General features: G+C 43.3%; 43 protein-coding genes. 22 read left to right on the top strand and 21 right to left on the bottom strand.

Annotated features, from left to right (window positions below; translation table 11 throughout):
• Nucleotides 1-73: 73 nt before the first annotated feature.
• Together J7529_RS02855 and J7529_RS02860 are read left to right on the top strand one after the other, a co-directional pair.
• On the top strand, nt 74-1,234 hold the full coding sequence (locus tag J7529_RS02855; RefSeq protein ID WP_318727749.1) for a class I SAM-dependent methyltransferase: 1,161 nt from the start codon (nt 74-76) through the stop codon (nt 1,232-1,234).
• A 26-nt stretch (nt 1,235-1,260) separates the two neighbouring features.
• On the top strand, nt 1,261-1,869 hold the full coding sequence (locus J7529_RS02860; protein ID WP_318727750.1) for a hypothetical protein: 609 nt from the start codon (nt 1,261-1,263) through the stop codon (nt 1,867-1,869).
• Nucleotides 1,870-1,885: 16 nt separating this feature from the next.
• Here the strand turns inward: J7529_RS02860 and J7529_RS02865 are convergent, their stop codons facing one another.
• On the bottom strand, nt 1,886-2,188 hold the full coding sequence (locus tag J7529_RS02865) for a hypothetical protein (protein WP_271941247.1): 303 nt from the start codon (nt 2,186-2,188) through the stop codon (nt 1,886-1,888).
• Between the two features lie 195 nt (nt 2,189-2,383).
• Here J7529_RS02865 and J7529_RS02870 point away from each other — a divergent pair, with 195 nt between their 5' ends.
• Both J7529_RS02870 and J7529_RS02875 read left to right on the top strand, forming a co-directional pair.
• Entirely contained in the window at nt 2,384-2,959 is a 576-nt protein-coding gene (locus J7529_RS02870) for a Uma2 family endonuclease (RefSeq protein WP_318727751.1), read from the top strand.
• Nucleotides 2,960-3,127: 168 nt separating this feature from the next.
• Entirely contained in the window at nt 3,128-8,023 is a 4,896-nt protein-coding gene (locus J7529_RS02875; protein WP_318727752.1) for a tetratricopeptide repeat protein, read from the top strand.
• Nucleotides 8,024-8,190: 167 nt separating this feature from the next.
• On the opposite strand, the gene vapB is transcribed toward J7529_RS02875, so the two are convergent.
• The 5 genes from vapB to ychF all read right to left on the bottom strand — a co-directional run bounded on the left by vapB (nt 8,191) and on the right by ychF (nt 11,388).
• Nucleotides 8,191-8,421 carry a type II toxin-antitoxin system antitoxin VapB gene (gene vapB / locus J7529_RS02880; protein WP_318727753.1) on the bottom strand — a complete coding sequence of 77 codons (231 nt, stop codon included), beginning with the start codon at nt 8,419-8,421 and terminating at the stop codon, nt 8,191-8,193.
• A 66-nt stretch (nt 8,422-8,487) separates the two neighbouring features.
• Nucleotides 8,488-9,018 (bottom strand): molybdopterin adenylyltransferase, encoded by a 531-nt coding sequence (gene mog, locus J7529_RS02885; RefSeq protein WP_318727754.1) that lies wholly within the window; start codon nt 9,016-9,018, stop codon nt 8,488-8,490.
• A 105-nt stretch (nt 9,019-9,123) separates the two neighbouring features.
• Nucleotides 9,124-9,555 carry a SufE family protein gene (locus J7529_RS02890; RefSeq protein WP_318727755.1) on the bottom strand — a complete coding sequence of 144 codons (432 nt, stop codon included), beginning with the start codon at nt 9,553-9,555 and terminating at the stop codon, nt 9,124-9,126.
• A 229-nt stretch (nt 9,556-9,784) separates the two neighbouring features.
• Entirely contained in the window at nt 9,785-10,189 is a 405-nt protein-coding gene (locus tag J7529_RS02895) for a hypothetical protein (RefSeq protein WP_318727756.1), read from the bottom strand.
• A 107-nt stretch (nt 10,190-10,296) separates the two neighbouring features.
• Nucleotides 10,297-11,388, bottom strand: coding sequence for a redox-regulated ATPase YchF (gene ychF, locus J7529_RS02900; RefSeq protein ID WP_271941264.1), 1,092 nt, complete (start codon nt 11,386-11,388; stop codon nt 10,297-10,299).
• A 95-nt stretch (nt 11,389-11,483) separates the two neighbouring features.
• On the opposite strand from ychF, the gene J7529_RS02905 reads away from it, so the two are divergent.
• Both J7529_RS02905 and cbiT read left to right on the top strand, forming a co-directional pair.
• Nucleotides 11,484-12,968 carry an aminotransferase class I/II-fold pyridoxal phosphate-dependent enzyme gene (locus J7529_RS02905; protein ID WP_318727757.1) on the top strand — a complete coding sequence of 495 codons (1,485 nt, stop codon included), beginning with the start codon at nt 11,484-11,486 and terminating at the stop codon, nt 12,966-12,968.
• Nucleotides 12,969-13,035: 67 nt separating this feature from the next.
• Nucleotides 13,036-13,632, top strand: coding sequence for a precorrin-6Y C5,15-methyltransferase subunit CbiT (cbiT, locus tag J7529_RS02910; protein ID WP_318700264.1), 597 nt, complete (start codon nt 13,036-13,038; stop codon nt 13,630-13,632).
• 91 nt (nt 13,633-13,723) lie between these two features.
• On the opposite strand, the gene J7529_RS02915 is transcribed toward cbiT, so the two are convergent.
• The 4 genes from J7529_RS02915 to J7529_RS02930 are packed head-to-tail and all read right to left on the bottom strand — an operon-like array spanning nt 13,724 to nt 17,480.
• Entirely contained in the window at nt 13,724-14,674 is a 951-nt protein-coding gene (locus tag J7529_RS02915; RefSeq protein ID WP_271941272.1) for an NAD-dependent epimerase/dehydratase family protein, read from the bottom strand.
• A 49-nt stretch (nt 14,675-14,723) separates the two neighbouring features.
• Complete coding sequence (locus J7529_RS02920) at nt 14,724-15,638, bottom strand: Npun_R2821/Npun_R2822 family protein (RefSeq protein WP_318727758.1); 915 nt, start codon at nt 15,636-15,638, stop codon at nt 14,724-14,726.
• A gap of 10 nt (nt 15,639-15,648) precedes the next feature.
• Nucleotides 15,649-16,419 carry a hypothetical protein gene (locus tag J7529_RS02925; RefSeq protein WP_318727759.1) on the bottom strand — a complete coding sequence of 257 codons (771 nt, stop codon included), beginning with the start codon at nt 16,417-16,419 and terminating at the stop codon, nt 15,649-15,651.
• 59 nt (nt 16,420-16,478) lie between these two features.
• Entirely contained in the window at nt 16,479-17,480 is a 1,002-nt protein-coding gene (locus tag J7529_RS02930) for an Npun_R2821/Npun_R2822 family protein (RefSeq protein WP_318727760.1), read from the bottom strand.
• 230 nt (nt 17,481-17,710) lie between these two features.
• Between J7529_RS02930 and J7529_RS02935 the strand changes: the two genes are divergently transcribed.
• The 3 genes from J7529_RS02935 (at nt 17,711) to J7529_RS02945 (ending at nt 19,927) form a co-directional block, all read left to right on the top strand.
• Entirely contained in the window at nt 17,711-17,881 is a 171-nt protein-coding gene (locus J7529_RS02935; RefSeq protein ID WP_318727761.1) for a hypothetical protein, read from the top strand.
• A 177-nt stretch (nt 17,882-18,058) separates the two neighbouring features.
• Nucleotides 18,059-18,904, top strand: coding sequence for a hypothetical protein (locus tag J7529_RS02940; protein WP_318727762.1), 846 nt, complete (start codon nt 18,059-18,061; stop codon nt 18,902-18,904).
• Nucleotides 18,905-19,000: 96 nt separating this feature from the next.
• Nucleotides 19,001-19,927 (top strand): sulfotransferase, encoded by a 927-nt coding sequence (locus J7529_RS02945; protein ID WP_318727763.1) that lies wholly within the window; start codon nt 19,001-19,003, stop codon nt 19,925-19,927.
• 90 nt (nt 19,928-20,017) lie between these two features.
• On the opposite strand, the gene J7529_RS02950 is transcribed toward J7529_RS02945, so the two are convergent.
• The 3 genes from J7529_RS02950 to J7529_RS02960 are packed head-to-tail and all read right to left on the bottom strand — an operon-like array spanning nt 20,018 to nt 23,048.
• Nucleotides 20,018-21,010 (bottom strand): hypothetical protein, encoded by a 993-nt coding sequence (locus tag J7529_RS02950; protein ID WP_318727764.1) that lies wholly within the window; start codon nt 21,008-21,010, stop codon nt 20,018-20,020.
• Between the two features lie 13 nt (nt 21,011-21,023).
• On the bottom strand, nt 21,024-21,935 hold the full coding sequence (locus tag J7529_RS02955; RefSeq protein ID WP_318727765.1) for a sulfotransferase: 912 nt from the start codon (nt 21,933-21,935) through the stop codon (nt 21,024-21,026).
• 18 nt (nt 21,936-21,953) lie between these two features.
• Nucleotides 21,954-23,048 carry a hypothetical protein gene (locus J7529_RS02960; protein WP_318727766.1) on the bottom strand — a complete coding sequence of 365 codons (1,095 nt, stop codon included), beginning with the start codon at nt 23,046-23,048 and terminating at the stop codon, nt 21,954-21,956.
• A 328-nt stretch (nt 23,049-23,376) separates the two neighbouring features.
• Between J7529_RS02960 and J7529_RS02965 the strand changes: the two genes are divergently transcribed.
• Entirely contained in the window at nt 23,377-24,348 is a 972-nt protein-coding gene (locus J7529_RS02965; protein WP_318727767.1) for a hypothetical protein, read from the top strand.
• Nucleotides 24,330-25,661 carry a glycosyltransferase gene (locus J7529_RS02970; protein WP_318727768.1) on the top strand — a complete coding sequence of 444 codons (1,332 nt, stop codon included), beginning with the start codon at nt 24,330-24,332 and terminating at the stop codon, nt 25,659-25,661. The genes J7529_RS02965 and J7529_RS02970 overlap by 19 nt, the downstream gene beginning before the upstream one ends.
• Before the next feature lie 51 nt (nt 25,662-25,712).
• Here the strand turns inward: J7529_RS02970 and J7529_RS02975 are convergent, their stop codons facing one another.
• From J7529_RS02975 to J7529_RS02985, 3 genes are all read right to left on the bottom strand, one after another.
• Nucleotides 25,713-27,725, bottom strand: coding sequence for an ABC transporter ATP-binding protein (locus J7529_RS02975; RefSeq protein ID WP_318727769.1), 2,013 nt, complete (start codon nt 27,723-27,725; stop codon nt 25,713-25,715).
• A 27-nt stretch (nt 27,726-27,752) separates the two neighbouring features.
• On the bottom strand, nt 27,753-28,958 hold the full coding sequence (locus tag J7529_RS02980) for a glycosyltransferase family 4 protein (protein WP_413038799.1): 1,206 nt from the start codon (nt 28,956-28,958) through the stop codon (nt 27,753-27,755).
• Between the two features lie 65 nt (nt 28,959-29,023).
• Entirely contained in the window at nt 29,024-29,233 is a 210-nt protein-coding gene (locus tag J7529_RS02985; RefSeq protein ID WP_271941298.1) for a hypothetical protein, read from the bottom strand.
• Between the two features lie 168 nt (nt 29,234-29,401).
• Between J7529_RS02985 and gloB the strand changes: the two genes are divergently transcribed.
• The 4 genes from gloB to J7529_RS03005 all read left to right on the top strand — a co-directional run bounded on the left by gloB (nt 29,402) and on the right by J7529_RS03005 (nt 33,055).
• On the top strand, nt 29,402-30,175 hold the full coding sequence (gloB, locus tag J7529_RS02990) for a hydroxyacylglutathione hydrolase (protein ID WP_271941301.1): 774 nt from the start codon (nt 29,402-29,404) through the stop codon (nt 30,173-30,175).
• A gap of 107 nt (nt 30,176-30,282) precedes the next feature.
• On the top strand, nt 30,283-30,741 hold the full coding sequence (rplI, locus tag J7529_RS02995; protein WP_271941304.1) for a 50S ribosomal protein L9: 459 nt from the start codon (nt 30,283-30,285) through the stop codon (nt 30,739-30,741).
• Nucleotides 30,742-30,840: 99 nt separating this feature from the next.
• A complete protein-coding gene (gene dnaB, locus J7529_RS03000; RefSeq protein WP_318727771.1) occupies nt 30,841-32,199 on the top strand; it encodes a replicative DNA helicase in 1,359 nt (452 codons plus the stop codon).
• Between the two features lie 46 nt (nt 32,200-32,245).
• A complete protein-coding gene (locus tag J7529_RS03005; protein ID WP_318727772.1) occupies nt 32,246-33,055 on the top strand; it encodes a Uma2 family endonuclease in 810 nt (269 codons plus the stop codon).
• A 5-nt stretch (nt 33,056-33,060) separates the two neighbouring features.
• Here the strand turns inward: J7529_RS03005 and cobM are convergent, their stop codons facing one another.
• Nucleotides 33,061-33,831, bottom strand: a complete 771-nt coding sequence (gene cobM / locus J7529_RS03010; protein WP_318727773.1) for a precorrin-4 C(11)-methyltransferase — start codon at nt 33,829-33,831, stop codon at nt 33,061-33,063.
• Nucleotides 33,832-34,026: 195 nt separating this feature from the next.
• On the opposite strand from cobM, the gene J7529_RS03015 reads away from it, so the two are divergent.
• Nucleotides 34,027-34,179, top strand: a complete 153-nt coding sequence (locus J7529_RS03015) for a hypothetical protein (RefSeq protein ID WP_271941314.1) — start codon at nt 34,027-34,029, stop codon at nt 34,177-34,179.
• A gap of 176 nt (nt 34,180-34,355) precedes the next feature.
• Here the strand turns inward: J7529_RS03015 and J7529_RS03020 are convergent, their stop codons facing one another.
• The 4 genes from J7529_RS03020 to J7529_RS03035 all read right to left on the bottom strand — a co-directional run bounded on the left by J7529_RS03020 (nt 34,356) and on the right by J7529_RS03035 (nt 36,126).
• Nucleotides 34,356-34,811 (bottom strand): hypothetical protein, encoded by a 456-nt coding sequence (locus J7529_RS03020; protein ID WP_318727774.1) that lies wholly within the window; start codon nt 34,809-34,811, stop codon nt 34,356-34,358.
• 94 nt (nt 34,812-34,905) lie between these two features.
• Nucleotides 34,906-35,055 carry a hypothetical protein gene (locus J7529_RS03025; RefSeq protein ID WP_271941320.1) on the bottom strand — a complete coding sequence of 50 codons (150 nt, stop codon included), beginning with the start codon at nt 35,053-35,055 and terminating at the stop codon, nt 34,906-34,908.
• A gap of 21 nt (nt 35,056-35,076) precedes the next feature.
• A complete protein-coding gene (gene petN / locus J7529_RS03030; protein WP_318727775.1) occupies nt 35,077-35,301 on the bottom strand; it encodes a cytochrome b6-f complex subunit PetN in 225 nt (74 codons plus the stop codon).
• A 63-nt stretch (nt 35,302-35,364) separates the two neighbouring features.
• Entirely contained in the window at nt 35,365-36,126 is a 762-nt protein-coding gene (locus tag J7529_RS03035) for an MBL fold metallo-hydrolase (RefSeq protein WP_271941322.1), read from the bottom strand.
• Between the two features lie 159 nt (nt 36,127-36,285).
• Here J7529_RS03035 and J7529_RS03040 point away from each other — a divergent pair, with 159 nt between their 5' ends.
• The 6 genes from J7529_RS03040 to J7529_RS03065 all read left to right on the top strand — a co-directional run.
• Complete coding sequence (locus J7529_RS03040; RefSeq protein WP_318727776.1) at nt 36,286-36,732, top strand: DUF29 domain-containing protein; 447 nt, start codon at nt 36,286-36,288, stop codon at nt 36,730-36,732.
• Between the two features lie 35 nt (nt 36,733-36,767).
• A complete protein-coding gene (locus tag J7529_RS03045; RefSeq protein WP_318727777.1) occupies nt 36,768-37,781 on the top strand; it encodes a YbjN domain-containing protein in 1,014 nt (337 codons plus the stop codon).
• Between the two features lie 19 nt (nt 37,782-37,800).
• Nucleotides 37,801-40,200, top strand: a complete 2,400-nt coding sequence (locus J7529_RS03050) for a substrate-binding domain-containing protein (protein ID WP_318727778.1) — start codon at nt 37,801-37,803, stop codon at nt 40,198-40,200.
• Nucleotides 40,197-40,463 carry a hypothetical protein gene (locus tag J7529_RS03055; RefSeq protein WP_318727779.1) on the top strand — a complete coding sequence of 89 codons (267 nt, stop codon included), beginning with the start codon at nt 40,197-40,199 and terminating at the stop codon, nt 40,461-40,463. The genes J7529_RS03050 and J7529_RS03055 overlap by 4 nt, the downstream gene beginning before the upstream one ends.
• Nucleotides 40,460-40,924, top strand: coding sequence for a phage tail protein (locus tag J7529_RS03060; RefSeq protein WP_271941335.1), 465 nt, complete (start codon nt 40,460-40,462; stop codon nt 40,922-40,924). Before J7529_RS03055 ends, J7529_RS03060 begins: the two co-directional genes overlap by 4 nt.
• A gap of 114 nt (nt 40,925-41,038) precedes the next feature.
• Nucleotides 41,039-42,022: hypothetical protein (locus tag J7529_RS03065; protein WP_318727780.1), on the top strand; the 984-nt coding region annotated here is incomplete at its 3' end.

Below are 42,022 nucleotides of genomic sequence, written 5' to 3' on the forward strand. Positions count from 1 at the left end.
TTCCCCGATCAGAATTAAAAATCTTGCGCTAAAATCAAGCGACTGCGATCGACAACCGCCCAACTCAACAGCCATGATGACTTCAGAATATCAACATCCCGTTTTACCGAAAGCAACCCATGATGAAAGGGCGCGTCAAGAATTTGTCATGAGCTTCAAAGGCTATTTGCAGCAAAAGGTCTTCCCTAGTATTAAAACCTTATACGAGCAAGAAATAGAGCCAGAATTAACCGCCCAGGATAACCCAAATCCGCAACCCTGGGAAATTCGCCGCTTCATGAAAAACCAACCACGCTACCAGTGGATGGGTGCCTTAAAACGGCTGAATCAGGAAATGCTGTGGCAGTCGGTGAGTATGAGCGTTGAGCGACAACTGCCAGAATTGATTGAGCGGTCTAAACCCAAACATCCCTCCTTGGGTTCTTTGACCCTAGACCCCAACTTTACCATGCCTTCCCATCAAACCCAGGTGGATATTCACTGTATGCCTGGGGGATATCATACGGAAGACCAAGACGATGATGTCACCGCAGGCGCAATTTATGACCATGGGGTTTATCTGTATGGGTTAGGATGGCTGGGTTCTCTGAATGATGACTTAGGACAGAGCCTCATTCATCACTATCTGAAATCAGAATATCCCCAGTTTCAACCCCAGAACATTCTCGATTTAGGTTGTTCGGTTGGTCACAGTACCCTCCCCTATGTAGAAGCTTATCCAGAAGCAGAAGTACATGGGGTAGATCTGAGCGCTCCCTTGTTGCGGTATGGTCATGGTCGAGCAGAAGCCTTAAACCGCAAGGTTCATTTCCATCAACAGAATGCGGAGTCCATGACGTTTGCAGATGGCTCCTTTGATTTAATTGTCAGTCACATTTTATTCCACGAAATCCCGGTTTCGGCCATTCGGCGGGTGTTGAAAGAGTGCGATCGCCTCCTGCGTCCCGGTGGTATGATGGTTCACCTAGAATCTCCTCCCTATAGCTATGTCACCCCCTATCAAGCCTTTTTCTTTGATTGGGAAACAGCGAATAATAATGAACCCTATTGGAGCGCGATGAAAATGCAAGACCTGGCAGCATTGACTACTGAAGCTGGGTTTGAACCGGACCGCATTACCCAACAGTTTATCCCCAGTTGGTTGAGAACTCAACAATTAACGGTCAATAAAGGAGCATTAGCCAGCCGAGGGACTTGGTTTATCTTAGCAGCAACTAAAGATAAAGGTGAATAAAAAATCTCAAGTTTAGTGTTTAAAGAATGAATGAGGACGCTAAAGCTATTCTAGAAAAAAAAAGAAGAACACAACAAACATTTATTTTTGAACTCAGAGAAATTGATGGCGAGGTGCGAAGATGTTGTAAAGTCGATTATCTTGCTTTTCTACAGTTCAATTCGAGAGCGGAAAATGCTGTTGTGCAAGTCAAGCAGCTTATTGCAGAATATCAAGACTATGAAATATTGGATAATTTAATCATTATTTTTGAGGACTATAATTGGCGACCTCATTTAGTCGCTTGTGTAATTCTTCTACTGCTGGATGATGTTGAACTCTATTTAGAGTTACTGTGGTCTCGAATCAAACACGGCAGTTGGGTTGCACCGCAACTTGTTGCCACAGCCCTATTAATCGATCGCGACTTCACTGCAAAAGCCGAGCGCTTGTTAGAAGATAGTGGAACTTCTAATAGATCTGTGTGTGCAATAGCGGCAATCTTCGAGCAACTATATCCCCACAAGGAATTACCACCAATCGAATTAAAATTTATCAGCGATGAACAAACTCTTTTAAGTAAGAAAATTACTATACGTTGGTTGTCTAGAGTCTGTTCTATCATGGAGATCGGCAATCCTTTGATTAAAGATTAAAGTGATTTTATGACTCTTACCACCTATAAATGGATGTTCTTTGTAGAGATTCAATGAGTTTTAAGGATTCTTTTTGTTCGCATTCGTCATCCAACTCAGACCAAGAGGCAAACATCTCTTGTAATCTTTGCTGTTTGAGCTGTTTGTCTTGACGATCTCCACTATTAAGACGAACCATCGCATCATTCCAATTCTGCACGGGATTGGTTTGAACAGTCTGTTGACGAAGGCAACGAACCAGTTCTAGCAAACCGGGGATATCTTCTTCTGGAATTTGCTCAATTTCTTGAAGTAGAGCGAGTTTTTGATTGTTGGACATCTTTGATGGGTTATTCATAGTTTTGGAGGATAGTGGAGATCGCACTCTAGCTTCACTATATCTGATTAGCCCATTCTCGAACTGGACTGCGATCGCTCTGCTGTATCGAGGGACTAGCCAGCGCACGATCGAGCTAAAATTGAATTACCATGGCTTCAGACAGACGGGTGAGAATGTCAACAAGGAGAGAAAACCATGACAGCATTCATTTTAAACAATCCAGAAAGTGCCTCGATTACCGAGGAACAATTTTATCAACTTTGTGTTGCCAACCGCGACTTAAGATTAGAACGAACGGCTAGAGGAGACCTAATTATTATGCCACCGACAGGGGGAGAAACGGGAAACCGGAATTTTAAGATCGCTCAACAATTAGCCAATTGGACGGATACAGACGGAACCGGAATAGGGTTTGATTCTTCCACTTGTTTTAAGCTTCCTCAAGGGGCGGATTATTCCCCCGATGCGTCTTGGATACCCTTAGCCAAATGGGAAGCCTTAACCGCAGAGCAGAAAAAGAAGTTCCCGCCCTTGTGTCCCGATTTTGTCATCGAGCTGCGATCGCCTAGCGATTCCTTGACACTCCTACAAAATAAAATGCTCGAATATATAGATAATGGCACTCGGTTAGGTTGGCTGATCGACCCGAAAAACCGTCAAGTTGAAGTTTATCGTCAGGGACAAGAAAAACAAACGTTAGACAATCCAACCACCTTATCCGGAGAAGATGTTTTACCCGGTTTCAGTTTAAATCTTTCCTCGATCTGGTAAATTCTTATTGCAGGAAGATTATGACCAAAATGTGAATGAGTAGAATAGGGTTCGCAGACAACGGGTAATATCAAATCCAGAAAAGTTTGCATCAATTGATCCTTGGGAGGCAATTGGCTCTAAGCCCCTTGTGAGCGTGCATGTATATAGAGAAATGATATAACTACCATGAATCGTCTTTGGTTTGCCTTCTGGTTAACAGTGCTGATTACTACTGAATCTGTGGCGATCGCCCCGAAACCTAACCCAGAATCTATTCTCACCCAGAATTCTTGTCTCGTTTTGGCTCAAGACTTGGTGGAGAAAGGCGAGCGCTTAAGCAAGCAGCAAGACTTGACGGCTCAATTACCGGCGATCGCCCAGTGGGAAGAAGCCCGTTACCTATGGCACAGGGCGGGGAATTCCGAGCAGGAAGCGGCAGCTTTAATTAAACTTGGCTCCATCTACCAATATTGGGGAGCCACTACCCCAGCGCGGGAGCGTTACCGTGATGCTTTAGCTTTGGCTCAACAGCTTGGCGATCGCCTCCAAGAAGCCTTTATTTTAGGGCAACTGGGGAGAATTCACGACATGGATGCCGATCGATGGCAGAAAGAATGGCAATTTGCGAGCGATCGCGGTTTTACATCAGTTACCTCTCGTCGCTCAGATATTTTAAACCAACAACGTCACAGTGATTCGGATAAAGCTGCCCAATTCTTTCATCAAGCCTTAGCCATTTATGAAGCGTTCAATCAATCTCCTCAAACCGCAACCTTTGCCTCGCGACAGGGGGAAGCACAGTTGCTCAACTGGCTGGCAGAATCCAAAACCGATACCAGCGAACGATACGAATTGTTCCAGCAAGCGTTGAGAATTTATGAAGAGATTGGCGATCGCAAAGGCGAAGCGATTGTTCTGAGCAATTTAACTCAATTGCGCTTATTTGAATGGTTTGACGAGCAAGCCGGATTGGACATATTCGATCGCTCTCGATCCATTTACCAAGAAATTGGTGCATCGTCTTCAGAAGATAGCCATTGGGCAAAAAAACAGAACGTTCGGCTCTTAAATACAATGGTTCGCTACTGGTGGAGCGAGAATCAAGCCAGAGCGTTAGAGTTTCACCAGCAAGCTTTGAGTCTGGCTCGTGAGATAGATGATTTCGATGGCGAAGCCTTAACCCTGGAAATTTTGGGCGATCGCTATCTTTCCTCCGATAATCTGCAACAGGGATTAGCGTTTTATCAACAAGCCTTAGCCCTATACGAAAATCTGGGAAATGGGGTTAAGCAAGGGGAAATGTTGAATCATTTAGGGAATATCTATAGCGATCTGGGAGAAACGGCTAAAGCACTAGAGTACTATTCCCAAGAACTGGATCTATTGGTAGGAATGAGTCATTTTTATCGTCAACTTGGGGATACAAATAAAGCATTAGATTTCCAATATCGCCAACCCATAGTTTTGGGTCATTTAGGTCAAATTTACGATCGCTTAGAAGAACCAGCAGCCGCCTTAGAGCAGTATAACAAAGCACGAGACGTGTATCAAGCGGTCAACGATTTGCAAGGGGAAGCCACGTTTTTGCTGGCGATCGCCGAACGATATGGTGATCGAGACCGTCAGGAAGATATGCTAACCTTCTTAAATCAAGCTGTTCAAGTGTATCAACAGGCTGGTGATAGAGAGGGAGAAGCCCAAATTTTAGAGAAAATTGCCACCATCCATGTCCATCGATTCGGAGAGTGGGAGCAGGGATTAGAAGCCCTCGATCGGATGTTAAACCTTTATCGGAGTCTTGGCGATCGCCCTGGAGAAGCCAGAACCCTTTACCGCATGGCTTCCCTCTACGAAAAAGAGTTAGAAGACAAGGAAAAAGCCTTAGATTTTTATCGCCAAAGAGTTGCGATCGACCGCGAATTAGGGGACAGTGTTAGTGAAGTCTTTCATCTGAGAACAATTGCCAAAATCGACTACGAACTCGGCAATTATTACCCTGCACGAGAGTCCTTCAAGCAAGCAGCACAGGTTTACCGAGAAGAAGGCAATTTAGAGCGAGAAGCGAGAACATTAATTGAAATTGGTGATGACTATATCAAATTCGGAGAACAGGAAAGTGCGTTAGAGTTTTACCAGCAAGCAACTCCCATTTATCAACAGTTAGGAGACTATAAAAAAGAAGCCGTAAACCTCAGACGGATGGCTGAACTTCATTACGAGTTAGAGCAGGTACCACAAGCTATCCTTCTATTTTCTCAAGCGCGGCAAGTTTACCAAGACAATGGCGATCGTTCTGGGGAAGCCTGGACGCTGTACCGGACGGGAATAACGTACACGACTCTGGGAGATTTGGAAAATGCTTTAGCCTCTTATAACCAAGCTTTGGAACTTTACGAACAAGAACCCGATGCATCGTTTCGAGAAGAACGAACCCTGGATATATTTCTCCGAATTGGTCGAATTTATGCCTATTCGGGAGAACAAAAGAAAGCCATAGAGTTTTGCGATCGCGCCGTCAGTTCCGCTCAAGAATTCTTTGAATCTAAACCGATGAAAAGCGCCGAATTTTTTCGAGAAATTGGGAAGGCTTGCTATCAAATTGGCAATCCACAGAAGGCATGGAAAGCCTTTAATGCCTATCGACAACAGTATCAAAACATTGGCACAGATGAAGCAGTCACGGGCTTGATGCGCGTGGGAGAAGATTATGTAGAACTGGGAGATATCGAACAGGCGTTATATTTTTTTGTGCAAGCTAGAAGGATTTATCAAGAACGTAATTTTCCCGAAGGAGAGGTCAATACCTTAACTTGGATAGCTAACCTCTATTTTCGTTCGGGAGACTATCCGGAAGCTTTTGGGTTTTATCGCGAAGCCTTGCGGTTGACTCAAACGATTAACAATCCTAAAAAAGAAGCTGGAATATGGTCAAAACTGGGAGGCATTTATCTAGAGTTAGGAGATCGAGAAAAAGCGATCGCCTCCTATGAGCAAGCGTTGCAAATTTACCGCAACCTGGGAAATGCCAGGAGAGAAGGAGAAACCTTGGAGGATTTAGGGATAGTTTACGAACAATTGAAAGAGACAGAAAAAGCGCTGGAGTTTTATGACGACTCTCTAACTCTTTTTGAAGCAGGGGGTTTGCGATGGAAACTAGGTGCGAGTTTGCGAAAAATTGGTCAACTTCACTTTGAATTGGGGAATTTAGAACCGGCTTTGAGGTTCTTTAACCAGTCATTAATTGTTGCCGATAGACGGTATGATTTCCTTTATGTTGAATTAGGCAAGGTTCATACTGAGTTAGGCCATTTGGAACAAGCTTGGGATGCGTTCAACACTGCTCTGAAATTAGATCCCGTTCCGGAAACTAAGGCAGATACCCTCTTGGGGATGGCACGAATAGAACGCCAGCGTGGGAACCTTAACATGGCTTTGAATCGCATTGAAGCGGCGATCGCCCTCATCGAAGAAGTACGCGCTCGAAAAAATTCCCCGGAAGAACGACAAACCTTTTTTGCTGCTAAACAGCTCTATTACGAGTTCTACATCGACCTATTAATGGAGTTGCATCAACACCATCCAACTAAAGGTTATGATGCGCAAGCGCTGAATATTAACGAACGCTCTCGCCCTAGAAGCCTCCTAGAACTCCTTGCGGAAGCAAATACCGATATTCGCAAAGGAGTCGATCCGGATTTAGTGCTTCAGGAACGCCGCTTACAGCAACAATTAGATGCCCTCGATCGCCGGGAAGTTGCCCTGTATCAGGCAGAATTTACTCAAGAACAAGTCGTTAACCTCAAACAAGAACGGCAATATCTCTTGAATCAATACAAGGCTCTACAAAGGAAAATCCGAGAAGTAAGTCCGAGCTATGCCGCCCTGACTCAACCTGAACCTGTGACTTTAGAAGAAATTCAGCAAAATATTCTCGATCGCGATACTTTAGTTCTGCAATATGCTCTGGGTGAAGAGCGCAGTTTTCTCTGGGCAATTACCCAAGACCGTTTAACCTCTTATATCCTTCCTTCTCGTCAAGACATTGAGCAAAAAGCCAGACAATTTCGTGGCGATATCGGTCATCCTCGCTCTCGTCATCAACCCCAAAAAGCGATCGCCTCTGGTGAAGCATTAAATTCCCTCATTCTCCAACCTCTCAGAGAACACAGCGATAAAAAACGTCTGGCGATCGTTGCTGATGGAGCCTTACACTACATTCCCTTCAGCGCTCTCCCCAATCCCCATGCTAGAGAAAACAACTTGAGTTCGTTAGTCGAAGCTTATGAACTCGTCCATCTTCCTTCCCTGTCTACCCTAGCCATTTTGCGTCAAGATTTTTCACAACGCCAAAGCGCACCTCAGCAATTGGCGATCGTTGCCGATCCAGTGTTTAGTCGAGATGACGAACGGTTAGAGAATCATCCTTCTTCCTCAACATCTAATTCTGTGTCCTTACTTCCCCGTGCCACCACAGATATAGGTGTTCAACTCCAACGACTGCCCGGTACTCGGCAAGAAGCTGAGGCGATCGCCTCCCTTATCCCGGAATCCCAACGGATTCAAGCCTTTGACTTTGAAGCCAACTACGCTTTTGCCACCCATACTCCATTAAACCAGTATCGTACGGTGCATTTTGCCACCCACGGCATTCTCAACAGCGTCAATCCCGAACTGTCGGGGTTAGTGCTGTCCTTAATCGATGAACAAGGCAATCCCAGTAATGGATTTCTGCGCCTCCACGATATTTACAACTTAGATTTATCCGCCGATTTAGTTGTTCTCAGTGCTTGCCAAACGGGACTAGGGAAAGAAATTCAAGGAGAAGGCTTAATCGGATTAACCCGAGGGTTTATGTATGCGGGTACACCTAGGGTACTCGTCAGTTTATGGAATGTTGATGATGCCGCCACCGCAGAGATGATGACTCGTTTTTATCGTCTGATGTGGCAAGAACAATTATCGCCCACAAAAGCCTTGCAAGAGGCACAACTGGAGATGCAAACTGAGACTCAATGGAGAGCGCCGTTTTATTGGGCAGGGTTTACTCTGCAAGGAGAATGGGAGGAAATAAAGGAAGAATAGACTTTTGATATAGCGATTCTGGCTAGGCAATAGGCAGAAGGGTAAACCATTTTTGATGCCATAGCGTCTATTTTTAAGGCATTTCATGGGAATACCCTCAAAAGAAAAATTTAGGTTGTCGTACTTCATAACAGCACGAAGTGCTGTGTCCGTATCTAGAAAAATTTTCATACGATTGGCTCTCGTTGCATCGGCAATGATCGATCGCGCTCGATTTGAAGATCTTCTGGAAATTCATGAAGAGCATCAAACATCACCTGCCAAGGGTCTTCTTTAGGGAGCAGAACTACTGCATTCCCCAATCGTTTAATAATCACTTCATCCCCAGAAAAACGATAACTTTTGGGCAAACGTACCGCCTGACTATTGCCACTCATAAACAGCTTTGCTGTATCCATTGGGTATTTCGTATATACAACAACGATGACTTATTGTAGATTCAGCGGATTTGATCTGACTCATGATTACTTTTTCTTCGGTCGAAAGACTTGAATCACGTCCGAATTACACTCTAGATAGGGTGCGCCAATCAAGTCTAAGCAGTAGGGAATGGCAGGAAATACAGAATCTAAACATTCTCGAATGGATTTCGGTTTACCCGGAAGATTGACAATGAGGGCGCTGCCGCGAATGCCTGCGGTTTGTCGTGATAAGATGGCTGTGGGAACATATTGTAGGGATACGGAACGCATGAGTTCCCCAAATCCCGGCAGCATTTTGTCACAGACTTCTTCCGTGGCTTCCGGGGTTACGTCCCTGGGAGCGGGGCCGGTTCCTCCAGTGGTGACAACGAGGGAGCAGTGGCGATCGTCAATGAGGGAAATAAGGGTAGTTTTAATTGTGTCATAGTCATCTGGGATAACCTCATAGACGGATTCCCAGGGACTGGTGAGATATTCTTGGAGGCGATCGATAATGGCTTTTCCAGAGAGGTCTTCATAGACTCCTGCGCTGGCTCGGTCTGAGGCGGTTACGATTCCAATACGGGTATTCATAGGGAATAGGGAAGAGGCAGTAGGCAATAGGCAATAGGCAATAGATGATGGGTGCTAGGCTTGAGCATTTAAGAAAAGTCCTAACTCCCCAGTTTTCTTGCATTTCTATTGCGTACTAGCAACGATCGCCTTTTTTTTCATTGTCTCAAAGATATTGTAAAATCCATTAGCCCGAGACGGCGTTAAGTTTACGCATAATCCGGTCTCTTGGATGAAGTCTCCAGAGAGAGTGGCGACTTCTTCAGGGCTTAATCCATCTAATCCTCTGACGAGTAATGCCACTAGGCCCTTGGTCAACTGGGCATCAGAATCGGCTTGATAGTGTAGTTTCCCGTCTTCTAGGGTCGCTGTGACATAGACTTGGGAGACACAACCGGGGACTTTATTTTCTTCCACTTTATCTGTGTCTGGAAAGGGAGGTAATTTCTTGGCGTAGTCAATGAGTTGCTCGATGCGACGCTTTGGGTCTTGAGAGCGTTGAAAACGTTTGACAATTTTATCTAAGTTAGGGGGTAGGGTTTGAGTTGTTTCGGTCATAGTGCGATCGCCACCAATATCGTTAATCCATTGTTGTCATCCTGGATTCTAATGGATCGATCGGCTTAACTTACCCAGACTTAAGATATTTTTCCTGTTAGTTAAATTCTTCAAGAAAAAGGAAAAGCGCCTGGGAGTCTGGCCGTGTTTCGACCCCAAACGCGTTTTCCTTTCACTTTACTCCTCACCACCAACCACAGTTTATCACGTTTTGATCATCTGTCAAGGGTTAAGACGATTTTTCTAATAAATCAGCCCGAACACACCCAACTTCAAAGGCAGCGTACCAGTGGCCGGCGGTTTCATAAAAGTGGCTAATCTCTACACTTTTACCGCTATAGGGCAGAACAATCTGATCGCCTGCTTTGCGTCCCCCATATTCGGGTACGGGTTCCGGTTGTTCCACTTTTGGCAATCGGGGAGCATCATGAACTTTACGGGGTTTAGGGACTTTAGAGGCTCGTTCGGGTTTCGCCTCGGATTTCGCTGGAGGCGTAGCTTGAGGTCTTCGAGGTCTTTGAACAATTTCCGGGGGTTTGGGCCGTTGAACTTTAGGGGGAGTTAAGGAGAGTTCTGGCTTGGGTTCCGGTTGAGACTCGGGGGGCTGGCGATCGCTAGAATTGGATTTGGTCATCTTTAAAAACGGGGAACATGCAAAACAAGCATACATTTGATCTATCTTAGAAGATTTGTTCAACCCCCCTGAGCCAATTTCCGCACTCCTCACTCCCCACTTCTCACTTAAACATTAAACCGGAATAACATCACATCCCCTTCTTGCACTACATACTCTTTACCCTCACTGCGTACCAGCCCTTTTTCCTTAGCTGCATTCATAGAACCATGACTAACCAAATCCTGGTACGCAATAGTTTCAGCCCGAATAAATCCCCGCTCGAAATCCGAATGAATTACTCCCGCAGCTTGGGGAGCTGTCATCCCAGCTTGAATCGTCCAAGCACGGGTTTCCTTGGGCCCAGTGGTCAAGTACGTACGTAATCCCAACAGGGTATAAGTGGCACGAATCAACGATTGTAGACCGCCCTCCTCTACGCCTAAACTGGCCAGAAAATCGTCCCGGTCTTCTGGAGGTAGTTCAATTAACTCTGACTCCACCTGGGCGGAAATGGTCACCACTTGGGCCGTTTCTTGGGCCGCCATTTGTTTGACCACCTCTACCCATTCATTACCTTCAGCTAAATCATCTTCAGATACATTCGCGGCATAAATAATCGGTTTAGCCGTTAACAGACCCAAACCTTGAATACTGTCGAGTTCTTCCTCATTCAAAGACGCTAAACGGGCAGATTTTCCTTCATTCAAGACAGGAAGTAGTTTTTCCAGGGCACTCACTTCGACCAGACCGTCCTTATTACCTCTGGCTTGCTTACGAGCGCGGTCTAATCGCCGTTCAACTTGACTCAAGTCAGCTAGGGCCAACTCTAGATTAATCACCTCAATATCCCGACTCGGATCGACAGAACCGGAAACATGAATGATATCATCATTTTCAAAGCATCGAACCACATGCACAATGGCATCTACTTCTCGAATATTGGCTAAAAACTGGTTACCAAGGCCTTCACCTTGACTGGCTCCTTGGACTAAACCAGCAATATCAACAAATTCAATCCGCGTGGGAACGATTTGTTCAGATTGGGAAATTTTAGCCAATACGGACAGGCGTTCATCAGGGACGGCAACCACCCCAACATTGGGTTCAATTGTACAAAATGGAAAATTAGCCGCTTGTGCTTTAGCATTGGCGACTAAGGCGTTAAATAACGTTGATTTGCCCACATTGGGCAGTCCAACAATTCCAGCTCTGAGCATTAGTGGAGTTTGTTAATGAAGTTTCAGGTTGTCAAGTTGATTGGGTGTGTACCGATCGCCAACTGGGTTGATTGAAAGTTATAGGATTTACCAAAGTGTCTCAAGCCAAAACCCCCATTTTAGATGCGCTTCGCCACTATGTGACCCACCCTCACGCTCCGTTTTATACTCCTGGCCATAAGCGGGGAGTCGGTATTTCTCGCCCTTTGGCTGATTTATTTGGGAGTTTGGTCTTTCAAGCGGATTTATCGGAATTGCCCGATCTGGATAATTTGTATGCTCCAGATGGGGCGATCCGAGAAGCCCAAGATTTGGCAGCTCAAGCGTTTGGTGCAGATCGAACCTGGTTTTTGGTTAATGGTTCGACAGTCGGTGTGATGGCTGCGATTTTGGCAACTTGCACCAGTGGCGAGAAGATTATTTTACCCCGAAATATTCATAGTTCAGCGATTTCTGGATTAATTCTCTCTGGAGCGATGCCCATTTTTGTTAATCCTGAGTACGATCCGGATTGGGATATGGTCAATAGTGTTACGCCGATGTCGATCCAGAAGGCGTTGAGCAAACATCCAGATGCGAAGGCAGTGATGATGGTTTATCCAACGTATCAGGGGGTTTGTGGAGATGTGGAGGCGATCGCTCAATTATGCCATGACTCTCATATTCCCTTGATTGTAGATGAAGCCCATGGCCCCCATTTTCACTTCCATCCCGATTTACCTCCTTCAGCTCTATCTTGTGGCGCGGATGTGGCGATTCAATCGAGTCATAAGGTTTTGGGGGCGATGACACAAGCCTCGATGCTACATTTGAAGGGGTCGCGGATCGATCCGGAAGCCATTCGGCGATCGCTCCAACTGCTCCAATCAACCAGCCCCAGTTATGTACTGCTCGCCTCTTTAGACGCTGCTCGTCAGCAAATGGCTCTCCAAGGAGAAAGCTTGATTTCCCAAACCTTACAGTTAGCAGAACGGGCACAACAAAGCCTAAAAACACTTCCCAAATTAAAAGTTTTAGAGACCAAAATCAGCAAGGGTTTTCTTGCTTTAGATCCCACTCGCTTAAATGTTAAAGTCACCTCTTGCGGCTTAACCGGTTATCAAGCCGATCGACTTTTACACGATCGCCACGGGGTTATTGCTGAATTACCCTCTGCCCAATCTTTAACCTTTATTATTAGTCTGGGCAACACTCAGGCTGATATCGATCAATTAGTCCAAGGATTAGCCCAAATTTGCCCAACCCAAGGGACTCATGAGTGTTCCTCCGATCCCACCGTATTACAACGATGGCAAGAAGAATGTTTATTTGTCCATCCATCCTCATTTTTAATTAGTCCTGCCCTTTCTCCTCGTCAAGCCTTTTTCTCTCCAACAGAAACCTTACCTTTAGAACAAACAGATGAGCGTATTTGTGCAGAAATCATTTGTCCCTATCCTCCCGGCATTCCCGCAATCATGCCAGGTGAAATGATTAATATGTCAGCGTTGGATTATCTACAACAGGTGTTATCCCTAGGAGGGACAATCACCGGGTGTAGCGATCCCACCCTGAAAACTTTAAAAGTTGTTAGGCAATAGAAAGAGGGGAGAATCCAGTACGATAAAATTTGCTCTAGCTTTCTCTCTGATGGTAGGATCACCTTTTATGTCGCTTTGGCCCTTTGTTTCTCCTGGTATCCCTGATGATCTATTTGAGCGGTTACCTGGTATTCCCTTGAGTAAACGGGAGATCCGATTATTATTGATTTCTGCTCTGCGATTGCGTAAGGATTCAATTTTGTGGGACATTGGTGCAGGAACCGGTACAATTCCTGTGGAGACTGGGTTATTGTGCCCTGAAGGGCAGATTTTTGCCGTCGAGCGAGACGACGAGGTAGCCAGCTTAATTCGTCGAAACTGCGATCGCTTTGACGTTAATAATGTAGAAATTATTGAAGGGAATGCCCCCGAATGTTTAGAAAATATTCCTCTGCGCCCCCATCGAGTTTGTATGGAAGGCGGACGCTCAGTTAAACAGATTTTAGAAGCCGTCTGGAATTTGTTACTCCCAGAAGGACGGATTGTGGCAACTGCCGGATCGTTAGAAAGTTTATACGCTTTATCCGAAGGGTTTGCCCAGCTACAAGTGAGACATATAGAAGTCGTTCAATCTGGGGTTAATCGTTTGGAAAAACGGGGAATGTATCAAGTTTTTGCCGCCGTCGATCCAGTGTTTATTATTAGTGGGGAAAAACTGGGTTAATGGATATCAGGAAATGTCAACCAACAGGATTTCCGGAATTTAAGAACATTATTTCATAAGAAGACAAGGGGCTAAGGTCCCCTAGCCTCGATTAACTATAAAGTTCCTGCACCCATTCCCACTCCTGAGTTAAGCCTTCTTCTAAAGAGACTTGGGGCTGGTATCCCAGCAATTTCTTGGCTTTGGAAACATCAGCGCTGGTATGACGAGCATCACCCATAGCGCGATCAATGTGGTTTCTACGGATAGGCTGACCAACGATTTTTTCCATCGTATCCAGCACATCCGTCAGTACAACCCGACTCCCTCCACCAATATTAAAAACCTCTCCAACTGCATCAGGAGCTGTTGCAGCCCCTAGATTAGCAGCTACAGCATCTTGAATAAAGGTGAAATCCCTCGTTTGTTGACCATCGCCATAGATATCAATCGCCCGGTCTTCCAACACCGCTTTGTAAAATTTATGGAATGCCATATCTGGCCGTTGACGGGGACCATATACCGTAAAATACCGTAGAGCCGTAAACGGAACCTGAAAATTTTGGTGATATAGCACACATAACCGTTCCGCCGCCAATTTTGTGATCCCATAGGGAGAAACCGGTTGGGGAGCAATGAGTTCTGAAGTCGGAAAAGTTTCCGCATTTCCATACACTGATGAGGTCGAAGCATAAACAAATCGCTTCAACGTCCTGGAATTTTTCGCCGCTTCCAGCATAATCTGAGTCGCATTGATATTCCGTTCCGTATAGGAGCGAAACCCTTGCCCCCAACTCGCACGCACTCCCGCTTGCGCCGCTTGGTGATAAACTACTTCTACATCAGTGAATAAGGAATTCCAATCTAAGGTTTGAATATCTCCTTCTACAAGGGTAAACTGAGGATGAGTTTGAAAACGACTAACATTCCGGCGTTTCAGTGTTGGGTCATAATAATCGTTAAATTGATCGACACCAATGACTTCTTGACCTTGATTGAGTAAGGTTTCGGCTAAGGTGGAACCAATAAAACCGGCTACGCCAGTTACAATTACTTTAGTCATTACCAAGATAATTTTTTGTTCTTATTCCTGCACAATTATAGGAGATGAACTAACCGAGGATCGTTTTCTTAAGGTTTCTCAGTTTCTGTCTCCATTGCGGTTCAGCTTTAGGCGCTGGAGGGTCAGCCGGAGGATTGGGATCGCCGAGATAACGGTAGTATCTCCATAACTCTCTATAAGGACCACCCTGTCTCATGGGACTTCCCGCCCAATGAAGATACATTAATTGCTTCCCTTTATCATATAAAATATGGTCTTTTTCTTCAAAATGTGCCGATCCTGCCCAACTTCCCGGTACTCCTTCTGGTAGCTTCACCAAGTTTAAACGTTTGGGAATTGATTTTAGAACGAGGTAGTTGAGAATGGGTTGGTCCGTGACTTGGGAGGAAAAATCAAAGTATTCTCGATGTTGGCTACACTCTTGCAGGAGTCTATACATCTGCTCTTGAGAAATGGCGATTTTTTTAGAGGCCCAAAAACCACTATTGAACACATCTTGTAATTCTTCCCCCGTAAAGATCTTGTTGTCTTTAACTAAGGGCGAGAAAATATCATGTAATCCTCGACCAGAGTGATGATAATCACAACAAATAAATCCATATTTTGATAGGTAAGATAGGATATCAGACATCTTTTCAAAGACAATGATATCAGTATCGATATACAGAAAGTCATCTAGGGGGCCGAACCAGGCGACGAGCTTTCGCATTTTATTGGGTAATGCCAGAAAATCGCGATCGAATATCTCAGAAATTTTTATTGTAAATTCTTGTACAAGATTTAAATCAGGAAAAACGCGAACATTATGTTTCTCTGCCAGGATTTGCGCGGTTTCCTGATAATCCTCATTGAAGGGGATCATATAAACAGTAATACTAGGATCGTACATGCGAATACTGTTTAAGAGGGCGATCGCATTCTCTTTCACTTTATTATTCGCTACAATGTAAATTCCCTGTTCCATAATTTATCTGTCATCTATAATAAAAATCAAAGTCTCTCAAGGCCTGTAATCTTTCTTTATTCAACCGGTAATGATAAGCGATTCTTCGCTGTAGTTTTTCTAGAGAACTGAGATTTCGCTGATGAGAAGCATCCAAGTGTTTTTTGGTATCCACCAAAGATTGCCAGGTTTGGGTTTTCTCAATTCCCCAACCTATCTTCGCTGCTGCTAATCCGATTATATTTCCTTCTCCGCTATGCATTCCCTTTAACTCTAAGTAACGACCAATTAATCCCCATAAATGGAAGAACTCTGCTTCTTTCCCCCCATCTCTAGTGACAATAAAGAGGGACTCTCCAATCCAGAGTGCAGATTCTAAGTCAATTTCTAACTTAGAGGCAACTTTAGTGATATCTGCCAGGTTCTCTGGTCGATACTTTTTGACATGCTCAATGAGATTCTCAGAACGTCCAGCGAGTCCTGGATTTAGTTCCATAAAAACAGAAAGACTACTAAAAACTCGAGTATCTGCATCTAAATGGATAGCAGAAGGGAATAAGGACAAAGATTTTTCTAGCAAGAAACGCTTATCATTATAACAGTGCTGTATTCCCTGTTGACGATGCTTAAAAGGTATCACATTAGGCTGTTCCTTGAAATCTAGAGTTTTATCCGTAAAAACGACCAAGGAAGTTCCTGGAAAATAGGTTTCGATATCTCCAGCTAAATCCCTAGCCATGTTTCGATAACGCTGACCAAGAGCTAAGGTGGAAAAGCAAAATTTTGGTTCTAGCTCGCTCATTTTTCTACCCATTATTTCTAATTTTTATTCTTAGACTCAAGAGAGGGTGGAATATGGTTCTATTGCAATCCTACCTTTTTTAAGAATCGCTTCATTAGACTAGGGGGGGGATTATAAGGTTTAGGTTTACCTACAAACGAAGGTCGTTTCTCTGGCTCATAGAGATAGCGATAGTGTAAGAATAGTTCTCGATAGGGAAAGTCTAAGTTTTCACCAGCACAGAGCCTGGCAAATATCTTAGAAGATATGCCAATATAGTGCAGGTAAGTGAGCTGTACCCCTTTATCATAGAGCATATTATCCCGTTGCTCAAAGTGAGGAGAGGTTACAGAACATCCAGTCGTCTCTTCTTTCGGGAGTTGCAGGGAAAAGTTGTAAATGTCCAAACCCGATCGCATGGTCATATAATTCAGAACAGATTGGTTAGGGGCTGATGGGTATAAAATTTCAGCTTCTCCAGCTTGCAGGTGAGTAACCAGCTCATTTCTTTGCTCAACCGATAACAATCCTCGTTTAGACCCGTAAAATCCAGCACAGAAAATTTCTTGACTAATTCGTTCTTGGGGAAAGACTTCAAATAGTTTAGGACTGTCTAAATTATAAATATGAGAGGGGTCTTTATACTGAAAATCATAGACAACGAAATCATTATGATTAAGCTGCTCAAAGACAAAATCTAGGGAGTTTAGAACTAATACATCAGCATCAAAGTAGACAAATTTTTCAAATGGGCTGTTGGGGTCAAAGGCAGAGTACCGACGGTTCATACCGATACGACGTACTCCCTGAATTCCCTGGGCTTCCCACTGTTGCAGTACATTAGGATGAGCTTTCCAAACCTTGTAGGAAAATTCTTCCCAAGGAGCAAAGATTTGAGGATCATCAAGTAACTGAACATTTTTCCTTCTGTCAATTGCAGCTTTCACCCGATCCAGACGATCGTCATAAGCGATAACACAGACTGGTGTATCAGCACTAACATTGACTTCAATGCTGTTGAGCAAAGCAACCAGTTGATCGTAAACCACATCGTTAGCAGATGTATAAATTCCATAAGTCATAGGATTGAATACATAAGGAAATACTAGAGATAAGGCGACCCAAACATGGGTCTGTCTGGTTTCTTTTGTTTATTGTCACTCATGGAAGATAGTTTTGACAACTATTAACTAGATGTAGATTAACGAATGAGTTGTCACTTCTTGACAATCGTCTGAATTTATGACAGTATTTAGTGTAGATATATTATATACCCATTCATGAAAAAGAAAGTTATCTTCATAATGGTTAATTGGTCACTCAGGATCAACCCTTAGATAGTCACGGTAACTATTATCAATATCCGGAGTTAAAAATAAAAATCAAATTAGATTTGCGTTGGAAAAATAAATTGTCGCTAGAAAACTTGCAAGTCTTTAATTCTATTGCTGGAGATTTAAACAGACTCGATGAATGGGATTAATCAATTGATGTCGATTAAAAACAGGCCATCTATTCTGAGGTAGCTAGATATATGATTAAAGTTCTATTAGTTCGAGACTATAAGTCCTCCTGTAATGTGCCCTATCTAGTGTATTGTACATACTGGCTAAAAAGGTTATTCCTGATTGATTTTACAGAAGTTAGTCTTCATGATTATGTGACTTTCAATCAGGATTCATATGATATTGTCATATACTCACCTCCTCCTGGTAAAAAATCAAGGAATTTTTTGCGAAACCTTTCAGTTATTAATAGGACAGATGAAAAGTTTTTAAATTTTAAGAAAAACAAAATATTATTCGATACCCATGACCATGGTAATTACGATGGTTTTCCTCGATTTGAATCTCTTGCCCCAGAAATTGTTACCTCATTACCCAGAATTAAGAACGCTCCCCATAAAGAGTATTTACAAAAATACAATGTAGTTTGGACGACGACTTATCCCATAGGACTAAATCCTCGTTCTCCAGCCTATAATTATTTTGGTGGTTTTGCTATATCTCAGAAAAAAGTTGAGCGTAATATTGATATTTCCTATAGAGTTAAGATTACGCTCAATAGAAATTCTTATCGACAGGAAATGAGAGAGGCAACTCTTAATATCATTAAGAATTATCAGGGAAGTAGTTACATAGATACAGAATACAAAGAAAACGATCCCAAATATAAAGCCTATCTGTCTCGCGTTTTGATTTCTGTTTGTCCACCAGGCCACGGCCCCGGAACATTTAGACATCTAGAGAGTTTAAATGCTCAAACTTTGATGCTATCCCATGATTCGATTGATGGGATCAAACTATTACCTAATTCTGATTTGGTTGAAGGAGAAGATTATATTTCATTTGATTTTGATAATTTGACAAATAAGCTAGATATGCTTCTAGCAAATCGAGAGAAAGTAGCTTGGATAGCTAAAAATGGGCAGAAAAAATTTACTAAGGGGTATTCTGTATGGGCATCTACTTGGGAACTGTATAAACTTTTGTCTCAGTTTGCTTAAAAAATTGATTCTTCAGGACTTAATTAGGTATCTTCTAAAAAGAATCCAAAGAAATTAAAAGTATGTTATGAATGGATTATACCTCCCACTAAGATTATGATCAATAAGGTTGTATTTATAGTAGGTAGTGGACGTAGTGGTTCAACTCTATTGTCCTTTATTATAGGAAGCCATCCTGATTGTGTCAACTTGGGAGAACTCGATAAATTCTACCGATATTACCAGCAAGGAAAAAAACTTTGTACAATTTGCCGGGATGACTGTCCCTTTTGGGATGGAAAATTCACTGAGTTAGAACGAAAACAGTTAGCAGCAGTTTTGGGTAACACTCGCTTAAATCCTTACATTCCCTTGAAAATTGACCGAGCTATTCGCCCCTGGTTAGGCAAGAGAGCTATTTTATCCCCATACTCTTATTTACTCTCTAAACGTAAAGAATCAATTTTATTTGATTCTAGTAAAGAACTAGACTGGGTAAAAGAAAGAAGTAGCCATCAAGAATTTAGATCAGGCCGCTTAAAAAGCTATCTTCTATTTATTGTTCGTGATGGTCGAGCAGTGATGAGTTCTATCCTCAGAATTAGTCCCACATGGACAACAGAGCGTTTTTGTCAACATTGGTCAACGAGAATTAGTGGCGCTCGTGAGTTTTATGACCAGTTTCCCTTAGAGCGAAAAATGATAATTCGATATGAAGAGCTAGTAACAAATCCGCATCAAACATTAAAAAAGCTTTGCGATCTTTTGCAGATTGAGTTTTTAGACGAAATGCTCTCGTATTGGAAATACGATGATCATCATCCTGTGTCGGGAAATACCGGGACTCGCTCCTTGATTTGGAGATATAGAGATCAAAATGAAAATATTCAAGATAAAAATTACCAAAAACAAGGAAGCCACTATGACAACGTGGGATTAAATTTAGCTCTAGATTTGCGGTGGAAGCAAGAACTTACACCAGAACAACTGGAGAAGTTTGAAGACTATTGTGGTGAAATGAATAAACCCTATGAATGGGACTAGTGTTCCGTCAATGGAAAAATGGCGAATAATGAAAGCGTCAAAGGCTAAAATTGAAACGTTTGTATCCGTCAATTTTACCTTGACTTACTACTAGGAGGTAAGAGATTTTAACTGTTTCTTAATTGCTTCTGTTTTAATCGACCAATAGTGTTGTTGAATGTATATCCATTTGAGTAAATTAGGGGATTCTAGCCAGCGTCGATACGCAGGAGTCGCAATATCAGTGAGGAAGGTTTTCCAAGAGGAGAGGATGGTTTCAATGTTAGTTGCTTGAGCGCGATCGCAACCATTGGCGATCATATCTTTGCGCAACTGTGGATTATCTTTCAAAGTTTTAATGGCAGCGATCGCCTCCTCTAGAGATTTAACCTCAATATAGTCCAGATCGCTGCGCCGTTCTGCTTGAAATGCTGATTCAGCTCCCAAAATGACGGGAACCTCTGCACGCCAAGAGTTATAGAGTTTAGTTGCCGGTTTCCACAGATAGGTTTGACTTGCTTCAAAGGTACGGACTGCAATGACAGCATCTACATCACTGTAATCATGCCATCGCTCTTTGGGTACAATGTTCCACTGTAGACCCATCTCTGCAAGACTTTGAGACCAGGAGGGATCTTTTAGTTCTGGGGCTAAGTTATAACTGATACCAAAATAAGCGATATTTTCAAAGCGATCACCGCGATCGTGATCGCGCGGAATCAACCCAGGTTGAGACCAAAGTGGAATATAGTGGCTATTTTTAACCACTTCAATCTCCTGTGGATTTTGAACCACATGCATTTGTGCATAAGGATGAGCGGCTTGATCGGCTTTGATACAGACTATCAAGACTTTTTCCTTTGGTCTTAACTCATACTTCAATGAATCCCGATGAGCTAACACAATCCCTTCATCCGGCATCGATCCCACTAAGCTACAAGGAAATCCATCACTTGTTAGATGTAAATAAGTTTGTAAAGTCCAACAATAAATTCCACGACCAAACTCCTCCCAGTAACTCTTAGCATCCTCTGGCATATCCTCCAGCCAGTCTGCTTCAGGAAGGTAAAAATAGATGGGAGGCCAATCATCATACTTACTCATATTTGCTGACTCCCTAAACATCCAGCCACTTCGATAAATCTCGTTCAATTAAATCTTGCAGCTTGAGAATATCCTCTCGGTAATCTTCTGTCAGTTGCTTGCGGAGTTTGAGAGATAACTTCGGTTTCCCTAAGTTTTGCTTCTTGAGCTTCTCTGCAATGCTTTTACGAAAATTCATCGGTAATAGGGTTTTCACCACTGCTTTAACCGGATTTGGTCGATTCAGCAGAGTATTAACTGTCTGATTCTTGGGAACACGAGTAGGGTTATGTTTCTTGCTCACATTAGGAACAAAACTATCATCTACTTCTAAAAATTGGAAAACCTCTTTCATCAGTCCAGTTGGATCTGCAATCAAATCGTCATACAGATACACTCCAATTTGCTTCGCATCGAAAGTATCGAAGTATCGCTTCAACTGAACATAGTAAAATCCCCGGCGTTTATGATGCCATTGAAAGCTCCAATTTTTGGCAACCCTATCCTCTTCTTGTTTCAGAGTTTTAGCAAAATCTGGAACCGGTTCTCTCCCATTACTCAAAGAAAATAAAAAATGTGAAAATGCTCGTTCTGCTGGCTGGCGGAGAATTGCAATTATCTTGGCATCAGGAATATAATGATGAATTCTTTGAACTGCTTTTTCACTGTAAATATATGACGTAGATGCTTCTCCTATCGCTTTCTCATGGGTTACCCCTGCAAACAACTCTTGATAGCTGTCCAAATCAGTAATGGCATTCGTCATCACATGATTGCCATTGGGGCCAATACGATTAATATCTTCTCCTTCTAGAGTAAAAAAATCAGGTTCTTTTTGATCCCTAGACGCGGGCATATAGACTTGTGGATGCTGCTTAAGGTAGTAATATAAAGAAGATGTTCCTGATTTAGCTGCGCCAATCAATAAAAAGTTAGGTAGGGTCATGGTTTTATCTCTAAATTTCTATTGTTCATTTAACCAGAATTGGGCAATCTGTTCCCAAGTCTCATTTTTAACGAGATCGGAAAACCGTTCGCGGGTCTCTTGCAGTTCTGAAGGATTTCGCATCAGTTCTATAATTTTCCAAGCTACTGCTTCTTGGGTTTCTTTCGTATAAGGATTACCTGGTACTTTAACACAATATTCTTTATCTTTCAGTCCAGCATAATCCGTCGTTACGGGGACAGCACCCACTAGGGCCGATTCTCGCACTGTATTACAATCAAGCTCTTCAAAAGTACATCCATAATAATTAATATTAGAAGTAGCTTTCTCGGCCATAAGCTGTTCGCGACCTACCTTTCCATGTTCAATTACGCCCGGTTGTTGCATCAATGTTTCCATTTTCTGTTTCCAATCTTCTTTGATTTGTCTCGGCCAACCGTAGTAAATATGAAGTTTGGCTTCAGGAATTTCTTGGTGAATCAAGGGCCAGCCGAATTCTAACATTCTTTCTAGACCTCGGATATAATTGGATGCGTAGATGATTTTATAGGGATCTTTAGTCTGTCCACAAAATTTAAGGAAGGAGGGATCGAATCCATTGGGGATAATCGCAATTTGGCGATCTGGAATTTCTGGTAATAAGGATCGATGGAAGAAATTTTTACAGAACACCTTATCATAGCCTTTTAGTTTTTCATAGGTCACTTCTTCTGGCAATAGAACAGAACCTAAATCGAGCCAAACCCTTTTTGCTTTGATCGGAAATTTAATTCGCCAGGCAAACTGCCACATGATTAACGTATCAAAAGAATCGCAAGGATTAAATTGGGTGTAGTGATAATACTGGACTCCATCATACAATCCTTGTTGAGATCCACAATTATTATAGACAGTAACAGAATAACCTAATTTAATCCATTCACGAGATAAATAGACAATGCGGGCATCTGCACCTCCTAATCCCGTTTTTAGACTTTCTGGAGACCATTGATAATCAGTATCTCCCGTATAGTATACAATAGACTTATCTGGCCATAGTTTAGATTTTAAGCCCTGGTTTATAAGTTTTATGTGTGACTTTACCTTCCCAAGCATTTTTTGATAGATGTTCATGAAACCCATACTTGAATACATCCGTTATGATATAGTGGTAATATTACCAAGTTTTGGTTAGACTCTCCGAAATGATGAACTGTTTTGATCATCCCTTAATTACTCATGCTGATCATAGACCACCCGTTTAGACTAGAGACAGAAAATAAAGAAATCTTCACTATCTCCATGACATAAAGTGCGGCCAATGAAAAAAATCAAAGCATGGGTTAAGCAAAAACTCCCTAATCTTCAGACTCTTTATAAGAAGATAACTGCTAAAACATGGTCTTCTCATTCAATCGTTTATTATACCGGGAACCACCATGAGGGATTAACTCCAAATAGCTTGAAAACTGGCGCAAGTGGTTCTCATGCGGCTGTTATTTATCTGGCCAGAGAATGGGTGAAGTTAGGATATCAAGTCACGGTGTATAGCAATTGTGGCGATCAAGAGGGACTATATGATGGAGTAGAATATGTCAACTATTATAACTTCAATTGGTGCGATCGCTTTGATACTGTGATTATTTGGAGGCATTCTACCTTACTCCAGCATCCCATTAACGCCAAGAACCTTTGGTTAGATTGGCATGATACTCTAGGCCCAGCCAAAGCCTTTACAACAGAACGATTAGAACCCTTTGATAAAATATTTTCTAAGAGCCATTATCAACGCCAATTATTACCCCAGTTTAATGATGATAAATTTGTGGTCATTAACAATGGAGTGAGTGAAGAAATTAGCCCGTTATACAATACACCTAAAACCCCCTACAAGTTAATTTATGGCTCGCGCTACTATCGAGGACTAGAGTATATGCTAACTTACGGGTGGCCAATTATTAAACAAGAAATCCCTGAAGCAGAACTTCACCTATTCTATGGGTTTACTAAGCGAGATAATCACCCTAAACACTCAGAGTGGAGAAAAAAAATGATCGATCTAATAAATCAGCCTGGTGTGTTTGATCGTGGCCGTGTTTCTCAAGATAAGATTCTAGAGGAAAAAGCAAAATCATTGATTCATTATTATGGTTGTACCTATCCAGAAATTGATTGTATTTCTGTGCGTGAATCAGCAATGGTTGGTTGTATTCCAGTCATGACTGATTTAGCAGCTTTAGGTGAAAAACCTTATGGCATAAAGGTTTCTGGAGATCCAGAATCTCAGGAAACGCAAGAAGCAGTAGCCTATCAAGTCATTGAGTTAATGCGGGCAGACCCGGAAAAATTGCAGTTAATTCGCGAACAGTTTCAGAAATTGGCTCAAGAAGAAACCTGGGCAAAAGTTGCGCCTATTTGGTTGAAAAATCAGTAGAATTAAGTTTAATATTGGATTTTTTTGTAGATATGGCTCACTCAACTAGGATGAAACTAATTATCCCCATTGAATATTATAGATCGGGTGGTGTCGAGCGAGTAATCATCTCTCTTATTGAGGAATTTTCTAAGGACATAGAACAAATTATTATCGTTTTACCTAAAAAAGATATTCATTACTTTCAGAAAATACTGCCCTCTTCTGAGTCCATAGTTTACGAATCTTTTGTCCCAACAAAAAATATGCTTTTATCTTTTTTAAGAATTTTAATTTTAGGATCAAAGATATTTAAAATCAAACAATTAGAGAAAAAAATAAAGAAAGTCAGAAACCAGCAGTCCAAACGTAATGCCCTCAATGGATTAATTGAAAAGTATCAAGCGACCCATTGTTTATATGTTTTAACCAATCGATTAACGCCACCTAACCTCAAAATCCCTTTGGGAATGATCGCTCATGATGTGTTTTGGCGGTTTGCACCCATGACCTATCCAGAAGATTATGTGAGAGAGTACGATCAAAGTTTGTTAGCATGGCTCAAAAAATCTGATATTGTTTTTACGGTTTCTGAGAAGACAAAGACTGATATAATATCAACTTTTCCTGGTTTTTCGTCCAAAATTAAACCCATTCCTAATGCTGGGGTAGCCATTCGTAAGACGGAAAGTGATAGAGAGACAACTGTTAACTCTAGCGATCTAATTACATTTTATTTTCCTTCTTCATTTGGAATTTATAAGGATCACTTAACGTTACTGAGAAGCGGGATAAGAGTTGCTCAGAAAAAACTTCAGTTCCAGGTTGTACTTACCGGTAAGGAAACAGATGCTTTAGTCAATGGACGTTTAAGTCTGTCCCAGCAAAGTAGTACTCAAGAATATTCTAATTATTTAAATCAATGCCATCAAGTCTATTCAGAAAATAGAGATGTAATTGAGCAGTACTTTAACGGTTTGGGTTATGGAGAGTATGGACAGGTAGAATATTGGTATCAGCATTGCTCTTGTGTGATTATACCGTCACAATATGAGGGTTTTGGTCTGGCTCTCTCGGAAGCAATTTCAAGAGGTTTACCGGTTATTGCTTCAGATTTAGAGGTATTTCAAGAGCAAGTTAGATTGTATCAGTGTTTTGATCAAGTTGAGTTTTTCCCTCCAGGAGATGCAGAGGCTTTAGCTGCGTGTATGGAAAGATTTGTTCATCATCCTAAGAGTAAGTTGAATCCAGAAAAAATACAAGAAAAACTATCTCTTTGGACTTGGAAGGATGCAGCACAACAGTACATTAGTTTGTTAGAGTCTGTTGTTTAGCTTCCAAACCAAGGGAATGATTTTTTGCGTTCTTGTTAGTGCCGTTTTAATTTAACGTAGCTTATTTTCAAATACTTCAAAGGTTCTGAGCAAGTTGATGGCTGAACGATAGGCTTCTTCGGTCAATTCTAATTGTTCCTCTGGAGTATCGACAATCTCATCGGCTAATAATCGTAAAGAACCAATCATCGAATTGAGTTGAGTTCTGGCTTCGTAGGAGGCTTTAGATAGGGTTTCATAGTCAATTCTTTTCTGACCAGTAGATTCTGATGCTTCTGTTTCTGAAAATTGCATGGAATGCAGACGATGATATAATCCTTGTTTTTCTAATAATTCCTGATGAGTTCCGACTTCCATCACTTGACCCTTATCTAAAACAGCAATTTGATCGGCGTTCTGAATGGTGGAGAGACGGTGAGCAATGACTAATGTGGTCCGATCGCGGCTCAGATGGTCGATCGCTTCTTGAACAATGCGCTCAGACACTGTATCGAGGGCACTCGTGGCTTCATCTAGGATCAAGATATCTGGATCTTGCAGCAGCGCTCTGGCGATCGCCAACCGTTGGCGCTGTCCTCCCGAAAGCATCACACCGCGATCGCCCACCTCTGTTTCCCATTGTTTTGGCAATTGCATAATAAAATCATAAGCATTCGCCTGTTTCGCCGCCGTTACCATCTCATCCTCCGTAGCATCTGGACGAGCATAAATAATATTATTTCTCACCGTATCATTAAACAGAAACGTTGTTTGACTGACAATTCCCATGGATTTTCGCAAACTACGCAGCTCAAACTCACGAATATCACGGCCATCGATCAAAATAGAACCTTCCGTCGGATCGTAAAATCTGGGCAACAAATCCGCAAATGTTGATTTTCCTGCTCCTGACGAACCCACCAACGCCAAACTCTTCCCTCTAGGCAAGACTAAATCAGCTTTCTTAATGACCAAATGATTATGACCGGGATAAGCAAATGATATCTCTTTGAAATGAATCTTATCCTGAAACCCATTAAACGGAACAATTCCTTGAGTCATAATCGGCTTATTATCACGCCGCCAGATATCATAGGCAAAATCTACACTCGCTGACGCTTTAGCCAAAGTATTTCGGACACCATTAATCGAATTGACCACTGGCATCATCCGAAACAAAACAAACAGATACGTGAGTAGAATCGCCGACAAACTTTCCAATTGACTGGAGAAAAACGCACGTCCGATCAGTAGAATGGAAATCACTGTAAATATATTCGTAATTTCGCTTAAGGGCTTAATTAGGGCACTATTACTTTGCGCTAAGAAGTTAAATTTCTCCAGCTTAAGCATCATCTTCTTAATTAAACCAAACTCTTGCTGCTCATTTCCAACTGACTTGACTAATCGAATTCCACCTAAAACTTCCAACACCTTAATCGAGTACATCCTTTGCTGATTAGAGACTTCTTTCCCCAACTTCTTAGAACGTTTGACCACACCTTGGTTAACCACGGCAACCATAACGATCATTAGAGTGGAAATAACGGTCAATTGCCAGGACAGAGAAACGAGGAAAGACAAGAAAAAAAACGAGGTAATTAGGTGGATTGTCAAATCCACATATGAATTAATTGCCGTTGTTGTTTGTGTTGTATCTCCCCCTAAACGTTTTGTAATATCACCTAACTTATTCTTACTATAAAAATCAATATCTGTTTCTAGAAGAGTTGACATAATATCAATCTTCATACTGTTGGTCATTCTTCGCTTGAATGCGGCTGCTACAATAGCACGCAAATAATTCACCCCTTCCTTCAATATAATTGTCAATACAATAGCTGCTAACATTACCCCTAGTCGGTACTGTTCAGGAATACCTTGAAAGGGTGCAAAGATAAATTTCAGTGCAGGAGGCGCACCTTTGAGTTCAACTTCTTGTCCCACAATCTGAAGAACAACTGGAATAATTAGGGCAGTATTCACCCCATTAAAAATGGCTCCAGAGAATCCTAGGATAATGTTGCTGATTAAGGGGATGGGATATTTCTTTAAGTATTTAAATAGAAACTCTCTAGATGACATACTGTACCTCTTCACCTGATCTCAATGTTATATAGTTTTATGTTTACGAAGATTGTCAATAAGCGTTTTTAATTCTTTTGACATAGCTTCAATATTATAGTTTTCCATACATCTTTTGCGGCTTTTTTGACCTTGTTCGTTGGCTAAATCTAAATCCTTGAAAATAGACTCAATCCGATTGGCAATTTGATCGGGAGACTCTGGATCGACTAAATAACCTGTTCCTCCTAAAATTTCTGGTAAATCCCCCACATTAGAGGCTAAAACTGGCTTAGACATAGCCATCGCATCGGTCAATTTTAGCGGGAATTGGGCTAAGGCTGCCGGTGTATTCCGTTGGGGAACGACCACTACATGGGCCGCAGACACCACCTCTGGCATTTTCTCGTAAGGCAATTTGGGAATCTGAATAATCCACCGTCCCCATTTCTCTTGCAAATGGCGATCGTAATTATCATAAGGACTACCCCCAATAATAACGACTCTCAAATCCGGTTGATCGAGTTTATCCAAAGCCAGTAAAACATCTTCAATGCCTTTGTAGGGTCTTGGCGCTCCGGGAAACATTAGTACTCGATAGTCTGAAAGTCCGTATAGCTCTCTGGAAACTTCGGGATTATAATTTTGGGGATTAAACAAGGTTGTATCTTTACCATTGGGAACATAAACTCCACCAAAATGCTCCTGCAAAAATCGGGTATGAACCGTTACTGCATCAGCCAGAGAAACTTGATTTTCCATCCATTTTAGATAGAGGGGATGATCGGGCATTCTCAGCGCTCCCTGTGGCTTCAGAATATCGCGGCCAAACTGTTTTAAACCGGGACGATAGCGCCATTGGTCTCCCCCGTGCCAACTTAATTCCCAATCATCAATATCTAAAATTACGGAGCAACGACGCTGCATTCTTTTGAGTAAGGCTAAACCAAAACTGGTAGGTTTCGGTCTTAAGGCATACAGAATATCTCCTTGAATGGCTTTGAGTAAGGTTTGGGCAGAGCGGAAAAACCCTGGATAGTTGACACCGGGTACACAAACCATGGGATACTTGGACTCAGAGGTATCTGGCGGTTCACCAAAACTAAATCCCAGAATTTCTACTTCATGCCCCAAGTTGGTTAATGCTTGAGCCAACAAAAAGGTGCGGACAGCTCCTCCCCAACGACCGGCACCCGCTTGCGAAAGATCGCTGACGAGTATAGAAATTTTCAAGGCATTAGATGTAGTCTCCATCACAGGCGATCGCCCCAATACATCAGAATCAATACAGTTATCTTTAGTAGCATTTTTTCTATCTCTCAAGAATCCACTAATTTCAACCGTCCAGTTTGTAGAGCATCCAATATCCGGTTAATCTCCTGTTTCATCTCCTGAGTCAGTTTCATATTCGAGATCAGGGCAGAACTAATAATCAAGTATTCTTTCGGTGTCAGTTGACCTCTCTCAAGAATGCCTTTAACCACTTGATGAGCGACCAAGTTCGGTTGGTTAGATGGGGAACGGGACATAAAGGGTTTGTCTAGTTGGCGATCGCGTGATAACGTTTTCGGCTATTGATGGGGGAGAGTCGTCTTGATGGCTTTTCTAGGGGATCAAAACTTTACCTCACATCTTACCCTTACAATAGGAGAGAAGAGGAAAATTCTGAAGTTCATTAAGTATACCCTCAAGATCCTATGCAAGTTTACCGACTTCCTGCTCTTTCCGATAACTATATCTTTGTTTTACACGATCGCCACCTCAACCAAGCTGCTGTCGTCGATCCCGCCCAACCGCAGCCCGTCTTAGAGTGCCTAGCGCAGCTCGGTGCAGACCTAATCGCCATCCTCAACACCCATCATCATAGCGATCATATCGGCGGCAATCAACAGTTAATGGAGAGATTTCCCCAACTTCAAGTTTACGGGGGGGCTGTAGACCGGGGGAGAATTCCGGGACAACACTTTTTTCTTGAAGACGGCGATCGCCTCACCATTTTAGGCCAAGAAGCGCAAATCTTCTTTGTACCCGGTCATACCAAAGCACATATTGCCTACTACTTCCCTCCAGCAGATGTCAGTGAACCCGGAAATTTGTTCTGTGGAGACACCCTATTTGCTGGTGGATGTGGTCGCCTCTTTGAGGGAACCCCAGCCCAGATGGTTAATTCTCTGAGTAAATTAAGAAATCTTCCCGATAATACCCAAATTTGGTGCGCCCACGAATACACCCTCAGCAACCTCAAATTTGCCCTAACAGTAGATGGGGATAACCCCAAACTACAAGAGAGATTTGCCAGCGTCAAGGAAGCGAGACAAAACAACCAACCCACCGTCCCCTCCGTCCTGGGTCTGGAAAAACTCACCAATCCCTTCCTGCGTTGGGATCAGCCCAGTTTGCAAGCTGCTGCAAACAGCACCGATCCCGTGCAAACGTTTAGTCGTATTCGCGGTAAAAAAGACCTGTTTTAGAGCTTTGAAGAATCAAGGGTCAGTACAGGAATTGCGATCGCCCTCAAAGTCCGATATAATAAAAGACTTTGATCCAACGTAACTCACTAGAGAAAAGCCAACTCATCATGAGCAAAAGAGTACAAATCGTATTAAACAAAGATGTAAGCAAACTCGGCAAATCCGGGGATGTAGTAGACGTTGCCCGTGGTTATGCCCGTAACTATCTCATTCCCCACGGTATAGCCCTGCGTGCCACCCCAGGTATCCTCAAACAAGTTGAAATTCGTAAAGAAAAAGAACGTCAACGGTTACTCGAAGAAAAACGTCAGGCTGAAGCCCGCAAAACTGCTCTGGAAACCATCGGTCGCTTCACCATTCGCAAACAAGTCGGCGAAGGAGAAGCTATTTTTGGAACCGTTACTGACCGAGAAGTCGCTGAAGTTATCCTGGAAACGACTGCCCAAGAAGTAGACCGTCGTGGCATTACCCTACCGGAAATCAGCAGACTCGGATTCTATAATGCTGAAATTAAACTGCATCCTGAAGTAACCGCAACAGTTGAAATCCAAGTTGCCGCCCTTTAGGGATGGGGAGATAGGGGGATAGGGAAACCTTAAAGTAGAATTATTCTATTCTCCACATCCCCATGTCTCTCTATTCCCTATTCCCCATTCCCTATTCCCATGGTCAGCGAGTCCAGCCTTCCAGCTCTTCCCGACACCCTTCCTCCCCAAAATATTGAGGCGGAAGAATCCATCCTCGGCGGTATTTTACTCGACCCAGAAGCCATTAATCGGGTGATGGATATTCTCCACCCCGAAGCCTTTTCCATTTCCGCACACCAAAAAATCTACCAAGCGACTCTCACTCTCCACAACAGTGGGAAACCCACGGATTTTATGACCGTGAACAGTTGGCTCTCCGATCAGAACCTATTAGACAAAGTAGGAGGTCAGAGCAAACTGGTACAACTGCTCGACCGTACAGTGAGCGCAGTGAACATTGACGAGTATGCCAAACTCGTCATGGATAAATATCTACGTCGTCAACTGATTACAGCAGGTCACGAAATTGTACAGTTGGGTTATGATACGGCAACTGATATTAAACAAATTCTCGACCAAGCCGAACAAAAAATCTTTAATCTCACCCAAGATCGCGCACAAAAAGGTCTCGTTTCTTTAGCGGAAACCTTAACTCATACCTACGAAGAAATCCAATCCCAAAGTACAGGAGAAATTTTACGCACAATCCACTGCCAGTTTTACGATCTTGATGCCATGACTGGGGGATTTCAGCCTTCAGATTTGATTATTATTGCTGGACGGCCCGCAATGGGAAAAACAGCCTTCGCGATGGGGATTGCCCATAACATTGCCAAATCGACTCACCTAGCAGTTGCGGTTTTTAGTTTGGAAATGTCGAAAGAGCAATTGGCGCTGCGTCTGCTTTCTAGTGAGTCTAAAATTGAAAGTAATCGTCTCAGATCAGGGCGGATTAGTCAAACGGAATGGGAGCCTTTAATTGAAGCGCAAACGAATTTGTCGGAACTGCCGATTTATATTGATGATACGGCAAATACTACGGTGACGCAGATGCGATCTGAGCTTCGCAGGCTACAAGCGGAACAAGGACAACTGGGATTAGTGCTGCTCGACTACGTGCAGCTTATGGAGGGAAATAGCGATAACCGGGTGCAAGAACTCTCTAAAATCACTCGGCAACTCAAGATACTCGCACGGGAGTTAAATGTGCCTGTGGTTGCGTTATCTCAGCTCAGTCGTTCAGTTGAATCGCGCACCAATAAGCGCCCGATGATGTCCGACTTGAGAGAAAGCGGATCGCTTGAACAAGACGCAGATCTAGTGATTATGTTATACCGGGATGAATATTATAATCCCGATACTACCGATCGCATGATCGCCGAAGTGATCATCACCAAACACCGCAACGGCCCCACAGGAATCGTTAAACTCCGTTTCGACCCTGATTTTACCCGTTTCGACAACCTTTTCGACAACCTGGCTAAACCCCAAAATTAATTTAATCAAGTCTGCGATAAACTAAAGAGAAACTCCTCGTCAACTTATGCTACTGAAATATCATCTCAGAAATAGTTTACCCTCGGCGCAGGATTTACCCGACTCGGATGAGACTCCTGTGGATAACGAACTGCAAGATTTAATTCCCACTCTCCTCAAAGCGATGCTGGCACTCATTTGGTCAGAGCGCATGGATTGGTTTTTTGGCGTGGATATGGGAGTTTACACCGATCCGAACCAACCTGCTATTGTCCCCGATGGTTTTTTAAGTATCGGTGTCCCTCGGATCATTGATGAAGGTTTACGGTTATCTTATGTTCTTTGGGAGGAGAGAGAAATTCCGACTTTCGTGTTAGAAGTGGTCTCCACAACACCAAGAGGAGAATATAGCGAGAAAAAACAAAAATATGCCCAATTGGGAGTTCTCTACTATGCAATCTATAATCCCCTACGAAAAAAGAAACAGAAGCTAGAAGTTTATCAACTCCAGGGGGGGGAATATGAATTATTATCTGGAGAACCGGTCTGGTTATCCCAACTCAATTTAGGCATCGGTACAGATCGAGGAACTTATCAAGGAATTACCAGAGAATGGCTCTATTGGTATGATGAAAACAGAAAGCGCTATCTAACTCCAGAGGAAAGAGCAGAGACGGCTGAACTAGAGCGAGATCGCCAGTATCAAGAAAAGGAACAGCAACAGGAAAGAGCAAATATAGCTGAACTAGAACGCGATCGCCAACAGGAAAGAGCCGATCGCGCTGAAGCAGTTGTTGAAGAGCAAGAGCAGACGATTCAACAGTTAAGAGAACGTCTTCAGCAACTGGGTATCGATCCAGATAGTCTGAGTAAATGACAACTTTAAGGACGAAACAAGTGGGAATGATCGGGATGATAAAGCTGCGATCGCCCTCCGATTCCCTTCAGCGCTGGACTAATCACATACAACGTCGTCCGTATTAACTCCTGTTCCTGGGTTTCACGTGCCATCTTTTCCAACGGAACCACCACAATCTTCTCATCCGGCCATCCCAACCGATAACAAATGGCAACTGGAGTATCTGCTGGATAATGCTTTAACAACCGTTCTTGGGAACGCTCTACATGACGTGCCGCTAAATATAAACATAAACTCGCTTGATGGGCCGCTAAAGATTCTAACTCTTCCCCTGAAGGCATTTGAGACGCTCGGCCGCTCACCCGCGTTAGAATAATCGTCTGCACCAACTCCGGAACCGTTAACTCTACCCCCAAGCGTGCGGCTGCCAACTGAAAGGCACTAATTCCCGGTACAATTTCAAACGGGATTTCTGCTTCTGATAACCCTTGGATTTGCTCGCCAATGGCACTATACAAACTCGGATCGCCCGAATGCAACCGCACCACCACCTGACCTTGACGTACCCGCTCAATCATCATCGGTAAAATTGACTCTAGGGTTTGATGACCCGTCGGGATTAACTCGGCATCCTCACGGGTATCGAGCAGCATCTGCTTCGGAACCAAAGAGTTGGCATACAGGATCGCATCGGCCTGGGCCAAAATCCGTTGAGCGCGAACCGTCAGCAATTCCGGGTCACCAGGGCCAGCTCCAACAATATAAACGGCTGGATTTAGGGGTCTGTCAGTCATTGAAAAGCTCCAAAAAGGTTCCAGTTTGGCAGAATTCTCAGCCCTATCAGGCACGCTACGCCAAGGATAGGACTGAAAAGGCTGGCCAAGGGTTTGTTAAAATTTCGTAACTCTGGCTACAATTTTGCCCTAAATCAGTTATCTTAAAAGAAAGAAACCCAATCTACCTTATCAAAAGTCAAAAAACTGTTTATCATGAACAAAAAACGCCAACAACTCCAACAAGCCGCTCAAGCGCATAAAGAAAACCTACGCAAAAACCTACAACACAGATTAGAAGTCGCTCGTACTAAAGGCGATGTTTCTCTAGTCCATCAGCTAGAAGCGGAAGCAGACTATCTAGGATAAGGCTTGATTCTCACGAATTACCGAATTCGTCACAAAAACTTAATCTGCACTTACGCACAACACTTGCATTGTATAAGGGCGTTTCCTGTCTGAATAGTGACATGAAGCGCCCTTTTATCGCGCAGTGCGATCGCCAGATTCCGATCGACTTCACTCTAATATGGCCATCTTAGAGCTTACAATCGGTTGCTGAAGTCATCTAGGGTTAGCTGCAAATACCACTCTGGAGAAGCCTGATACTCTTCTAATTTCCGTTTTGCTGCCCCTTGGGGATCTTCGGCGCGTAAAATCATAAAGCCAACGGTTTTTAAGTTCGGTAAAGGTAGGGGCGGTGAAGCGGTCTCCTTTTCTTCCTCTACTTCCTCTACTTCCTCTGTCTCCTTTGCTTCTTCTTCGATTTCGGGTTTAACCTGGTTTTGCTGGAGTGTCACACAAGCTTGTTGATAGAGGGGCAGAATTTGATCATAGTTATAGAGCAATTCTTCTAGGGCAACGAGGGCTTTTGAGTCTCCATTATCCCAATCTTTAATCACTTGATGAATACCAAACTTGAGGCTTAAGGGCAATTCTTCTGCACACTCGGTAATGGCAAATAAGAAGGCTTTTAAGATAATGGTATCAGAGTTTTTCATGGCGATTCGATGTTTCGGGAAGCTATGACAGGGAATCGGCGATCGGGTTCAGGAGCGTCACCCCATCCCCCAATACCGCCATTTACCCCATTATTTAAGATGAAGAACGATTTTCTCGCTCTTCTTTGAGTCGCCTGCGGCGATCGTTCCAGTCTACTAAGGTAAGATAAACGACTCCGCCTGTTACCAAGATCAACAGGGCAAAAGCTGCCCAAACGAGACTGGCGAAAAGTGGAGATTCCATGAGCTTTCCCTCAGATATTACTTAGAAACCGTTTCTTGCCCAAACGACCATAGAGATAGAGAAGGTGAAAATCACCAGCAAGGAAACCCAGCCTAAAGAGAGAATGTCCATAGTTAATCTTAAAACAACCGTATTACTCCATTGTTTATCATACAAGGGAATGGGGAGTGGGGAGTGGGGAATAGGGGAATGGGGAATGGGGAATGGGGAATGGGGAATGGGGAATGGGGAATAGGCAAGAGGCAAGAGGCAAGAGGCAATTAATGTCCCCGTGTCCCCTCGTCCTCCCTATCCTCCCCATCCCCAAGTTTAATGCAGTGGCACTTCTAGGCGCTCTCCGGGGGTGGGGGAGAGGGCTTGGGTGCTTAAGCCTTGAGCCGATAGTTTTTGCTGAAAGTCTTCTACGGTTCCTTCGGCTCGGAGTAGGGAAATTAACAAGCCTTCAAACTTGACATCCCCTCCTGCTGCTGTGGGCAACATGACTTGAGGTTTGACCCATTGAGCCACTTTGAGGGCGCTTTCTGTACCTTTAATGATTGGCCCGACTATCGGTAAACCTAAATCGATCATGGGCGTAATAATTACATCAATCTGTCCCTTTTCCTGTAGAGTAGGGGAATGGTAACCGTGGGGTTCATAATAAACGGTTTTGCCGCTAGAGAGTTCTTTGAAGATATAACCATTCTCTACGAGGGTGGGGCCAATGGGAGAACCAGGAACGGCCTGAATCTCGACCTGCTCATTGAAGCGATAGGTTTGGCCATGTTCTAGGGAATGGATGTTAGTATAGCCGAACTCTTTAACGACTTTTGCGGCATTAGGGGAGCCAACAACAGGTAAATTTTTATTCAATTGTTTCAGGGTCTGGGGATGGGCATGATCTTCTAATCCCTGGGAGAGAACGACTAAATCAATGGCTTCTGGAATGGCACGGTCTTGGGGACGATATCCTTTGAAGAGCCAGGGTAGGTTACCAAATACTAGGGGGCCAACTAACCAGGGGTCAATGAGGATGTTTTGTCCTCCGAGTTCGAGTAACCAAGAGTTGCTATCAAGATAGGTGAGATACATAAGGATGATGGCGTTTTGATCGGTGCTTTTATTGTAGGCATAGATTTTGAAGTGGGAGAAGGAGCTGGGGGATGAGGGAATTGCTCTATAAGTTAAAATTGCGATAACAGCGGAAAGTGCTGTAAGTCGCGATCGCCAAACCACGAGAGGAAGTGAGTTATGTCCATCTTATCCGATTGGCAGCAACTGGCCATTCACTCCCATTATCAAACCGCAAACGCTATTTTAGATCGCTTGCACGCAGGTAGTGCCAGCGAAGCGAGTCAAGGGTTAGAAGCACTGATTGAAGCCATGGGAAGAAGTGAAAAACGAGCGATCCAAAGTCAATTAATTCGACTCATGAGCCACATTATTAAGTGGAACGAGCAGCCAGAGATGCGATCGGTGAGTTGGAGCATTACGATTCAATCCGCACGAGATGAAATTGAGGATATTCAGGAAGAAGTCCCTAGCTTAAATCAAGATTTTATTGACTCGATTTGGGAGAAATGTTTCCAAAGAGCAGTCCGATATGCAGAAACAGAAATGGGGGTTCAATGTGAAGGAGTTTCTCTGTCTTGGGAAGAGGTCTTTCAGACAGAATATCGCTTTGTTAAACCCACTTAACTTGATTGGTATCAGCTTGAATAGAGGGAATGGTTATGAGCGATCGCAATTTAGAACTGAATCAAGAGATTATTTTTGATGCTGAACATGAAACTCCATTGCCAGTGCAAGGGGTGGAGATCAGGGTGAACTCTGACGAGGGGTTACCGGAAGTGCGGTTAAAGGTGTCAGTGGATGGGCCCAGTTATGAAGAAATTGAGGGCAAAAATCGGTTTAATTTAGAGAAACGATGGCGCGGGGAGATGACTGGGGAATTTTTGAGCGATCGCCCCCTATATTTAGAACTGATGTTACAACCCGATCGAATTCCCGATCCCATCCCAGAGGATTTACGGACAATTTTAAGCCCAGAATACCTGCAATCTGAGTTGTGGTTAGCTCTCTCCATTTATCAAGAGGTTAATGGGGAACGGGTGGGTTATGATACCTTTTGGAAACGAGCCAATTTAACTGAATTGACCCAAGCTTTTCAGATGGGAGCGCAAGCTCTGGAAACCCTATTTAATGTGGTTCAGGAGGGTTTAGAAGGGGCATTATCGGAGGCTGAAGAGGGAAGATTTTCCCAATTCATGCGCCAGTTTGAGGAGTGGACAGAGGAGGAAAATGAACGTTCTTTAGAGTCCGTGGTGCGGGAGTTTTTCCATGAAGATGACTGGGAATTTATACAGTTAAAACCCGAACTTTTACAGTTAGCTTTTCAGGGAGACAACGGTCGTTGGCGCTGTTATGCTCGGATTCATGAAGCGGACAAGCAATTTATTTTTTATTCTATCTGTCCTCTTGCAGTTGAAGAGGAGTATCGGGGGTTAATGGCTGAATTCTTAACAAAAGCTAACTATGGCATGATTTTGGGCAATTTTGAGTTAGACTTTACGGACGGTGAAATCCGATATAAGACGAGCATTGATGTAGAGAACGATCGCCTCAGTCTGGCTTTGGTGCGATCGTTAGTGTATGCCAATGTGACGATTGTAGATCGGTATTTACCTGGGATTGTGGCGGTATTGGAGGGGAGTCCAGTATCGGATGCAATCGAAAGGGTTGAATAGCAGGACTTCTTGATATCAGATGGGACAAGGAAGAAATAATCGGCCTTTTGGCCGACGAACTCTAGAGCAGATTGAGCGGGAGGGACGGGGACGGGCCCAAAGTCGGTTGAGCTTCTTGAGAAGTGGCTTATTTTACCGCTTGTATCGTTTCTTTCCCTTCTGGATGATTCGACTGATTCCGTTTATCCAACAGGATATGCTGGATCTGTTGCGTCGAGAGCGAGAGGAAGAGGAGGAAGCAGAAGCAGAGGCTGCACCGGTAGAAACCGTTGCGCCTCCGGTGGTGGGGTCGCGTAGAGACTGGATTTATACGGAATACCGATGTATTTGGGGAGACCCATTGGAGTGCGATCAGCCCCGTCAGAGTATTGAAGCGGATGAGGAGACCAAAGTTTGTCTGAGATGCGGATTTCCGGCGATTTTACGCCCGAAAGCAGAGATCATCGGCCATCGGGGACGGTATCGGGTAACGGAATTTCTCGGGACTCGGGGGATGGGACGGTTGTATAAAGGGGCGCAGGTGGTGAACAATGCGCCTGTGGTGATTAAAGAGTATTTGTTACCCAAGCGCTATTTTAATATTCAGGAAGCGCAGAATTACAAGGATAATTTTGAGAATGTGGCTGGGGCAGTTTTGGCGGATGGTCGGGCCCAGGATTTTCGGGTGTTGAGTTTTGGGGATGCGATCGGCGATCGCCACGAGGAACGCTGTTATGTGGTCACTGAGGGTTTGGCTAGCCTTTATCCCACATTAAGGGTTTATGTGCAACAAAAGGGGGCAATGGATCAGTTTGAATTGTTGCATTTTTTGAATCAGGTTTTGCAAAGTTTAGAGTCCTTGCATGGGCAAAAGTATCGCCTACCGTCAAGCAAAATTCAAGGGGGGTTACCCCATGGGAATTTGAGTTTGGATACTCTGCTGATTTTGCCCCAAGAGCAACAGTTTTTTGAGTTTCCCCAATTTCTAATTTATTTGTCTGATTTGTGGTTGTGGGAATATCGTTTTTTCCCACCCACGATGACAGTAAAACGACCCGCATTAAGCCAAGATTTGCGGGATTTAGGCCACATCAGCTTTACTTTACTGACCGGCACGTGGTCGCTTGAAGAAGAAAACAGTTTAAATCCGAAGTTGCCCCAAAATTGGCCGGATGTCGATCCCAAAATTCAACAGTTTATTTGGCGCTTATTGGAGGTTGATACGCCATTTCCTAGTGCAGAAGTGGCTCGCCAGTCTTTGCCTCAGTTGTCTCGATCGCTACAGTTCATCGAGTCAGCAGAAATACAAGAAGAAGAAGATATTAAGCGCAAGCGTCGCTGGTGGTGGTTGCTGTGGCTCTTGCTATTGTTGGGTTTGGGGAGTGGTGTAGGGTGGTGGTTACTGCGCCGATCCAATGGTATGGCAACTGCCCAAAATCCGAGGGTTTGCTGTGTTCAAGATGTAGCTGCTGTCCCCCAGGGACGGTTTCAGTATACAGCCGTGGGGAATGGGATTTGGAATTATGTACTCAAACAACCGAATTTGGTAGCGTTGGGACGGCGTTTGGAAACGGAGTTAGGGCAGCGTATTCCTAAGCTGGATTTGGTGTATGAACCCGTGCAGTCTTTGGAAGAGGCTATTTCTACTGTGCGTGGCGATCGGGCTGATTTTGCCATTGCCTCAGCCATCAATGAACCGGATTTAGAAGCCAAACGAATTGCCTATGATGGATTAGTAATTTTTGTCCCGTTTAGTTACGAATTTCGCCGTAATTCTTTGCCTCGAACCTTGAATGGACAGTTGAGTTTGGATCGGGTCCGTCAGTTGTATACCGGGGAAGTAACGAATTGGCAAGAGTTGGGAGGTCCTGATTTACCGGTGAAGTTATATGTGCCCGAAAATCCCGAACTCATCCGTATTTTTGAGGAGCAAGTTTTGCAAGATCCGGGGGCGATCGCCGCCTTTCGTCAAGGGTTACCAAAACCGACAAACCCCGATGCTTTAGTCACTACGCCATCAGAATCTACGATTTCTGTCCTACCGATTTTCGAGCTATTGCGAACGATATTAGCCGACTTTGAGGAACGGGAAATCGGTGGCATTGGCTTTGGGGCGATCGCCCAAGTTTTTGGCCAATGTTCCGTTTATCCCCTAGCCATTTCTACTGAGAATAAAACCGCCGTTCAACCCCTCATTCAAAATAACACTCAACCCCTGAATCCAGGAACCGACCTCTGCAATGATAAAGGCAGTTATTTCCCCCATGTAGAATTGTTTCAAACCGGTGAATATCCCTTGGCATATCCCCTCACCGTCGTTTATGCTCGTGATAACAGCCGTCCTCCTATCGGGCAAAAATTTGCGGAACTTCTGCAAACCGAAGAAATGCAAAACCTATTAGCAAAAACCGGCCTCATTCCCCTAAACCTCAGACCATGACTAATGAATATAATCCCCATAGCTCCTGGGAACCCATCGGCGATCCACATAAAGCGGCTGGGTTTGCCATTCCTGCACCCTTCCAAACCCACCGCCGACCCACCGATCAAACGAATTTTGATACCTTACAAAAAGCCGCCCAAAAAATTCAAGACGATCCTTTGAAAGTCCAACAGTTAGCCGATCGAGTTTATGCATTATTACTCGAAGATTTACGTGAACAAAAACAACGTCAAGGATTGTATAAAGGACGCTTGTCATGAAGAAACCGAATCGCTATACCCAACATCGAGGCAACTACATTCTCACCAATCGGTTTTACGTTGAGATTGGTAATGAAATCAAAGCTTCTTTCAGTGAATGTTCGGGCTTCGGAGTCAATATGAAAAAAGAAACCTTACTTGAAGGGGGACTCAACGATCGCCAGCACATTTTGGTCGGCCATGCAGAATTCGACGATGTGACCTTAAAACGGGGAATGACCAACGATTTAACCTTCTGGAATTGGCTCTCACAAACCCTCAGTAGCTTTCCCAAAACGCGATATAACCTCAATATCCTCATGTTCAACCAAGCGGGTGAAACCCAGTTAGCGTGGTCGTTACTGGACGCAATACCCGTGAGTTGGAAAGCTCCTGCTTTGCAAGCAGACAGTTCTTCAGTGGCGATCGAAGAATTAACCCTAGCCTACGAGGGCATTGAGCTAATTTTATCTGGCCGCTAAACCAACCCGAAAAATTGAGATTACAACTTCATACCACCAGACTGAGCTGAAACAATAGACAAACAGCTCTATTCAGACTTATGTAACTTCTAGTCAACCTCAAGGACTAAAGTATTGACTATGACAGAAAACGGAACACCAAACAACTTACCAGAAACACCATTAGGCTTAAACTCTTCCTTACTCACCCATCATCCTCTAGGACAAAAATTTATTGCTCCCAAGTTCATCCAACCCTTGGGAGCAATAAATATTAGTTTTGTGAACAACTCTATAATTCAAGGCATATTAATAGACGATATATTCCAGAAACAAAAATCACAAATATCCCCATTAATACAACATAAAACTTTAACTCCACCTTCACTTCAAACCTCATTTTCTTCTGAAAAAAAAGTAGACAATACTAAAACATCTGAACTTAATAAAGATATTTCACCTAAAAACTCCAGCCTTCAAAAAGCTTCATTTCCTAATTACGACACTTCATATCAACCCCAAGCAAAAAAAACATTAAACACCAATCAATCCCCCCCTGATATTTCACGAAGATCTCATAAAAAAACTGAAATATTTCGTTCTATTATTACCTCATCAAATCCTCAAGGCACAACAAACAACCAGTTAAATCCTAGTTTTGAGACTAATAATCAATCTCCCTCGTCTACCATTGAACAAAAAAACAAAACACAAAATACTTCGAGTAAGCCCCCTCTTGAATACATTAATATTCAAAAAAAATATTCTTTGAATACAAATAAACAAGCAAATGATCCCCTTCAACTTTTTCGTAGAAAATCTCAAAAGAAAGAAACCATACAAGCAAAAGCCAATCAAAATGTTCAACCAAAAATTCCAGAGCAATGGTCTAGCATAGAAGAATTAATAGGAGAAAATACACAATCCACATCCTCCGAGCCAGTACAAAAAACAGAAGAAACACCGGATTCTCCTGCTACACTCACCTCAAATCACCCAACTCCCTCGCCTCAAAGAACAGACGAAACATCTGGCTCTTCTGGCACACTTGCCTCAGAAAACTCAACTCCCTCGCTTCAAAGAACAGAAGCCATCACTGATTCTCCTGCTGCACTCACC

This window comes from Roseofilum sp. Guam (assembly GCF_017746735.1).
In the GTDB taxonomy this organism is placed as follows: Bacteria; Cyanobacteriota; Cyanobacteriia; order Cyanobacteriales; family Desertifilaceae; genus Roseofilum; species Roseofilum reptotaenium.

Coding starts and splice junctions, on each gene's coding strand:
- J7529_RS02890 (WP_318727755.1), bottom strand. CDS start 9,555: ATGACCGAAACAACTCAAACCCTACCCCCTAACTTAGATAAAATTGTC.
- J7529_RS02925 (WP_318727759.1), bottom strand. CDS start 16,419: ATGAGCGAGCTAGAACCAAAATTTTGCTTTTCCACCTTAGCTCTTGGT.
- J7529_RS02875 (WP_318727752.1), top strand. CDS start 3,128: ATGAATCGTCTTTGGTTTGCCTTCTGGTTAACAGTGCTGATTACTACT.
- J7529_RS02960 (WP_318727766.1), bottom strand. CDS start 23,048: ATGAACATCTATCAAAAAATGCTTGGGAAGGTAAAGTCACACATAAAA.
- J7529_RS03045 (WP_318727777.1), top strand. CDS start 36,768: ATGAGCGATCGCAATTTAGAACTGAATCAAGAGATTATTTTTGATGCT.
- J7529_RS02895 (WP_318727756.1), bottom strand. CDS start 10,189: ATGACCAAATCCAATTCTAGCGATCGCCAGCCCCCCGAGTCTCAACCG.
- J7529_RS03020 (WP_318727774.1), bottom strand. CDS start 34,811: ATGAAAAACTCTGATACCATTATCTTAAAAGCCTTCTTATTTGCCATT.
- J7529_RS02930 (WP_318727760.1), bottom strand. CDS start 17,480: ATGACTTATGGAATTTATACATCTGCTAACGATGTGGTTTACGATCAA.
- J7529_RS03040 (WP_318727776.1), top strand. CDS start 36,286: ATGTCCATCTTATCCGATTGGCAGCAACTGGCCATTCACTCCCATTAT.
- J7529_RS02865 (WP_271941247.1), bottom strand. CDS start 2,188: ATGTCCAACAATCAAAAACTCGCTCTACTTCAAGAAATTGAGCAAATT.
- rplI (WP_271941304.1), top strand. CDS start 30,283: ATGAGCAAAAGAGTACAAATCGTATTAAACAAAGATGTAAGCAAACTC.
- J7529_RS02920 (WP_318727758.1), bottom strand. CDS start 15,638: ATGGAACAGGGAATTTACATTGTAGCGAATAATAAAGTGAAAGAGAAT.
- J7529_RS03035 (WP_271941322.1), bottom strand. CDS start 36,126: ATGTATCTCACCTATCTTGATAGCAACTCTTGGTTACTCGAACTCGGA.
- J7529_RS03025 (WP_271941320.1), bottom strand. CDS start 35,055: ATGGAATCTCCACTTTTCGCCAGTCTCGTTTGGGCAGCTTTTGCCCTG.
- J7529_RS02985 (WP_271941298.1), bottom strand. CDS start 29,233: ATGTCCCGTTCCCCATCTAACCAACCGAACTTGGTCGCTCATCAAGTG.
- J7529_RS02860 (WP_318727750.1), top strand. CDS start 1,261: ATGAATGAGGACGCTAAAGCTATTCTAGAAAAAAAAAGAAGAACACAA.
- J7529_RS02955 (WP_318727765.1), bottom strand. CDS start 21,935: ATGACCCTACCTAACTTTTTATTGATTGGCGCAGCTAAATCAGGAACA.
- J7529_RS03015 (WP_271941314.1), top strand. CDS start 34,027: ATGAACAAAAAACGCCAACAACTCCAACAAGCCGCTCAAGCGCATAAA.
- J7529_RS02950 (WP_318727764.1), bottom strand. CDS start 21,010: ATGAGTAAGTATGATGATTGGCCTCCCATCTATTTTTACCTTCCTGAA.
- J7529_RS02975 (WP_318727769.1), bottom strand. CDS start 27,725: ATGTCATCTAGAGAGTTTCTATTTAAATACTTAAAGAAATATCCCATC.
- J7529_RS03050 (WP_318727778.1), top strand. CDS start 37,801: ATGGGACAAGGAAGAAATAATCGGCCTTTTGGCCGACGAACTCTAGAG.
- dnaB (WP_318727771.1), top strand. CDS start 30,841: ATGGTCAGCGAGTCCAGCCTTCCAGCTCTTCCCGACACCCTTCCTCCC.
- vapB (WP_318727753.1), bottom strand. CDS start 8,421: ATGGATACAGCAAAGCTGTTTATGAGTGGCAATAGTCAGGCGGTACGT.
- J7529_RS03060 (WP_271941335.1), top strand. CDS start 40,460: ATGAAGAAACCGAATCGCTATACCCAACATCGAGGCAACTACATTCTC.
- mog (WP_318727754.1), bottom strand. CDS start 9,018: ATGAATACCCGTATTGGAATCGTAACCGCCTCAGACCGAGCCAGCGCA.
- J7529_RS03055 (WP_318727779.1), top strand. CDS start 40,197: ATGACTAATGAATATAATCCCCATAGCTCCTGGGAACCCATCGGCGAT.
- J7529_RS02980 (WP_413038799.1), bottom strand. CDS start 28,958: ATGGAGACTACATCTAATGCCTTGAAAATTTCTATACTCGTCAGCGAT.
- J7529_RS02945 (WP_318727763.1), top strand. CDS start 19,001: ATGATCAATAAGGTTGTATTTATAGTAGGTAGTGGACGTAGTGGTTCA.
- cbiT (WP_318700264.1), top strand. CDS start 13,036: ATGTCGCTTTGGCCCTTTGTTTCTCCTGGTATCCCTGATGATCTATTT.
- J7529_RS02915 (WP_271941272.1), bottom strand. CDS start 14,674: ATGACTAAAGTAATTGTAACTGGCGTAGCCGGTTTTATTGGTTCCACC.
- J7529_RS02870 (WP_318727751.1), top strand. CDS start 2,384: ATGACAGCATTCATTTTAAACAATCCAGAAAGTGCCTCGATTACCGAG.
- cobM (WP_318727773.1), bottom strand. CDS start 33,831: ATGACTGACAGACCCCTAAATCCAGCCGTTTATATTGTTGGAGCTGGC.
- J7529_RS03005 (WP_318727772.1), top strand. CDS start 32,246: ATGCTACTGAAATATCATCTCAGAAATAGTTTACCCTCGGCGCAGGAT.
- gloB (WP_271941301.1), top strand. CDS start 29,402: ATGCAAGTTTACCGACTTCCTGCTCTTTCCGATAACTATATCTTTGTT.
- ychF (WP_271941264.1), bottom strand. CDS start 11,388: ATGCTCAGAGCTGGAATTGTTGGACTGCCCAATGTGGGCAAATCAACG.
- J7529_RS02855 (WP_318727749.1), top strand. CDS start 74: ATGATGACTTCAGAATATCAACATCCCGTTTTACCGAAAGCAACCCAT.